Origin of the sequence: Halomonas icarae (genome assembly GCF_009901955.1) — a bacterium.
Classification (GTDB): domain Bacteria; phylum Pseudomonadota; class Gammaproteobacteria; order Pseudomonadales; family Halomonadaceae; genus Halomonas; species Halomonas icarae.
Map to the genome: position 1 here is coordinate 3216634 of NZ_WUTS01000001.1, position 57474 is coordinate 3274107.

Genomic DNA, 57474 nt, shown 5'->3' on the forward strand with positions numbered 1-57474 from the left:
CTGGCAAGAAATTATCAGTCGCTACTCTGCCTCGTATCGGCCATCGTTTGGCTGGCCTGATTGTTAACGCTCCCTAGCTGTCTGAACCGCCAAATCGGGATCATAGGCCCGATCTAACGGCGACGTTCTAACGCATCAATTCTGGCAGACTTAACACCAGAGACGGAAAAAGAGTGATCATAACCAGAAGTAATATTAATAACAGGAAGTAGGGAAGTGCCGCCCGAGCTATCAGCAAGATGTTTTGCCCAGTCAAGCTCTGCATAACGAAGAGGTTGAAACCAACAGGTGGTGTGATCTGCGCAGCCTCGATGAGGATCACGATAAAGATTCCGAACCAGATGAGATCGATGCCAGCAGCCTCCACTAGCGGCAGCATGACCGATGAGGTGAGCACGATGATCGAGATACCCTCGAGAAAGCAGCCCAAGATGAGGATCAGCAACGCCATAACCAGCAGCAGGATATAGGGCGAGAAGCCAAAGCTTCCCACCCAACCGGCCAACTCCCGCGGTAGGCCAATAAAGGCGACGGCAATCGATAGGCAGGAGGCAGCTGCGATGATAAAGGAGATCATACACGAGGTTCTGACAGCCGCCATCAGACCCTCCCAGAAACACCTCCAGCTCAGGGCCCTATAGACGGCGGAAAGTCCCAGGGCGCCGATCACTCCGATGACTGCGGCCTCGGTCGGCGTGGCAATTCCAGCATAGATCGAGCCGATCACGAGAAATACCAGACCAATTGTGGGCAGGAGACTTGGCAACACCTCAAGTCGATGACGCCAGCTAGAGTGCTGATCCCGCTCGGGCATATCACCCGGATTTATCCAACTCCAGATCGTAACATACCCCATATAGAGAGCGATCAGCAGCAGGCCGGGGACAATGCCGGCTATGAATAGCCTTCCAATCGACTGCTCCGCCGAAACACCATAGACGATCATGATGATCGATGGAGGGATAAGCAACCCCATAGTGCCGGAGCCGGCTAGAGTGCCAATAGTCTGTCGAATTGGATAACCGCGTCGGCCGAGCTCCGGCACAGTCATACGGCCGATGGTGGCGCATGTCACTGCCGAAGAGCCGGTAATAGCCGCCATCACACCACAGCCCAGTATATTGACGTGTAACAGCCCACCCGGCAGTCGCCCAACCCAAGGTGCTAGCCCCTGGAACATATGGCGAGACAGGTTCGAACGAAACAAGATTTCTCCCATCCAGACGAAGAGCGGCAACGAGGTCAACTCCCACCCCCAGCTAGCGTCCCAAAGGGTCGACGCCATCAGTGACCCCATCGGTGCGGGTGTGAAAAGGGCCATCATGACCATCCCTGCCACCAGTAGAGTCACCGAAACCCAGATGCCAGACGCAAGAAAGCCGAATACGAGGACCGCAAGTGTGATTGTGGCAAGTGCAGTGGTATCGATCATTATGATCACTCGAAAGGTAGGGACTCGTCGTCACTGTCATAGCTAGGAGTGTGCCCCCGCAGCATACTGACCAGCTCATCGAGCAAGGCAGTGGCGAACAGAGTGACCCCCAGTGCGACGCCGGCCTGCGGAATCCAAAACTGGATAGCCAGGAGTCCGGGGCTTACATCTTGGAAGCGATAGGATTGCACCATCAGCGCGATGATGTGCCACGAGAGAAAGACGACAGCTACGCCGGCAACAGTGCAGTTGACTATTTCGACCACGCGGCGTGCGTGCCGCGGTAATCGGTCCAGTGTCAAGGTGATCCTCACGTGGCTTCCAGCGCGGAAGGTGTGTGCGAGGCCGAAGAAGGTAGCGGCGGCCATGCAAAACCCGGCGGCCTCGGTGGCCTCAAAGGTCACTCCAAGAATCCGACAGACCAGTTGGATCACGATGGTCACAAGAATCCCGACCAGAAAGAGTGCAGCGAGATAGCCTGCCGCATCATAGAGCCGGTCCAGAGTGCGTCTCATTGACGAAGCCCCCGTGGAAAGAACGTGGTATCAGTGGAGTGACTCCCTGTAGGCCTGGTAAACGGCCTGCTCACTGGAGTCGGCGGCTTCAAGCCACTCCGCGATCAGCTGCTCGCCGATCTCGTCGATCCGATTCAGTACATCCTGTGGTGCCTCAGCAATCTGCATGCCATGCTCTTCGAGCACACCCATGCGCTGCTTTCCAGCAGCCTCGGCCATCTCCCAGCTCCGCTCGGTAGCACGTCTCCCCTCCTCGAGTACCACCTCCTGAATTTCCTCGGGCAGGGAACGGAAAGCCCGCTCGTTAACGATGACGGCATTCTTCTGATGCATGGTGCCGGTATAGGTAAAGATATCGAGATACTCCCAGGCCTGGATGTCGGTACCCGTCTGCGCAGAAGTCCACAAGGCCTCGATCATGTTAGTGGCAAAGGCTTGAGGTATCTCAGCAAACGGCAGGATGATGGCATCTGCGCCGATCCCTTCGCCCAGCTTCTGGGTCTGCTTAGAATAGATACGTAGCTTGATACCATTGAGATCATCCAGTGACTGGATGGGCTCGCTCGTGTAGAAGCCCTGCCCCGGCCAAGGCGCATAAGTCAAGACGCGCATACCATCCTGGGCAAAGCGCTCATCGAAAAGAGGAGCCTGAGCTTCCATCAGTTTCTGGGCCTCCTTCAGTGTGGTTGCCACACCCGGGATATTGTCTAGGTTGTAGATCTCTTCCTCATTGCCGTAAACGCTCAGGCGGATTTCACCAACCTGAATCTGTCCTGCTTGTACAGATCTCTTAATGCTATCGAGCTTGATCAAGCTACTATTAGGTCGCAGATCGATTTTCAATTCACCATCGGTACGCCGCTCTATGGCCTCGACAAAATTTCTTATGTTCTGGGTAAAATAACTACTTTCTGGATACCCCGTTGCCATAATCCAAGTAGTTTCAGCTAAGACAGGAAGGGCGACCAAGGAACCAACAGCTGCCAACGTTACGGAACGTATCACGGAAAAGAAGGTCATTAACATCTCCATCTCTATTTATTTAAATAATAATGCGATGGCCTTGCCGTTATTTAATAGCCATTCTTAAGGCATATAGATCAATCTATTCAGGCAGTGTAACTTTCACATAAACCCTGACAAAAACAAAGAAAAAATAAAATAAAGAAATTTTAAAAATTAACAACTAATTCTTGCTGCTGCATGATATGGGCCACGCCGAATACCTTCACCTCCCAGGCAAAACCTTCAAAGGAAATCTGGCGAAAGTTCAGTGAGGGTAGGGCGGAGACACCGAGACCTGCGGCAACCATGCGGCCGGCAATGCCGATCTGGCAGACTTCACACATAAGTTCCATTTGTAAGTCGTGCTCTTGCAAACCCTTTGGATAGCCTGACGAGTACTTCATGGACGGCTGCCAGCGATGATGGGGGATCGCAGAAGGTCTTGCCAGGAGACTTCCTGTTGTTCTAGCAGAGGGTGCCCGAAGGGGCATACCGCCACAAAGTAGTCATCGATCAACGGCTCGAACTGAGTAGCTCCTGATGCAGAGCGGCGCACGGAGAAGCAGATGTTGGAACGTTACTCGTTGACTAGTACATCCACTTGGCTGGCCAACATGTCGTGTACGTTGATTGTGATATAAGAATGGCGTAATCAGTAGTCGGCCAGTACCGCTGGTTGGAAGCCAGCAGCCAGAGTCGGCAAGTGTAACCTTCCCTCGCTGCTTGTCGAGCAGCTCCTCCAGTTTCCCCCAGTGCTGCTTCCTAGTTGACGGTCAAGCGTCTTGCCGCGGGCAGAAAGAGTCTTCCTTCCGGAGTCAGCTGTACCCCGCGAGATGAGCAATTGAACAACGCTCTGCCCGCGGCTTGCTCTAGGTGTTTAGTCCCAGGGTGTAATGGTCCATGGAACGAACCATTATCCAAGGAGGAACCATAACTCAAGTACTTCATCAACGTGCCAAGACCTCGCCCGCCATCCGAGAAAACAGACAGCGATCATCAGGTTCACTCGACACAGGGCACGACCACTGTGCGTTGGCTGGTCGCCGAGGCAGCGCAGTGGCTGAAGGGGGCTGGGAAAAACACATCGACAAGTTCTGGCTGGCCACTCAGCCACAGGATATGTTCGCCGGACCGGATACGGCTCTTGACTGGCGACCACTCATCGCACCTCGTGTTCCACGCATCCTCGGCGTCATCACACCCTCCCGAACACTGCCCTCTACTGGGGCCTCTGCAATGCTTGACCTAGTGCGCGCACATGCCCCAGCATTCAAGCTCTGAGTTCTCAGGCACTCCGAGCATGGGAGGGTGCTGAGAATCACTAGAAGCATGACCTACATTAAGCAAACATCGACCCACTCAATATCCCGTAGGGCTTCGCTTGGGGGTCAAGCCAACCTAGTCAAGTTCTGTGCTGAAAACTAAAAAATACGAACGGGGGTACATGAGGGGGTACATGAAAAATGTCGAAAAAAACATTCTTTTTAATCAGTGCTTTACAGATGCTTTTTACGGGACGCCGCCTCCACCAACCACAGGTTTCAGGAGTTACCAAGAAACGCCAGAAACCGCATGAACAGGGGCCTTCGGGCCCCTTTCTTGTTTCAGGAGTTCCCAGGTCATCCTTTGACATACCCCCAACGATGGGGGTACATCGTCGAAACTATCATCCGGGACCCTATAGCCGCGATCCTCAAGCACCTTTCTCGGCAAAAGATGAAGGCGCTAGATAACGGGATAGTCCTTTGGGACTCTCAGATCCCCCCCAACCACGCCAACAACGACACAACGCCGTGGAACACTAGCATGCCAATCAGCACGACCAGGGTAGCCAGTGTCAGCAGGAGCAGTAGCATCCTTGGTTTAAACGCCTCACCCTTTGGGCAGAAGGGGTCTTCAATAATCCTAAGGAAGTTATGCCAGCGCTCAGAACGACCTGTAGCGTCAATCACGCGAACCAGGTACATGCAGCCAAGGATCGGAAGAATGATCCATCCATGCGCATCATATTTCTCGGCGGTATTCCAGATTACCCAGGGCACTCCCAGGATGAAAAAAACACAAAGGGCCAGGCCCCAGGCAAATGAAAGCTTATCCACATGGATTCCCTGATCAATTCGAGTCTCTAGCCTTCTCTGGCCAAGAGACTCTCTGCATACAGCTAATCGTTCAGCCCCGGCAGCCAGAGCATGATTGACAGAAACAGAATACAGCAGCAGTCCAGTCAATTGCAGCAGCACGAAGGGGACGATCGACTTGTAGATGATGCCGATACTCACACCCCCTAAACGGCCTTTGCCTTCGCTCCACTTCGCTGTGTATGAGGGCCCTCAACCGTCATCATCAGCATCAACACATGGGAAAGCATCGTGAACACGGAGAATCACCCCCCAGCCTGCCTGAAACCGTATCAGATGCCGGTCGACACCATCGTCGAGCGTTCCCGCGTGTCGCCACTGCCGCGTCTTCATGCATGGGCTGTTATCGGGTGCCACATACCGGCAAGGCGGAATAGTCTTCCAACACGTCCTTGCGAAAGGGCAATCGTGCCCGAGCATCGCTGATCACCCGAGGATCAACCTCCATAAGATGGAACTCTTCACTCTCGCCCAGCACCGTGGCGGGTAGAGTGTCATCGATCCAGGGTGGACACAGAAAGGACTGACCAAAATGTTCGCCGCTGCGGTTGACGCTGAGGAAGTAAACCTGGTTTTCCAGCGCCCGCGTGGTCACGAACTGATGCCATGAGTAATAGGAAAGATCCTTGGAAAAGGCGACAGGATGCAGGATGACATCCACGCCGAACTCACGGCAAAGGCGGCGCGTCAACTCGGGAAACCGCATGTCATAGCAGATGATCACGCCGACCTTGATTCCGTCGATCTCGAATACGGACAAGTGATCGCCACGCCGGAAGTAACGAAGCTCATGCGAGTCGCCATACTCGGCGGTGTGCAGCTTGTCGTAATGGGTCAGGTATTGTCCCTGACGTCCAATGGTGACCTGGCTGATATAGGTGTCCTCGCCGTCCTGGCGCGCCGTGCCGTAGCATATGGCCACCTTGTGCTCGCGACAGAATTGCCCAAACAGGGTGTAGAACTCGCCTTCCAGCGGTTCCCTGAACCGGGCAACCTGCTGAAAGTTCTCTTTCGAGTACTCCATGGTCGAGAGTTCCGGCAAGACAATCAGATCAACCGGCTGGGCAGTGACCTGGGCCGAGAGTCGCTGGATGACTGTCTCGACATGGGCCCGCTGACTATCTCGGCTGTCAATGGCAGGAATATGGATCTGAGCAACGAGTACACGCATATCGATACGACTCCATAAGATGGGTTTCTATAGCAATTATCTAGCCCTTCGCTACTCAGCACGCGCAAGCGGGCCACTACTATTTCCCTGCCGAATTGAGGGAGGTTATTTCAAGTTCGCCTGGCGCCGAATGGCGAGGCAACGGTAACCGCGTTGACGCAGCACACTTGGCCCGGGGGAAGCCAGCCTCTAGGCTCGAAGCATTTCCCACCTTGCCTGGTTCCAGCATGCACCCACAACGCGCCCGACTGCATAACGAGCTTCACGCCCAGCCCTCGATCTACTTCGCGGAGCCGGCGCACATTCACCACTACGCCTTCCTCGATGGCGACGGCATTGCCACCGACATCCTCGAGCGGATCGCCGAGGCGGTCGGCAGGACCCCCGACTCCGAAGCGGCTCAGGAGATCCTGAACTTCGGTGACCAGACGCTGAAGTGGGAGCGCCATACCGAGTTCTTCACCCTCACCCTACTGGTCCCGAAGTCCGCGCGGGGCGAGCCCTGGCCATCGCCCCCGCCGCTGCTGGCGGAGATCAGCGCCGCACACAGCCGTAAGCTCATCAATGCCAGCCTGGTCCTGGTAGAGGCGGAGGCTGACTGGGGTGGCGACCCCAGCGCCTATGGCTTTCGCGACCCCGCCGGCTCCAGCGTGGGGGATGGAGACGCCACCGTATGGAGCGATTTCCGGCTCACCGCGGACGGTGTCAATCGGCTGATGCTGGTCAACCGGGGCCTCAACGCCTTTCGTCTGGGGCGCACGACCCGGCGCCTCCTGGAGATCGAGACATACCGCATGATGGCCTCGCTAGCGCTACCAGTGGCCAAGAAGATGAGCCTCGAGCTGCGCGACCACGAGCTTGAGCTCGGCAAGCTCTCGGAGCGTAACACAGAGGACGCAGAAGCAAGCTCCCGCCCGCTTCTGGCGGCCATCTCCGAGCTCTCGGCCAGGCTTGAGCGCTCGGGTGCCCGATCGCGGCAGCGCTTCAGCGCCACTGAGGCCTATGCGCGGATCGTCTTCAACCGTATCGAGGAGCTACGCGAGGAGCGACTGGACGACCGTCCCCGGCTGGGGACCTTCATCCTGCGGCGCTTCCGACCAACGTATATGGAGTCCTCCCCGTTTGCCAGCATGAGGCATGATCGGCGGTAGGTACGACTGCACACGTATATCCGGTCTCATTAATAATGCCAATGGCATCGGACCCTGATGGGCTATCCGCACGTCAGTTCCCAATCGGTTCATCGAGCTGTTAGCTCACGTACGTGTCGGGGGTTGCTGACGTCGGTTCGACCTGTTCGCCATCTTGCAGCATGCTCAGCAATCGTGGTGGTGGGAACCCTCGGTAAAAACGTTGGAATTCAGTAGGGTGATGTTACGCCACATGGGCCGCCAGCTCGGGATCATAGTCGCTGTCGTGACGCGTGATCGCCCAGGCGATACGTGCTGTCTTGTTGGCGAGCGCAACAATCGCCACGTTGGCATGCTTTCGCTCGGCCAGTTTCCTGACCCAGTGACTCAGGTTGTCCTCCTTGCCATCGCTGCAGCGCAGAACGGCGCGCGCGCCGTGCACCAGCAGGGTTCGTAGGTAGCTGTCGCCCCGCTTGCTGATGCCCAGCAAGCGGTCACGTCCTCCCGTACTGTGCTGACGCGGCGTCAGGCCCAGCGAAGCAGCGAAGTCCCGCCCGCGCTTGAAAGCCTGGGCGTCACCCAAGGCGCCGGCCAACGCGCTGGCAGTCAGTGTGCCGACCCCGCGGAGCGATAACAGGCGCTTTGCCACCGGGTCGGTCTGGGCGTGGTGCTCGATGCGCTCCGTCACTGTAGCGATGCGATCGCTCAGATAGCGGAGATCCTCTGCGAGGTCGGCCAGCAGTACGCGGAAATCATCGGTCAAGCCATTTTCGGCATCTTCCAGCCAGCGGGGCAGCGCGGCGCGCAGCTGGCCGATGCCGACGGGGGCCACCAGCCCATACTCACCGACCAAGCCGCGGATCTGGTTGGCCTTGGCGGTGCGCTGATGCACCAGCTCGCTGCGGATGCGATGAGCGGCCTGAACATCCTGCTGGGCGACGGACTTGACCGTCACGAAGCGCATGCTCGGCCGCCCCATGGCCTCACAGATGGCCTCGGCATCGACGCGGTCGTTCTTGTTGCTCTTCACATAGGGCTTGACGAACTGAGCGGCGATCAACGTGACGTGATAGCCGCGTGCCTGCAGCTCGCGGCCCCAGTGATGAGCGGAGGCGCAGGCTTCCATCCCGATCACGGCACCGGCAGGGACGCGATTGACGATGGCGTCCAGCCACTTGTCTCGTGAGTACTTGCCACGCCACTGGACCTGGTCATGGCGATCCACGCCGTGCACATGAAAGACAGACTTTGCGATATCCACGCCGACCCGGGTAATGTTCATGGGGAGTTCTCCTCATCCTCAGGCTGGTAAGTGATGCACTCACCCACCAGTGTGGCGCAACGACGCCGATGAAGGGTGGGGAGGACTCCATCCCATTGGTTCACTACTGTGCCGCTATCAATCGGCGTCAGGAGAGTCTCGCGGAGAGTGTTGCACGGCTCAATGACCTGCTCAGAACCCGTGCCCAGGTGGAGATCGAGGAGCAGAACTCCGAGATCCTGCAGAGCCTCAACGAGCGCACCAGCAGCCAGCTGAAGATACAGAAGGCCGTCGAGGGGCTGTCGATCATCGTCATCAGCTATTACCTCTTCAGCCTGTTCAAGCTGGGGCTGCAGAGCCTGAATGCCCTTGGCGTGGTCATAGCACCAGGCGTCGCCGCCGCCATCCTGGGCCCCCTGGGGTTGGGGATCATCGGCTTTCTGGCGTGGAGAATTCAGCGCGTCAGGAATCACTGAAGGCAGACTTGCGGATCCGTTATTGCCAGGATCCGCGGTCATCCTGTGATGGGCATTACACTATACGCCTGCTCGTCGAGAGCCTTGCGCTCCCGATTCAAGGCCGTGGCGAAGTTCACTGGCTGACTTTAGATCCTCTACCGAGTTACATCTCCACATGAGCCTTCTCGATAAGCGCGCACTCTATCTGTTCGAGGTCGTTAGCTGCGGCGGCATTCGCGCGGCGGCGGAACACCTCGACCTCAGCCCCTCCGTGATCAGCCGCCAGGTGCGCAACCTCGAGCGCGAGCTGGGCACCGCGCTGCTGGAGCGCCAGGGGCGCAATGTGGTGCCGACAGAGGCCGGACAGCTGGTGGTCGATAGCTTCCTGGATCAGCGGCGGCTGCACTCGCAGCTCTGGGATACGCTCTCGCGGCTGCGCAACCTGCAGTCGGGCAAGGTCGTCGTCTCGGTGGGCGACGGTTTCGTCGACAGTTTTATCCAGCATGTGATGCGCCGCGTCTCCGAGCAGTACCCCGATGTGCTGGTGGAGATCAAGACGGGTATCTACTACCCACGCGAGCCGCATGAGATGGTGGCCAACGACGAGGTCGATATCGCCGTGACCTACGGTTCGATCTCCGACCCACGGCTGGTGATCCACTCCTTCGAACGAGGCCCGCTGTGTGCCCTGGTAGCGCCCGGCCATCCCCTGGCCGACCGCGACGGGGTAACCCTAGACGAGCTGGCCCACCATAAGCTGATCTTCCTGCCCGATGCCTCGGGCTCCCAGCGCTTCGTCAACGAGCTGTTTCGGGCCGCCAGGCTGGCGGCGACACCCGTCTATCGCTGCAATCTGCACTCCGTCTCGCGTCGACTGGCCAGCGCGGGAGTGGGGGTATCCTTCATGACCGCCGCCGCGGCGAGATGCGAAATCGAGGCGGGTCAGCTGCGTGCCATCCCCATTCGTCATCCGATGGCGGAGCACAGCCAGGGGAATCTGGTACGCAGAGCCGGCAGGCGGTTATCACCGGCTGCCGGCTATCTTTGGAAGCTGATGCTGGGGATGCAGTGATCAGCTGATCATCATTCAGCTAGCCATCATGTAGATGCCCGGGCCGATGGGCCAGCCCATGGCCAGCCAGAACATCAGAAATGCCGACCAGGCGATCAGGAAGCCCAACGCCATTGGAAGCATGGTGGCGATCAGCGTGCCCAGCCCCATGTCCGGTTTATAGCGCTGCATATAGACCAGCGCCACCGAGAAGTAGGGGCTCATCGGCGAGATGATATTGGTGCTCGAGTCACCGATACGGAACATGGCCAGAACGAAGGCGGGGTCGAAGTCGATCATCATCAGCATGGGCACGAACACCGGTGCCATCAGCGCCCACTGCGCCGACCCGCTGGTCATGAACACGTTCAGCACCGCGCTCATGACGATGAAGGCACCCACCAGCGGCAGACCGGTGAAGCCGGTGCTCTGCAGAATGTTGGAGCCTTCGATGGCGATGAACTGTCCCAGCTCCGACCAGCGGAAGTAGGCGATGAACTGCGCGATGGCGAAGAACAGCACCAGCGTGGGGGCGAGATCGCTGGCCGACTCCGCCATGCGCTGGGGCACGTCGCGGCTGCTGGTGATCTTCCCCAACGTGATGCCGTATACCAGGCCGATCATCACGAAGTAGACGAACATCAGCGGCACCAGCGAGCGCAGGAAGGGCGAGGGGATCAGGCCACCCTCCGCGTTGCGCAGCGGCGAGGCCTCGGGCACCACGACCAGCGCCACCAGGGCGAGATAGACCAGGGTGGCGATCCCGACCCGCTTTAGCCCGCGCTTCTCGGTCGCGGTCAGTTCGGGCGTCTCGACCTCGGTGGTGAAGTCCTTGGCCATGGGCAGGGTACGCTGGAGGCGCGGCTCCACCACCTTATCGATCAGCAGCGTGCCTACGGTAGCCAGCACGAATACCGAGCAGGCGACGAAGAAGTAGTTGTCCACCGGCGAGATATAGGCCTCGGGGTCGACCAGGCGCGCCGCCTCGGTGGTAATCCCGGCGAACAGGGCATCACCCACGGTGATGAACAGGCTGGCATCGAACCCGGCGCCGGCGGCCGCATAGGCGGCCGCTGCCCCGGCGATGGGGTGGCGTCCCACCGAGTGATAGACCATGGCCGCCAGCGGAATCAGGATCAGGTAGTTGGCATCGGAGGCGATGCTGCCACAGATGCCGGCCATGAACACACAGAAGGTCAGCAGCGCAGGTGGCGCCTTGGCCACGCTGACCTGCATCAGGGTCGACATCAGCCCCACCTTGTCGGCCAGGCCGATGCCGAACATCACCACCAGAATCAGCCCCAGCGGGGGGAAGTTGACGAAGTTACTGACCACGCTGGTCAGCATGAACTCGATGCCCTCGGCGGAGAGCAGGCTGCGCACATGGACTTCGGCATCGGTCTGCGGGTTGATGGCGGAGACGCCCAGGGATGCCAGCAGGGCGGAGAGCGCCACCACTACGCCGGCGAGAATTGCGAACAGAATGAACGGGTGCGGCAGCTTGTTCCCTGCGCGCTCGATGGATGAGAGGACGGCTTGCATCTTGGGTGACCTTGTTATGACGGTGTTTTTTTGGTTCTCGGGAGCTCAGTCCCGCGACATGAGGCCCTGGGCCAACGCGACGAACATGCCGCCGGCCACCGGCAGGATGTTGTCGTTGAAGTCGTAGTGCTCGTTATGCAGATAGGCGCTGTCGCCATTGCCGACGAAGAAGAAGCAGCCAGGTACCTCCTGCAGATAGAACGAGAAGTCCTCTGCGCCCATGGTCGGCATGTAGTCCAGCCGCTGGATATCACGGCTGACACCGTGCGCCTTGGCCAGTGACAGAACACGTTCGGCCCATTCGGCATCGTTAACCAGCGGCGGCACCTGATGCTCGTGCTCCAGCTGGAAGGTAGCGCCATGCGCGGCACACACACCGCTGACGACTCGCTCGAGCCGACCCGCCAGCGCATCACGCGAGGATGGTCGGTCACTGCGAATATTGACGACCAGCTCGGCCTGACCGGGAATCACGTTGGCGGCGTCGCCGGCATGGAAGGCGGCGACCGTGATCACCCCGGCCTCGAGGGGAGACTTTTGGCGACCGACCAGCCCCTGAAGCTGCTGCACCAGCGAGGCACCGATATAGATGGGGTCAACCGCCAGATGCGGCATCGCCGCGTGGCCTGAACGGCCGTCGATGGTCACCCGGTAGGTATCGTTGCCGCCCATGGCGGGTCCGGGTTTGACGAACAGCTGGCCCTCGTCGAATCCCGGTCGATTGTGATAGCCGAAGATCGCCGAGACCCTCGGGTTATCCAGCACGCCGGCCTCGACCATTCGAGCGGCACCGTTGCCACCCTCTTCCGCCGGCTGGAACAGCAGTTTCAGGTGGCCGCACAGCTCGTCCTGCCGCGTGATGATGGCTTCGGCAGCCAGCAGCAGGCTGGCGGTGTGGCCGTCGTGGCCGCAGGCGTGCATCAGCCCGTCGTGGCTCGAGCGATGCTCGAAGTCGTTGGCTTCGTGGATCGGCAGTGCATCCATGTCGGCACGAAAGGCGATGACCGGGCCATCGCGGCCGGTGTCCAGCTCCGCCATCACGCCGGTGGTGGCGATGCCCTCGGTCACCCGGTAGCCAAGTTCGCGAAGACGCTTGGCGACGACGCTGGCCGTCGCGGTCTCTTCGAACTTCAGCTCGGGGTGACGATGAAAATGGCGGCGCAAGCGGATGGCTTCCTGCACCTGTGCGTCGTCAAACATTGAATCTCCTTGAAACGGGCTTCCTGGCGGTGCATCACGCTATGCGAACCGGGGTTTCGAAAGGAGAGGCAAGCCGGTCCGCTTTGTTGCTGTATAGGCAACAAAGCGGACCGTTTTAGACGTTAGTCGTAAGCCAGGTAACGATATGGTGAAGCGTGGCGAAGAGAGACCGCCTAGGCGGATATCGCCCCCTCGCTTACTCGCGGCAGCGAAAGGGTGAAGGTGGTGCCACGCTCGGCGTGGCTCTCCACGAACACCTCGCCGCCATGCCACTCAACGATCGAGCGCACGATGGCCAACCCCAATCCCCCCGAGTCGGCCGAGCCGGTGCGGGCGGGATCGCAGCGATAGAAGCGCTCGAAGATCCGCGTCAGGTCGTCGGGAGCGATGGCCTCGCCCTGGTTATGCACCCGCAGCTCGACCCGGTCCGCCAGGCAGACGCTGCTGATCCGGATCGGCGTGCCACTGCGACCATGGCGCAGGGCATTGGCCATCAGGTTGGCCAGCGCCCGGCGCAGCAGCTCGCAGTTAGCCATCACGGTGCCATCGACGCACTGCTCGAGCACGCGTCCATCCTCTTCCGCCATGCCCTCGAAATACTCGCAGAGCTGTTCGACCAGCCGGTGCAGATCAACGGTCTGCCTGGGAAGCTTCTTGGCCGGGTTCTCGGTGCGCGACAGCAGCAGCATGCTGTCGATCATCCGCGATAACCGCTCGTACTCCTCGATGTTGGACTCCAGCACCCGCCGATACTCCTCGGCGCTGCGCTCTCGGCGCAGGGTATGCTGATTCTGCCCCAGCAGGTTGGTAAGGGGCGTGCGCATCTCGTGGGCCAGGTCGGCGGAGTAGCGCGACAGCTGAGAGAAGCCCTCCTCCAGGCGGCCCAGCATTCGGTTCAGGCCGCGACTCAGGACGGCGATCTCCTCGGCCTCACCGTCGACGCGCAGACGGTGATCCAGACGATGCACATCGATGCGGCCGACCTGTTTCGCCAGGCGACGCAACGGGCGCAGCCCCCGTCGGCTGACCCCCCAGCCCAGCAGACAGGCGAACAGCGCGCCGCCCGCCAGAGCCAGCCATATCCGCAGTCGATAGGCTGCCAGCATCTGTTGACGCTCATCGAGCCGCTTTCCGGCCACCAGCGTCAACGAGCGCCCCTCCTGCTCGAAGGTCTGCCACGCCAGCCGCGCTGGGGCCGTCGTGGTGACATTGCCGAGGCGCACCTCGTCACTCTCCGGCAGCGCGGGAACCGGCAAGTGGCCAGGGTTGACCTCTATCAGCACCTCGCCCCGGTCATCCAGGACCCATAGCAGGCTGTCGCGATTGCCCAGCATATTGGCGTAGAGCTGAGGGCGACGACGCAGGGCGGCGACGCTTTCGCCACCGTCGAGCAGCGCCTGCATCCGCTCCAGACGGCCGCGCAACATCTGATCGTCACGCCAGATGATTTCGCGGCTCAGCGAGTGGTAGAGATAGGCCCCGACGCTGCCCAGCAGCACTACACTGACCAGGGCAAACAGCAGCGACAGCCGCCCGGCCAGGGAGCGAAACAGCACCATCAGGCGCGCTCCTCCAGCACATAGCCCATGCCACGTTCGGTATGGATCAACTTGAGGGGGTAGGGATCATCTACCTTGGCACGCAGTCGGCGTATCGCCACCTCCACCACATTGGTGTCGCTATCGAAGTTCATCTGCCATACCCGCGAGGCGATATAGGTTCGAGACAGCACCTCCCCCTGCCGCTCGAGAAACAGCTCCAACAGTGCGAACTCCTTGTTGGTCAATGCAATACGCTCTCCCTGACGGGTCACCCGTCGGCGCAGCACATCCATCTCCAGATCGGCCACGCGAAAGTGTTCGCTCTCACGCGGCGGACCGCGGCGCAGCAAGGTCCGAACCCGCGCCAGCAGTTCTATGAAGGAGAAAGGCTTGACCAGATAGTCGTCGGCGCCGAGCTCCAGCCCCTTGACGCGATACTCCACCGCGTCGCGTGCGGTCAGGAACAGCACTGGCACCTGGCTGCGGCGACGAATCAGCTGCAGCAGCTGCCAGCCATCCAGCCCCGGTAGCATGACGTCGAGGATGATCAGGTCGAACTCCTCCTCGAATAGATGCTCGGCCTCGAAGCCATCTCGCGCCACTTCCACGCGATACCCAGACTCGCCGAGCCCCTTGCACAGATAGTCGGCGGTCTTGCGCTCGTCTTCCACCACCAGAATTCGCATGCCACCCTCCGTGAAATCGACACAGGGTAGCCGACCCCGGCCCCCGGCGCCCATTACAAAGCTGTCATCTTGCCGTCAGGTGATTGACGGTACCCACATGTCACGATAGTGATTCGCCAAGCCGGCACGTCGCCGCGTCAATATCCACTCCGTGGAGACATCCTATGCTGATCAAGATCGCCAAACCGCATGATCTGCGCGACTCCGATGTGACACCGGAGTCCGTCTATCTCTCCCGTCGCCGTTTCATGGGGGGCATGGCGGGACTGGGGGCGGGGCTTGCCCTTGGCGGCCCGGCCCACGCCGATGCCAATTATGCGGATGTACCCGAGGGTAACGGGCCGGCCTGGTTGAAGAAGAAGATCGACGATACTCACTGGAAAGCGGTTACCCCCGCCAACCCCGAGAAGGACACGCTGGCCCCCTTCGACGATGCCAGCGGTTACAACAACTTCTACGAGTTTGGTTCCGGCAAGGCCGACCCCGCGCGCCGGGCGGGCAGCCTGAAGACCCAGCCGTGGAGCGTGGTGATCGATGGCGAGGTCAACAACGGCGGCCGCTTCGCCCTGGAGGATCTTGCCAGCCCCTCGCGTTTCGAGGAACGCATCTACCGCCTGCGCTGCGTCGAGGCCTGGTCGATGGTGATTCCCTGGCTAGGCATCCCCCTCGCCGAGGTGATCAGGCGCGCGGAACCCACCAGCAGAGCCAGATATGTGCGCTTCGAGACCCTGGTCGACCCCGAACAGATGCCGGGGCAGCGCTCCGCGTTCTCGCTGATCGACTGGCCCTACGTGGAGGGGCTGCGCCTCGACGAGGCCATGCACCCGCTCACCCTGCTCGCCCTGGGCATGTACGGCCGCGAGCTGCCCAATCAGAACGGCGCCCCCTTGCGCCTGGTGGTGCCTTGGAAGTACGGCTTCAAGAGCATCAAGTCGATCGTGCGCATCTCGCTGGTGGAGGAGCAGCCGCTCAACACCTGGCAGCAGATCGCCCCGGAGGAGTATGGCTTCTACGCCAACGTCAACCCCCGGGTCGATCACCCCCGCTGGAGCCAGGCCACCGAGCGCCGGCTGCCCAATAGCCTGTTCAGCCCCAACACCATCGATACCCTGATGTTCAACGGCTATGCCGACGAGGTGGCCGAGCTATACGCGGGGTTGGATCTGCGGACGCACTATTGATGGCCATCTCGAACCGCCTGATGGCCATTCCGAATCGCTGGCAGCTCTGGCGCCTGGGGGTATTTCTGGCGGCCCTGGCCCCACTGGTGATCTGGGGCTGGCAGGTGGCCAGTAACGCCGCCGGCCCCGAGCCAGGCCGCTACCTGCTGCTGAATCTCGGTCTCGGCGCGCTGTGGATGCTGCTGCTCACCCTGAGCCTGACGCCACTCACCAAGCTCATCCGCTGGAAGGGCTTCGCGCTGATCCGCCGTCAGTTGGGCCTCTGGACGCTGGCCTACGCCACCCTGCACCTGCTCAGCTACGCCCTGTTCATCCTGGGGCTCGACTGGGGCATGCTGGGCAGCGAAGTGGTCAAGCGCCCCTATATCATCGTCGGCATGCTGGCCCTGATCGGTCTCGTCGCGCTGGGCGTGACCTCGAACCGCTGGTCGATGCGTCGGCTCGGCAAGCGCTGGAAGTCGCTGCACAAGCTCTCCTACTCCATCCTGGGCCTGGTCCTGCTGCACTTCTTCTGGGTCGTGCGCGCCGACCTCAGGGAGTGGGCGGCCTATGCCGTAGCAGCCGCGCTGATCATGGCGACCCGCCTGCCGCCGGTGGCCCGTAAGCTGCCCAGGCTGCGCCAGCGGCTCGCCCGCGCCTGACACCATCGGCGCCCCGCCATCACTGGGGCGCCTTTCAGGCGCTCGTGACTCCAGCTCGTTCCTTATAGCTGCTTCTTCCAGCGACTCTCGACCGTCTCGAGTTCGGCGGGACCGTAGATCGCCCTGTCATGCTGGCCGTAATGGGCCCAGAGCTGGTCGCCGGCGTCGAAGTGCCACCATTCGCTGGGCAGGTTGGTGAAACCGGCCTTGCGCATCATCGTGAAGAGCAGCCGGCGATTGGCACGCACCCGACGCTGCCGCTCCGTCGGTTTTTCCAGGGCCTCGTAGTAGGCGGTATGCGAGGCCGGTACGGCCTCATCGAAGAGCGTGCCCATATCGAGGGGCAGCCCGTCGCCATCGCTCAGGGTGACATCCACCGCCCCACCGGTCAGATGCGGGCTGGGCGCTGCTGGGTCATCGCTGGGCACCGAGACGAACTCCCGGGTGCGGGTGAGAAGCTCCCCTTCTGAGAGCTCGGGATGATGCCCACGAATCGCCTCCTGCAGGGTATCGAAGAGATACTGCTGAACCCGCCATGGCCGCCAGCCATCCAGGATGATCAGCCCCATGCCCTCCGGCAGGGCTCGCGCCACCTCGAGCAGGCGCCGATATACCCCTTCTCGTACGTAGCACTCATCGATCGCGCCCGGCAGGCCCTGCTTGGCATATACCGGGAAGACCTTGATCGGGGCCGGTGCCAGGCTGAGCGGGATCAACGGCTCGTCGCTCCCCGCGATGGGTATCCGGCTCAGCACCGGCCAGTCGGGGCCGGGCGCCTCGGGGATCGGTACCGCGGTCAGCCGTGAGAGGGAGTCGGTCATGGCACTATCCAAGCAGCGAGGGGAGCCAGAGCGTGAGCCCGGGAAAGAGGATCAACAGTAACAGCACCAGCACCGCCGTAATCACGAACGGCCAGATGGTGCGAAACAACGACACGATCTCCAGTCGGCTGACCGCGGCCGCGACGAACACGCAGGCCCCCATGGGCGGGGTGATCAGGGCGATGGTGATATTGAGGGTGATGATGATGCCCAGATGCACGGGGTCGATCCCGGCCATCATCGCCACGGGGGAGAAGATCGGCGTCAGCAGCATCAGCGCCGACACCTCCTCCATGAACATGCCGGTCACGAAGGTGATTGCGCTTAGCATCAGCAAGATCACCATCGGCCGCTCGATATAGGGATCCAGCAACGCGACGAACTGGTTGGGCACCTGGGCATAGGCGAGCAACCAGCTGATGGTGGCCGAGGCGGCCATGATCATGAAGATGGCCGAGGTCAGGCGGGTGGTATCGACGATGGCCTTCCACAGATCGGCCAGGCGGAGCTTCCCCAGCAGCGCGCCACATAGCGCGACATAGAGGGCGGTCAGCGCCGCGGACTCCGTGGGAGTGACAAACCCCAGGACGATACCCGCCACGATGATAAAGGGGGCGACCAGGGCCGGGAGCGCTCCCACCGCCGTCACCATCAGCTCACGTGCGCCGGGCAGGCCGCCGCGCTTCTGAAGGCCCACGCGCCAGGCATACAGGGCATTCATGCCCATGAACGCCACCCCCAGCATCAGACCGGGAATCACGCCGGCGAGGAACAGGTCGCCCACCGAGGTGTTGGTCAGCGAGGCGTAGAGGATCATGAAGATGCTCGGCGGGATGATCGGACCGATCAACGAACTGCCGGCCGTCAGCCCGGCCGCGAAGGCCGTGGAGTAGCCCTCCTTGCGCATGGGTGGCACCAGCAGCGACCCCAGCGCCGAGGTGTCGGCCACGGCCGATCCATTGACCCCGGCAAAGAATACGCTCGACACCACGTTGACGTGCCCCATGCCCCCTCTCAGATGCCCGACCAGCAGCTTGGCAAAGGCCATCAGGCGGTCGGTGAGGCGAGTCACGTTCATCAGGTTGCCGGCCAGGATAAACAGCGGAATCGCCATCAGCGAGAAGACATTGATGCCGCCGAAGAACTGCTGGGGGAGCATGCGCGGAATCATGCTCGTATCGACGAACAGGAACCCGACCAGCGAGGTGGCCAGCAGCGACACGAAAAGCGGCAGACCCAGCAACACATGCACCAGGAAGACGGCCAGCATGGTGAGGGTCATGTCGCCTCCTCCGTGGGCTCCCTGAGTGGCGCCGGCCCATGCCAGAGGGCCTGCCAGGCCAGCAGGGCGAAGCCCACCGGAAGCGCCATCATCGGCACCGTTCGGCTGACCCCGAGCCCCTGACTGGTGAACATCGAGACCGACAGCGCATAGCGGTAGCTGAACAGGGTCGCGGCAATCGCGATGCCCAGCGTCAGCAGCCATTGATAGAGGTTCAGCAGTCGACGGAGCGGCACCGGCAGCAGACGCTCGATCAGGGCGACCCGCATATGGCCCCCCTCGATCCAGACGGCACCTGCCGCGAGCAGGACGCTGCCGATGATCAGGTAGCGGGCCAGCTCATCCGTCCAGATGGGGGCGCCACCGGCCAGGTAGCGCATGAAGACACCGAAGAGGATGATGGCCAGGTCCAGCAACAACAGCGAGCCGGCCACCGTTAGCGATACACGGCGGCTGAACCCCAGCACGCGAGCACTCAAGGATGGCATGGAAGGTTCCGCGATGATCAATGGGTTCGTGCGCAGGGCGGGCCCTGGCGGCTGCCCTGCGCCATGGGGCCGGTTACTCGGTCAGGTGGGTCATGCCGGCATCTTCCAGGGCCATGTCGATGAAACGGGGGTCGATATCACGCTCCTTGAGCCACTCCATGTAGGCCGGTTGCCCCAGCTCACGAAACTCGGCGAGTTCCTCCTCGGACGGCCGGATGACCTCCATGCCCTGCTCCTCGAGATAGGCGATGCGCTCTTCCACCCTGGCCTCGTTGTCGTCACGCGCCAGCTGATTGGCCTCGGCGACCGCCTCCAGGAAGGCCTCTCGCATCTCCTCGTCCCATCCATCGATCATCGCACCGTTGCCGACCAGAAACTGGTCCGAGTACTGAATGTTGGCCAGGGTCAGGTAGTCCTGCACCTCGTAGAGGCTGCCGAGGATGATGTACATCGGCGGGTTCATCTGGCCATCGGCGACCCCCGTGCGCAGCGCCATGTAGACCTCGGTCCAGGGGATCGGGGTACCCGAGGCGCCGAAGGCTTCATAGAGGGCCACCTGGCTGGGGTCCATGGCGCGGAAGCGCAGCCCCTCGAAATCGCTGGGTGACGAGATGGGCCGCTCATCGTTGGTGAAGGCGAGGAAGCCTCCCTCCTCGACCACGGCCAGCAACTCCAGACCGGTGCGCTCACGCAGCGCCTCTTCCACCGCCTGCCAGTACTCCCCCTCGTCGAAGAAGGTGCGTGCCGCCTCGAAGTCAGCGAACAGGAACGGGATGGCGCTGACGAAGACCTCGGGAACCACGGGCGACATGCCGGCGAAGGAGGCGATATTGAGGCTGGGGGTGTTCATCACCTGCTCCATGCGCTCCTCCTCCTCGCCCAGCATGCTGTTGGGATAGAGCTTCAGCTCGAGCTCGCCAGCGGTCTTCTCCTCGACCAGTTCCTTGAGGTTGGTAGCGAAGACATGGACGGCGTTCTTGTCGGGGTCCGGGGCGCCGTTGTAACCGATGTTCACGGTGGTGGCGGCCTGCACGCTACCGGCGAAGGCAATGGCAAGGCCTGCTGTCAGCAGCGATGCCGCCGTCAGGGAGCGAGAGACGAGGGGGGAACGAAGAAACGGACTCATGCTGATCTCCAGTGGCTTGTTATTGATAAAGCGTGCGAGTGAAGATTATTGGTGAAGCCCCGGCGATGCCGGCATATCAGCAGATTAGGATTGAGCCGTTAACTAATCAAATCCATACGCCGCCCACCTCCCTGAACGAAGGGGGCGCCGCCAGCTCCCACTCTGTCAACATCAAGCCCTGGCTCCTATGCCTCGATGCCATCTGGAACGTTGAAAACCAACCACCAGCTCACAAGCAGCGAGGCTAAGCTGGAGATTGCACTCCCGACCCGCCATACGCATACGCGAGGAAACGAGCATGAGACGGATCACTCCGACACTGGCGGCAATGATGATCACCGGTGGCCTCGCCTCGGCAGCATCGGCCATCGCCGCCGAGGATATCGTGATTGTCTATGACGCCTCGGGGTCCATGTGGGGTCAGATCGAGGGCAGCAGCAAGATCGAGATCGCTCGTGACGTGATGGCTGAGCTGGTCGACCATTGGGATACCGACACCAACCTTGGCCTGGTTGCCTACGGTCACCGGCGTCAGGGCGACTGCCGTGATATCGAAACGCTGGTTGAGCCGGGGCCAATCGACAAGGCCCACTTCATCGATACCGTCAACGCCATCAAGCCGGTGGGCAAGACGCCGATTTCGGCGTCGGTGCAGCACGCCGCCGACCTGCTGGCCTATCGTGACAACCCCGCCACGGTGGTCCTGATCTCGGATGGCGTGGAAACCTGCAATGCCGACCCCTGCGCGCTCTCTGAACAGCTCGCCAGCCAGGGTGTCGAGTTCACCGCCCATGTCATTGGTTTCGATTTGGAAGATGAAGCCCATGCCAGCCTCTCCTGCATCGCCGAAAACACCGGCGGCCTGTTCGTTCCCGCCAGCAATGCCGACGAGCTGCACGCCGCCCTGGCGCAGGTAAAGGATGCGGTCAACAAGGCGCCCCCGGCCCCCGAGCCGGCTCCAGAGCCGGAGCCGCCCGAGGTCAGCGTCTCGGGCCCCGACCAGGTGGTCACCGGAGCGCCCTTCGAGGTGTCATGGTCATCGCCCATCAGCACCTCCGACATGATCGCCATCGTGCCGGTCGGCGCCGATGAGGGCACCCGCGGCAACTACAAGCGCACCGGCAACGACACCGAGGGCCGCCTGACCGCGCCCGCCGACACCGGCCTCTATGAGCTGCGCTATATCCTGGACGAGGGCAAGCGGACCCTGGCCACCGCGCCCATCGAGGTCACCGCCCCCGAGATCAGCGTCTCGGGCCCCGATCAGGTGGTCACCGGGGCGCCCTTCGAGGTGTCATGGTCATCGCCCATCAGCACCTCCGACATGATCGCCATCGTGCCGGTCGGTGCCGACGAGGGGACCCGCGGCAACTACAAGCGCACCGGCAACGACACCGAGGGTCGCCTGACCGCGCCCGCCGACACCGGCCTCTATGAGCTGCGCTATATCCTGGACGAGGGCAAGAGGACCCTGGCCACCGCGTCCATCGAGGTCGTCGCCCCGGAAATGGGTATTTCCGGCCCCCCTATCGTGCGCGTGGAAGAGAATGTGGATATCTCATGGTCATCGACAATCAACCCCAGCGACATGATCGCCATCGTGCCGGCAGGCGCCGACGAGGGCGTGCGCGGTACCTACCGGCGCACCGGTAAGGTGACGAAGACTCGGCTGAGCGCCCCCGCCGAAACGGGGCTCTACGAGATTCGCTATATCCTGGACGAGGGCAAGAAGACCCTGGCCAGCGTTTCTCTCGAGGTCGTCGGTGCCGACGCCCCCCTGGATGAAGGGGCGGGACTCTCGGTGCCAGCATCGGCCGCCCCGGGCGAGACCATCACCATCAGCTGGAGCGGGGGGAACGACAGCAGCGACCAGCGCATCTCGATAGCGCGTAAGGAGCAGCCCGACTTCAGCTGGATCAGCGTTCACTCCATCGGCGAAGCCAGCAGCATGGAGCTGATTGTGCCGGATGATCCAGGGCTCTATGAGGTCCGTTTCCTGGATATTGCCGGCCGAGAACTGCTTGGCCGCTCAGTAGTGGAGGTCAAGTGAGAATGCTCTTTATGGATATATTCCTCCGCGCCATAGCCGTGTCGCCCCCCGCTTAACTAGGGAGGACTGTGTGACAGTCGATGACAGTAAGCGTCAGCCAGGGCCAGCAGCGCCGGATAGAAGTCACTGACGGTCTTCACGGCGGCGCTTCTCGACACCAGCAGCGGCAGCCAGCTACACAGCTCATGCTTCAGAAACGCCCCGACATCCTGACGCATCTCCTCTCGTGCGGGGCCCTCCGCCTCAGCCAGCATCTGCAGGCGAGTCGCCAGATAGTCGAGCATCACGGCCAGGTGGTCGGCAGGCTCGGCAACCTCTCTCCTGACTGCATACCCCGCCTCAGAGAGCCGGGCCTCCATTCGCTCCGCCGCCTCACCATGAAAGCCACCTTCGCCGCCTGCGTACAATGAGGCATAAGGGGGCGCACCGCTCCGCGCATCCACCAGAAACAACTCGGTGAAATCAGCCGCCAGCTCCAGGCGGGGAGCCCTGAGCATCACCAACCGTGACAGCGCCTCATCGAGGCGCGCGACCTCATGCGTCATGCCATGGGCGTCACGCAAATAGTCAAAGAATGGGGCCGCCTCTCCGTTGCGGTAGCGCTCCAGCGAGGCGTCATCCAGCTCGGTGCCCAGAACGGTCGCCAGCCAGCGGCACAACAGGCTCTCCGACTCCCAGTCGACTGGCTGCCGCTCGCCCATCTCAGGGCGGGCGGCAGCCAGGGGCGATGCTGACTCTCTCATATCTCCACCATGGTCGGTCCACCGAAGGCAGTGACCTCGGGCACCTCACCTTCGAAGCGCTCCATCTCCACGATGCAGGTGTTGGCGCTGGGTGCCTGGGCCAGCTTGGAGGTGCCCAGATCGAGAGTCAGGGTATTGGGATCGCCGTAAGTATCCAGGGCTCCGATTTCCGGCCCCACCGGCCCATACCAGGCCCCCTCCTGGATGCGTACCACGCCTGGCGGGAAATCATCGGAAACCACCGCCCCCGCCAGCAGCTGCCCGCGATCGTTGTATACCCGTACCAGGTCACCATCCTGGATCCCGCGCTCCGAGGCATCCTGCGGGCTCATGTAGATGGGCTCGCGCCCCTGCACCGCATAGGTGGCCCGCAACTCCTCGGACTCGCACAGCTGGGAGTGGAGCCGCTTGTCGGGGTGAACCGACTGCAACCACAAGGGGTAACGGTCGGAGTTCGGTCCCCCGTGAGAACGCTCGGCCTTCTCCATCCAAGTCGGATAGCCACGACAGTCGTCATAACCATAGCGGGCGATCTTGCGGCTTGAGACCTCGATAAAGCCGGAGGGGGTGCCCAGCGCATTGACCTCGGGAGCCTGACGGAAATCGGCATGACGCACCCAGTTCTCGCCCGGGCCGAAGTCGACATACCCCTCCTTCCAGAACTGCGCGAACTCCGGCATGGACGAGGTCGACTGGTCGCCTCCCGGCGCCGGGCTGAAGGACTTGTTTGCCTCGCGACACTCATCGTAGAGCTTCTTGACCCAGCCCATCTCGTCCAGGCCCTGGCGATACTCCTCATCACGCCCGAAGCGACGACACAGATCGGTGAAGATGTCGAAGTCGCTGCGCGAGTGGAAAAGTGGGTCCACCAGCTTGTGCATGGCCAGCACGCCGCGGTTGGAGTAGGAGCCGTAGATATCGATATCGTTGCGCTCGAACTGCGTACAGGCCGGCAGCACCAGGTCGGAGAAACGACAGGTGGCGTTCCATGAGTAGTCGATGGTGACCACCGTCTCGAGCTTCTGAAACGCCTTCTTCATTCGGTTGCGATCCTGGTGGTGATGCCAGGGGTTGCAGCCGCTGAAGACGCACATGTGGATATCCGGGAAGGTGACCTCGGCACCGTTGTACTGAATGGTCTCTCCCGGATTGAGCAGACAGTCGATCCAGCGTGCCACCGGAATGGTCGAGGCGGCGCCCTGGAAGTCGGTGTTGTCGTGTTCGGGGGTCTTGCCGGCGTCCACGTTGCGCGGAAAGGCGCCCGGCGCACTCGCTCCGGATGACGGCACACCGATGGAGCTGTAGTGGTGGCCATAGCTGATGCCACCGCCAGGAAGACCGATCTGCCCCAGCATGGTGGCCAGCACGGCCCCCATCCAGTAGGGCTGCTCGCCATGCTGCTGGCGCTGTATGGCCCAGCCGAACAGCAGCTGGGTGCGGTCGGCCGCCAGCAAGCGAGCAAACTCACGGATACGCTCGGCCGGCACACCACAGATTTCCTCGGCCCATTCCGGTGTCTTGGCCACGCCGTCATCGGCGTCACCCTGGACATAGGCGATGAAGTCATCGAAGCCAAGTGCATAGGCGTCGATAAACTCCTGATTGTGGAGCGCCTCGTTGTAGAGGGTATGCGCCATGCCGAGCATAAAGGCGACGTCGGTCATCGGGTTGATATAGAGCTGCTCGCAGCCGAGATAGTTCTGTGTCTTGGTGCGCACCGGATCCACGCTGATGACCCGGATGCTGCCCTCCTCCACCTTGGCCTTGAGCTGCTCCAGATAGGCGTAGGACTCATGGGTCTCGCAGTTCCACCCCACCTGCAGGTTCTTGTAGGGGTCGTTGCCCCACAGCACCACCGTCTTGCTGTTCTCGAGGATCAGCGGCCAGGAGGTGCCCTGGCTGTAGACCTCGGTGGACCCCAGCACGTAGGGAAGAACGACCTGACCAGCCCCGGTGGAGTAGTCGCCCACCTTCTTGACGAAGTGACCATGCATCGCCACTGCCCGCTGCATATGGTTACCGCAGCTGTGCACCTGACCGGTCTGGCGCCAGCCGGTGGCCCCTGCATAGAGCGCCCAGGGACCATACTCGGTCTGGATGCGCTCCAGCTCCTCGTGGAAGAGGTCGAGCGCCGCATCCCAGGTCAAGCGCACGAAACGGTTGTCACCGCGCGTGGTGCGGTCACCGTTGTGGCGATTCTTAAGCCACTCCAGACGCACCATCGGGTAGCGAATGCGCGAGGGGCTGTAGATCAGCCCCTTGATGCCTTTGAGCATCTCGGTGGGGTACTGGTCGGCACCGAAAGGCTTCACCTCGGCCACCTTGCCCCCTTTCACCAGGGCGTTCATTGCGCCCCAGTGAGAGCCGGCGGTCTTCCAGACACCCTGCTCGGTCACCCCGGCAGCGGCAGTGCTGGTGAGTAGCCCAGGGCCGATCAGCGAAGCTGCGGAGCCCGCCATGGCCCCCTTGAGAAAACTTCTACGGCTGATAGTCATGAGAGCTCCTTGGGCGTATCAGTGAGCGCCTTCGACATAGTCGGAAGAGTGCATTTGCAGGTACTTGAGCACCAGCTCCTGGGTGCCTGCGCTCATGTTGGTGAAGCCGACCATGCCGGAGAACATCGCCGGCCAGGTGTTGGCATCGAAATGTTCGGGCGCGGGCTCGGTGTGGCAGACGCTGCAGGCATCACGATAGGTCTGCCCCGCGGTCTCCCAGAGGGCCTCGCGGTTTTCGAGATAGACCCCCTTTTCGGCCCATAGCGCCACGTTCACGTTGCCCCAGGGTAGGCCGGTCATTTCATCGACGACATTGGTCTCCTGAACCTCGATAAGCGAGTCATTCTGGGCAACCTCCTTGTCGAGAACGGCACTGCTGATGTTATGACCAAAGTCAGCATAGAGCACGCGACCGAAGCCCTTCTCCTTGCGCCATGCCGGAATCTCCAGCTTCACGCTGTCGCCCCGGGTCTCGACGATGTTGACCTCGGTGGCCACCTGCAGAACACCGGCACGCTCGGTGAGCTCCGGGTCGGTATACAGGTCCACCGACTTGGCGCTGTAATACTGCTGGCCCTCGTCCAGGCTGACCGAGGTGGCTTCACGCACCAGGCGCGCCAGCATGGGATCCTCGCTGCCCATCTGCTCGGGCAGCTTGTGCGCGATGCCCTTGTGGCAGTCCACGCAGCTCTGATCACGCTCGGCGGCGGGCTTCATAAAGCGACGCGCCTCGTCGGACATCCTGTCCCAGTCCATGCTGTTGTAGTCGTGACAGCTGCGGCACTCCAGGGAGCCGTTGGCCTTGAAACGCGCCCACTCATGTTGGGCCAGCTCAAGACGCTTGGCCTCGAACTTCTCGGGGGTATCGATGGTGCCGAAAATGGCGCCCCACACCTCCTTGCTCGCCTGCATCTTGCGGGCAATCTTGGCGGTCCAGTCATGGGGCACGTGGCAGTCGGAGCAGATGGCCCTCACCCCGGTGCGGTTCGACCAGTGCACGGTGCTCTGCAGCTCCTGATAGACGTTGTCCTCCATCTCGTGGCAGCTGACGCAGAACTCCTCGGTGTTGGTGTACTCCATGGCCGTGTTGAAACCGCCCCAGAACACTATGCCGGCGAAGAAGCTGACGATGATGATCACCCCCAGGCTGATATGCACCGGGGGCTTTTTCAGGGTATTCCACAGGGTTGCGATGATCTTCATGTCTCGTCTCTCTCAGTCAGTAGGGCGTCAACCACCATGTCCGGGCGGCCCCAGCACGAAGACCTGCAGCATCCACACCACGAAGCCATACCCCCCCACCACCGCGATGGTAAGCAGCGGCACGACGATCGCCACCACGAAAAGAAAGGCAAGCCACTCTCGCCGCTTGCCGATAGAGCCTGACTCGCTCTCGCTCTTGACCTCTGCCATAACGCCCCCTCACAGGTCAGCCGGCATGATTTCAGCATGCGTCATCACGCATGCATACGTTATTGGTTTAATTAGCACATCAAGGTAGCAGACTGTCTTAAACTTGCCATGACCTTCATCAAGAAGTCGGGTTTTCCTGTTGTTCCCGTAAGAAAATACTGCGGAGAAGGACGCAACAAACTGGTGCATGGGATCAAATGGGGCCGGCACACACATTCGCTTCATTGCTCTTGCCCTAACCACCCTTGCGTTCCAAGCCAACTTCCCGTCCGGTGCTCCGCGCCCCGGCCTGAGCTTGACGCCAAAACCACTTGATACCAGCCTCATAGGACGCCATTATCAGCGCCCTCTCGTCATCCCCTGCCGGGGAGCCGGGCGAGGCCAAGACCGGGGTGGCATCGGGTCGGAGGCGCCGCGGCGCTTCACTACCGATAAGACCCTACCACTGTTGAACTTTCCCGATCTGGATTCGAACCCATGAGCAAAGTCCTGATTATCGGCGCCGGCGGCGTCGGCGGCGTCGTGACCCACAAGTGCGCGCAGCACCCCGAAGTCTTCAGCGAGATCATGCTGGCCAGCCGCAACGAGGCGAAGTGCCAGGCCATCGCCGAGCAGCTGGATCGCCCGATTCAGACCGCCCAGGTGGATGCGGATGATGTCGAGGCACTGGTCGCGCTGATCGAGTCATTCAGGCCCGATGTGCTGATCCACGTGGCCCTGCCCTACCAGGACCTGACCATCATGGAGGCCTGCCTGCGCACCGGCGTGCCCTATCTGGATACCGCCAACTACGAGCACCCCGACGAGGCGAAGTTCGAGTACAAGGAGCAGTGGGCCTTCCAGGAGCGCTACGCCAAGGCCGGCAACATGGCTACCCTGGGCTGCGGCTTCGACCCGGGCATGACCAATATCTACTGCGCCTACGCTCAGAAGAATCTGTTCGACGAGATCCATCGCATCGATATCCTCGATGCCAATGGCGGCGACCATGGCTATCCCTTCGCCACCAACTTCAACCCGGAGATCAATATTCGCGAAATCACCGCGAAGGGTCGCTACTGGGAGAAGGGCGAGTGGAAGGAGACCGCGCCGCTGGCCGAGAAGCGCACCTTCGACTTCGACGGCATCGGCGAGAAGGATATCTACCTCCTCTATCACGAGGAGATGGAATCCCTGTGCCAGAACATCAAGGGACTGGAGCGCATCCGCTTCTGGATGACCTTCTCCGACAAGTACATCACCCACCTCAAGGTGCTCGAGAACGTCGGCATGACCAGCATCGAGCCGATCGAGGTGAACGGCACCGAGATCGCTCCCCTGGAGTTCCTCAAGGCAGTGCTGCCCGACCCGGCATCGCTGGGCCCGCGCACCAAGGGCAAGACCAACATCGGCATCATTGCCGACGGCATCAAGGACGGCAAGCGCCGCAAGGTGCATATCTACAACATCTGCGATCACGAACAGTGCTACGCGGAGGTCAAGTCCCAGGCCATCTCCTACACCACCGGCGTGCCGGCGGTGACCGGCGCCATGCTGATGCTTGCGGGCATCTGGAAGGGTGACGGCGTGTTCAATGTCGAGCAGCTCGACCCGGATCCCTTCATGGCCCGCATCGGCGAGATGGGGCTGCCGTGGCAGGTGGTCGAGCTCGACCCCAACCACGACCCGCTGGCCTGAGCCATGGCGAACGCACGCGAGCAGGGCCTGGACTTCAGCATCCGGGCCTGCCCCTCCCCGGCCTATGTGGTGGACGATGCCCTGCTTCGTCGCAATCTGGAGCGCCTCGGCGAAGTCCAGGCGGCGAGCGGTGCGAGGATCCTGCTGGCGCTGAAGGGCTTCGCCATGTGGGACACCTTCCCGCTGGTACGCCAGTACCTGGTGGGTACCACCTCCAGCGGTCAGGACGAGGCACGCCTGGGCGCCGAGACCTTCGGTGGCGAGGTGCACTGCTACTCGCCGGCTTTCACCGAGGAGGAGTTGCGGGTAGTGCTGCGCTATGCCGACCACCTCAGCTTCAACTCCCCGGGCCAGTGGCGGCGCTTCCGCGAGATGGTCGCGGCGGTGCCGCGCCGGGTCTCCTGCGGGATGCGGGTCAACCCCGAGCACTCCACCGGCGATGTCCCGCTCTACGACCCCTGCGCATCGGGCTCACGGCTCGGTACCCGAGCGAGGGATCTGACGCCGGAGGATCTCGAGGGCCTCGAGGGCCTGCACTTTCACACCCTGTGTGAACAGAACAGTGACGACCTGGAGACGACCCTGGCGGCCTTCGAGGCGCGATTCGGCCACTATCTCGGTGACCTCGAGTGGGTCAACTTCGGTGGCGGCCACCATATCACCCGTGACGACTACGACGTCGAACGCCTGGTGCGGGTGATTCGCGGCTTCCGTGAGCGCCACCCACACCTGACGGTCTATCTGGAACCGGGCGAGGCCATCGCGCTGAACACCGGTTACCTGATCTGCACGGTGCTGGATATCGTCGACAACGATGGCCCCATCGCCATCCTCGACACCTCCGCCACCGCGCATATGCCCGATGTGCTGGAGATGCCCTACCGTCCCGAGATCATCGGTGGCGGCAAGCCGGGCGAGAAGGCCTGCACCTATCGCCTGGGTGGCCAGACCTGCCTGGCCGGCGATATCGTCGGCGAGTACAGCTTCGACGCACCACTCGCCATCGGCGACCGCCTGGTGTTCACCGACATGGCCCACTACACCATGGTCAAGACCACCACCTTCAATGGCATTCGCCTGCCCTCGATCTGTCGGATCGATGAGGCGAGTCGCGAGGTACGCACGGTGAGGACCTTCGGCTACGTGGACTATATGCAGCGGCTAAGCTGACCACCCACCGAACCCGCCCCCATCGTGAGGCGCTCTCTTTCGAGAGACGCCTACCTTCGATACACGCCCCCTTTGGGGGCGTTTTGCGTTTCCTCCGCCTGCCAGGTGCCACTCACGCCGCTCAATCGGCGGCGTGCATCGCCAGGGCGGTATCCAGCATGCGGTTGGAGAACCCCCACTCGTTGTCATACCAGGCCATCACCTTGACCAGGCGACCATTCACCCGGGTGTGATTGGCGTCGAAGGTCGAGGAGTGGGCGTCGTGGTTGAAGTCGATGGAGACCAGCGGCTGGGCATTGACCGCCAGCACCGGTGATGCCTCGGCGGCGCGGGCCACGATCTCGTTGATCTCCTCCTTGGTGGTCTCGCGCCCGGCGGTAAAGGTCAGGTCCACCAGCGAGACGTTGATCACCGGTACCCGCACGGCCAGGCCATCGAACTTGCCGGCGAGCTCCGGCAACACCAGCCCGACCGCCGCCGCCGCGCCGGTCTTGGTTGGGATCATGGAGTGGGTGGCGCTACGCGCACGGTAGGGATCCTTGTGGTAGACGTCGGAGAGGTTCTGGTCGTTGGTGTAGGCGTGCACCGTGGTCATCAGACCGTTCTCGATGCCCACCGCCTCGTTGAGCGCCTTGGCCACCGGGGCCAGACAGTTGGTGGTACAGGAGGCATTGGAGACCACGCGATGCTCGGCGCTGAGCACTCCCTCGTTGACCCCATAGACCACCGTGGCGTCGGCGTCTGGACTGGGCGCAGAGATCAGCACCCGCTCGGCGCCGGCCTCAATATGTCTGGCGGCGTCTGCCCGTTGGGTGAACAGGCCGGTGCACTCCATCACCAGGTCCACCTCCAGGTTCTTCCAGGGCAAGCGTGCAGGGTCACGCTCCGAGAGGATCGCGATCCGGTCGCCGTCGACGCTCATGCTCTGCTCGTCATGCTCGACCTTGAAGGGGAAGTGGCCATGCACGGTGTCATGGCGCAGCAGATGGGCATTGAGGGAGGGGTCGCCCAGATCGTTGATGGCCACCACCTCTACACGGTCACGATAACCGTTCTCGTAGAGGGCGCGCAGCACATTGCGGCCGATGCGGCCAAACCCGTTGATGGCAATCTTGAGCATCATTTCCTCTCTCCTCTCAGTGGCATCTTGCGGGGGATATAAATCGAACCTGCTGGCGAGTGCCCCGTGTCGTAAAGCTAACGAGGCACTGCCCTGCGGCTCGTATCATGCCTCTCAATGTGACCCAAACTGATCAGGGACTCAACAATTATTAAGTAAGTTTACAACATTCACCATGCTTCAGACTCCCCAATGCTTATAAAATGAAGCAAAAAACACCCCTAAGCTACTGAAAGTAAAATTTAAAAACCAGACAATACGGGCTCTTCCGAGGCAAGCCTTAGGTGTAGTAAAGCTACTGATAAACGGCTACTCTTGTAGTCTGACTACCAGCCATGCCACGGGAGGCCCGCCCAATGTCGACACAGCCCATCCACGCCCCCATTCGCCGCACCAAGATCGTTGCCACCCTGGGCCCCGCCAGCGACCGCGAGGGCGTGCTCGACACATTCACCGCCGGTAACGTTTGCCCGTTGCCGGCAGCGGATGCGTACTTTACGGCTTTCCCGGCGGGTCCGCAAGCCCTTCCTGTAAAAAAGTTTCAGGGGCCTGATAAATGGTCGAAGCACGAACCTCTACTCGCACCTCGATTACCCACAACCTCTTCATCGAAACGCCTTGTGGATATCCTGGCTGACCGAAGCCTTCGGTTAGCGTCTTCGCCTGTGAGAGGGTTAAAAAAGAGGGCCGAAAGAAGTTAAGAGGCGTAAGGGAGGGGTAACCGCCAGAAACAGCGGCGCCCGCACTTGGCGGGCGCAACGTCCTTGTCGACCGTAGCCGACCAGGCCCTCCTTCGTTACTTGAGCGTCACGCGGGCATAGCGCTTCTTGCCCGCCTGGATCACATAGCTCTTCCCGGCATCCAGCATATGATCACGCTCGACGACCTCGCCATCGACCTTGACGCGTCCATTACCGAGCATGTCCTTGGCCTGGGCACTATTCTTGGTCAGCCCGGAGCGATTGAGCACGGTAGCGATCGGGGCCTGGGCGCTACCCTCGAAGTCCACTTCGACCTCGGGAAGGTCCTCGGGAAGCTCTCCGTCGGCGAGCTGGTTCCCCGCGGAACGGTGGGCACTGGCGGCGGCTTCGTCACCGTGGTAGCGGCCGATCAGTTCTCGCGCCAGCTCCATCTTGATATCACGCGGGTTGGCACCGGCCTCCACATCTCGCTTGAGCGCCTCGATCTCCTCGTTGGGCTTCAGAGAGAGCAGCTCGAAGTATCGCCACATCAGGCTGTCAGGCATGGAGACCAGCTTGTTGAACATCGACCCCGGCGTCTCGTCGACCCCGACGTAGTTGCCCAGCGACTTCGACATCTTCTGCACGCCGTCGAGCCCCTCGAGCAGCGGCATGGTGATCACCACCTGCGGCTGCATATCGAAGTGCTTCTGGATCTCGCGGCCCATCAGCAGGTTGAACTTCTGATCGGTACCGCCCAGCTCGATATCCGCCTTCAGGGCCACGGAGTCGTAGCCCTGGACCAGCGGATAGAGGAACTCATGGATGGAGATCGACTGGCCGCTCTTGTAGCGCTTCTCGAAATCGTCGCGTTCGAGCATGCGGGCCACCGTGCTCTGCCCGGCAAGCTCGATCATGTCAGCGGCACTCATGGCGGTGAACCACTCGGAGTTGAAGCGCACCTCGGTCTTCTCGGGGTCGAGGATCTTGAACACCTGCTCCTTGTAGGTCTGGGCGTTGGCCTTGACCTCCTCCTCGGTGAGAGGCTTGCGAGTGACGTTCTTGCCGGAGGGGTCGCCGATACGGCCGGTAAAATCACCGATCAGGAACACGACTTCATGGCCGAGATCCTGGAACTGGCGCATCTTGGTCAACAGCACGCTGTGGCCCAGGTGCAGATCGGGCGCCGTGGGATCGAAGCCCGCCTTGATGCGCAGCTTGCGCCCGGACTCCAGCTTCTTGACCAGTTCCTCTTCCAGCAGAATCTCCTGGGTACCCCGCTTCAGCAGCGCCAGGGCGCTCGCCACATCGCTCATCGTCTCCCACTCCACGTATCAGGTTGCTCGGCCGCTCGGGGCCATATCGAATGGGGCAGAATGGTAGCATGTGTCGATGCGTCGCGCTGACACCATATTGCCCGAGGGACCGCCATGACTCTTTATATCGGCCTGATGTCCGGCACCAGCCTGGATGGCGTAGATGCCGCCCTGGTGGAGATCGACGACGAGCCGACGGGCGGCCGGCCCAGGCTGCTGGCCAGCCACGCCGAACCGATGCCGGCTCGGCTGCGTGCGCGGTTATGGCAGCTCTGTCATGCCGACCATGTAGGCTTCGCCGAGCTTGCGGCGGCGGAGGAAGCCTTCTGCAGGCTTCAGGCAGACGCCGTGGCCGCACTATTAACCGCCAGCCATGTGCCGATCGAGAGAGTGGAAGCCATCGGTAGTCATGGCCAGACCATCGAACACGCGCCTCAGGGCCATGATGGCGGCCCCGCCTACACCCTGCAGCTCGACAATCCCAGCCGGCTAGCCGAGCTTACCGGCATCGCGGTGGTGGCTGACTTCCGTCGCCGAGATCTGGCGGCCGGTGGCCAGGCCGCTCCCCTCGCGCCAGCCTTTCACCAGGCGCTGTTCCGGGCTCCTGACGAGTGGCGACTGGTGCTTAACCTGGGGGGCTTCGCCAACCTGACGCTGCTACCACCCGTGGCGCACACTCGTGCGCCGCTGGGATTCGACTCGGGGCCGGCCAACGTCCTGCTGGACGCCTGGCACGTACGCCATCGCGGCGGCGCCTTCGACTCCGACGGCGCCTGGGCAGGCTCCGGCCGAGTCGACGAGACACTGCTGGCAGCCCTGCTGGCAGAGCCCTTCTTTCACCTGCCACCGCCACGCAGCACCGGCCGCGAACTGTTCCATCTCGACTGGCTGGCAGAACATCTGAATGGCAGGGAGCGACCCGAGGATGTGCAGGCAACGCTGGCAGAGCTGACGGCGACGAGTGTCGCCCTGGCCGTGGAGATGGCCCGGGAGCGCCTCGATGCCCCGCCGCCGGCGCTGCTGATCCCCTGCGGCGGCGGTGCCCATAATCATGATCTGCTGAGCCGGCTGGCACGCCGCCTCCCCGACACGCCCCTTGGCGATAGCGCCGAGTGGGGCTGGCCTGCCGACTGGATGGAAGCCGGCGCCTTCGCCTGGCTGGCCTGGCGACGCCTGGCGGGCCTGCCTGGCAACCTGCCCAGCGTAACCGGGGCCGCCGGCCCTCGCGTATTGGGCGGTGTCTTTGCCCCTTAGGGATGACCCATCCGACGTCTCAGAAGTCATCCTCGCTGCGCAGCGAGAGTGATCCGGCAGCTTCCTTGGCCTGATCGATCCCCTTGCTGCCGGTACCACCGCCAAACTTGATCATCATGCGTAGATCATTGGGCGAGTCGGCGTGCACCATGGCCACCTCCTCGGAAATCCTGCCCGCCGTGTAGAGGTCATAGAGTGCCTGATCGAAGGTCTGCATGCCGAGGTCCCGTGAACGAGCCATGATGTTCTTGATCTCGGAGACCTCCCCCTTGCGCACTAGGTCCCCGATCAACGGCGAGTTGAGCATGATCTCGATGGCCGGGCAGCGACCGCCATCCTGAGTAGGCATCAGCTGCTGAGCGACGATGGCACGCAGATTGAGCGACAGGTCGAGCCATATCTGGGCATGGCGCTCGATGGGAAAGAAGTTGATGATGCGATCGAGTGCCTGGTTGGCATTGTTGGCGTGCAGGGTGGCCAGACAGAGGTGGCCGGTTTCGGCAAAGGTCAAAGCATGCTCCATGGTCTCGCGGCTACGCACCTCGCCGATCAGGATCACATCCGGCGCCTGGCGCAGGGTGTTCTTCAATGCCACCTCGAAGGACTCGGTGTCGATACCCACTTCGCGCTGGTTGATGATCGCCTTCTTGTGTGGGTGCACATACTCGATGGGATCCTCGACGCTGATGATATGTCCACCCAGCGTCTCGTTGCGCTGCTGAATCATCGATGCCAGGGTTGTCGACTTGCCGGTGCCGGTCCCCCCTACCACGAACACCAGGCCTCGCTTGTTGTTGACCAGCTCTCCAAGCGTGGTGGGCAGTGACAGCTCCTCCAGATGGGGTATATCGAAGCCGATGCGCCGGATCACCATCGCCTTCTGGTTACGCTGCTGAAAGGCGCTGACTCGAAAGCGCCCCTTGCCCTCGAAACTAATGGCGAAATTGGCCTCGCGCTCGGTCGCGAAACGGGCCTGCATCGACTCCGGAATGGTGGCACTGACCAGCTCGTTGACCTGCTGAATACTGAGCTGTTGCTCGCCCAGAGGAGTCAGCCGCCCAGCCATCTTGAGGTTGGGGGGCGCCCCCACCGAGATCAGCAGATCCGAGGCATCCTTTTTCACCATGATATCCAGCAGCTGGTTTAGCCACTCTTGAGCCGTCATATCCACACTCCTTGTCGCTTTATAGTTATTTTCTTCTGTTCATCGCCCGCTCAGATGATGCCCTTGGCCTTGGCCTGGGCTTCGTCACGCGCTACTACGTTATCCGCCACCAGCTTGGCCATGGAAGCATCGAGGGTCTGCATCCCCAGATTGCCACCAGTCTGGATGGCCGAATAAATCTGTGCCACCTTGTCCTCGCGAATCAGGTTGCGCACCGCCGAGGTGGCAATCAGGATCTCATGGGCCGCCACCCGACCACCGCCCATGCGCTTGAGCAACGCCTGAGAGACCACCGCCTGCAGCGACTCCGAGAGCATCGAGCGCACCATCGACTTCTCGTCACCGGGAAAGACATCGATGATCCGGTCGATGGTCTTGGCCGCGGAAGTGGTATGCAGGGTGCCGAACACCAGGTGTCCGGTCTCGGCTGCGGTCAGTGCCAGGCGAATGGTCTCAAGATCACGCAGCTCGCCGACCAGGATGATGTCCGGATCCTCACGCAGTGCACTGCGCAGCGCCGGGGCAAAGCCGAGAGTATCACGGTGTACCTCGCGCTGGTTGACCAGGCAACGCTTGCTGCGGTGGACGAACTCCACCGGATCCTCGATGGTGAGGATATGCTCGTAGCGATGATCGTTGATGTAGTCGATCATCGCCGCCAGGGTAGTGCTCTTGCCCGAGCCGGTGGGGCCGGTGACCAGCACCAGGCCGCGTGGCAGCATGGAGAGTTGTCGGAATGTCTGACCCATCCCGAGATCCTCGAAAGTCAGCACCTCGGTGGGAATGGTACGGAACACCGCCCCCGCGCCACGGGCCTGGTTGAAGACGTTGACACGGAAGCGCGAAATCCCCGGCACCTCGAAGGAGAAGTCGGTCTCGAAGTACTCCTCGTAGTCGCGACGCTGACGATCCGCCATGATGTCGTAGATCAGTTTGCGAACTTCACGATCTTCCATGGCCGGCACGTTGAGTCGACGGATGTCGCCATCCACACGAATCATCGGCGGCAGCCCAGCCGACAGGTGGAGGTCCGAGGCGTTCTGCTTTGCCGAGAACGCCAGCAGTTCGGTAATATCCATGCGTTTTCCCTGCTCCCGATATGGTGCGTCTTGTTGTGGGGTCAAATATGCGTGAGGTCCAGTATGACAGAGCTTGAGACATGACCGAGCCGACAGTCTCCGAATCCCTTGCCGCTGCCCGGCAGCGCCTGGCCGAAGCCCTGAGTGCGGCCGGCCGTCCGATGGCCGATGCCCGCCTGCTGGCAGTAAGCAAGACCAAACCCGCCGCGATGATTCGTGAGGCATGGCACCTGGGACAGCGTGACTTCGGCGAGAACTACGTCCAGGAGGCACTGAACAAACAGGACGAGTTGACCGATCTCGAGGATATCGTGTGGCATTTCATCGGCCCGCTGCAATCCAACAAGAGTCGAGAGGTAGCCGAGCGTTTTTCCTGGGTCCATAGCGTAGACCGCCAGAAGGTTGCCCGGCGCCTGAACGATCAGCGCCCCGCGTCACTCGACCCGTTGAACATCTGCCTGCAGGTCAATATCAGCACAGAAGCTTCCAAGTCAGGAATGAGTCTCGCCGAGTTGCCCGCACTGGCCGAGGCGGTGCTGAGCATGCCGCGACTCCGTCTTCGCGGGCTGATGGCGATCCCCGCACCGAGCAAGGGTCTGGAGGCCCAGCGTGCCCCCCTGGCTCGGCTACGCGAGGCCCTTGAAGAGCTCCGTGAGCGATTCCCCGAGGCACCACTGGATACCCTCTCCATGGGCATGAGCGACGATCTGGAAGCCGCCGTGATGGAGGGTGCCACCCTGGTACGCCTGGGCACCGCCATCTTCGGAGCAAGACAACGACATGAGTGACCCAATGCAGCGGTCGCCGGTGGCGGCCACCCATCTCAAATAGCACACCACCCCGAATAGCACAGGACCTCCCCATGGCAAACCGAGTCACCTTTATCGGCGCCGGCAACATGGCCGGCGCCATCATCGGCGGCATGATCGATAGCGGCTACAGCGCCGGCGATATCACCGCCACTTCTCCCGATGACGCCATGCTGTCTCCTCTACGTGAGCGCCTCGGCATCAATACCGCCACCGACAACGCCGCGGCGGTGAGCGATGCCGACGTGGTGGTGCTGGCGGTCAAGCCACAGATCATGCATCAAGTTTGCGAGGGGCTGCGCGAGGCCATTCAGGCGCGTCGGCCGCTGATCGTCTCGGTCGCCGCCGGTCTGCCCGCCGCGACCCTCGAGCGCTGGCTGGGCGGTGACCTGCCGCTGGTACGCTGCATGCCCAACACGCCCTCGCTGGTTGGCGCCGGTGCCGCCGGGCTCTACGCCAATGCCAGGGTCGACGAGACGCAACGGAAACAGGCCAGCGAGCTGGTGGAGGCCGTGGGGCTGGTGGAGTGGGTAGACGATGAGGCACTGCTGGACGCCGTCACCGCCGTCTCCGGCAGCGCGCCCGCCTACTTCTTCCTGATGTTCGAGGCCATGGAGGAAGCCGGCATCCGTCAGGGGCTTCCCGCCGAGACCGCTCGCCGACTGGCGATGCAGACCGCCTTTGGTGCGGCGAAGATGGCCATGGCCAGCGACAAGACGCCGGCCGAGCTCAAGCGCAACGTGATGTCCCCCGGTGGCACCACCGAGCGAGCCATCGAGCACCTGGAGCAGGCCGGCCTGCGCAACACCCTGGCCGAGGCCATGGACGCCTGTTCGGCTCGCGCCCGCGAGATGGCCAAAGAACTCGACAAGAACTGAGCGACGGCGTACCAACACGCTACATAACTTCAAGCCAATTCTGAGGAGAGCCCATATGGGCAGCCAACTGGGCAACGCCGGCCTGATGCTGGTCAACACCCTGATCAATATCTACATCTTCCTGTTGATGCTGCGCTTTCTGCTGCAGGCATCTCGGGCCGACTACTTCAACCCCATCAGCCAGTCGGTGGTCAAGGTCACCCAACCGGCGGTGCGCCCCTTCCAGAGCTTCCTGGGGCCGGTGATGGGCCGCTTCGACCTGGCCACCCTGGCCTGCGGTCTGGTGATCAAGGCGGTCGGCATCGTGCTTATCCTGCAGATCGCCGGGTTCGGCATGCCATCCATCGCCGGGGTGGCCATCGGCGCCGTGGCGGCACTGGCCAACGCCATTCTCAAGATCTACTTTTTCGCCCTGATCGTGATGATCATCCTCAGCTGGGTGGCGCCCAACGCCAGCCACCCGGGGGCCCTGCTGGTGATGCAGCTGCTCGAGCCGATCATGGCGCCGGTGCGCAAGGTGATACCGCCGCTGGGCATGATCGACCTGTCACCGATCTTCGTCTTCATCGCCATCAGCCTGATCGATGGTATCGTGGTGGCCTCACTAACCCGCGCCGCCGGGATCGCCGGGGCCCTGGTAGGCCTCTGACGACAACAGCGAATCCTGCAACGACTGGACTTGGAAGGACCAATGCCCGAGATCGCACGCGACTCGGTCGGCCTGGTGTCGCCTCAGACGGCGCACTTCGACGACCCCCTGGATCTGGCCTGCGGCATGACACTGCCGGCCTACGACCTCGTCTACGAGACCTACGGCACCCTCAACGCCGAGCGCTCCAACGCCGTGCTGATCTGTCATGCGCTCTCCGGCCATCACCACGCCGCCGGCTACCACGACGCCGAGGAACGCAAGCCGGGCTGGTGGGATGCACACATCGGCCCCGGCAAATCCATCGATACCGAGCGTTTCTTCGTGGTCTCGCTCAACAACCTGGGCGGCTGCCACGGCAGCACCGGCCCCAACAGCATCAATCTGGCGACGGGTCGCCTGTGGGGTCCGGAGTTCCCCATGGTGACCGTGGGCGACTGGGTACATAGTCAGGCCCGCCTGGCCGACCGCCTGGGAATCACGCGCTTCGCCGCGGTCATCGGCGGTAGCCTGGGCGGGATGCAGGCACTGCAGTGGACCCTGAGCTACCCCGAGCGCGTCGGCAGCGCCGCGGTCATCGCCGCCACGCCCAAGCTCTCGGCCCAGAACATTGCCTTCAACGAGGTGGCGCGCCAGGCCATTCGCTCCGATCCCGAGTTCCATGACGGCTGGTACGCCGAGCATTCGGCGATACCAAGACGCGGACTCAAGCTGGCACGCATGGTGGGGCATATCACCTACCTCTCGGAAGATGCCATGGGCCACAAGTTCGGCCGCGACCTGCGTAGCCATGACTTCAACTTCGGCTACGACGTCGAGTTTCAGGTCGAGTCCTACCTGCGCTACCAGGGCGATACCTTCTCCACCTCCTTCGACGCCAACACCTACCTGCTGATGACCAAGGCGCTGGACTACTTCGACCCGGCGGCGGCTCATGGCGGTGACCTGGCCCGCGCCCTCGCCCCGGCCCGCTGCCCCTTCCTGGTAACCAGCTTCACCACCGACTGGCGCTTCCCACCCTCGCGCTCCAAGGAGCTGGTCGATGCCCTGATCCGTGCCGGCAAGCCAGTCAGCTACGCCAACATCGAATCGAGTCACGGCCACGACGCCTTCCTGATGCCCGAGCCCCGCTACCAGGCGGTATTTGCTGCCTTCATGTCGCGGGTGGCTCGGGACCTGGGGCTGGAGGAACGCCCATGAATCGCCCGGACCTCAAGCTGATCCATGAGTGGGTGCCGACCGACGCCCATATCCTCGACCTGGCCTGCGGAGATGGCACCCTGCTGGCGGCCCTGGCACGCAACAAGGGGGTGACCGGCTACGGCCTGGAGATCGACCCCGAAGGCATCACCGCCTGCATCGCCAAGGGCGTCAATGTCATCGAGCAGAATCTCGATGACGGGCTGGCCAACTTCGATGATGGCGCCTGTGACCTGGTGGTAATGACCCAGGCCCTGCAGGCCCTTCGCCGTCCCGACCTCGCCCTCGACGAGATGCTGCGGGTGGCCGGGGAGGCGATCATCACCTTCCCCAACTTCGCCTACTGGCGCCACCGGGTCCATCTGGGCATCCGCGGCTACATGCCGGTCTCCAAGTCGCTGCCTCACGCCTGGTACGACACGCCCAACATTCACCTCTCGACCTTCAACGACTTTGAACAACTCTGTCGCGACAAGGGTCTGATCATCGTCGACCGAGCAGTGGGTATCGGCGACCACGAGGGGCACTGGACCTCGCGGCTATGGCCCAACCTGTTCGGCGAGATCGCCATCTTCCGGGTCGCCCGCGGCTGACTCGGAGGGGTCCAGTGAATGACGGCAAGGGGAATAAGCGCATGAGAAGTCAATGCATGACGCGGGGCATCCTGCCTGCCCTGCTCGCGGGCACTCTGGCAATGCTGACCGGCACTGCCGCCGCCCAGCAGTTCGAGCAGATAGGCGACGTCCAGATTCACTACAGCGCGGTGAGCACCAGTTTCCTGCCCGAGGCGGTGGCGCGTGAACACCAGATCCAGCGTAGTCCTGCGCTGGCGCTGCTCAACGTCAGCGTGCTCGAGGAGCGTGAGGACGGCACCACCCGCAACGTGCCCGCCAGGGTCGATGGGCGGGTTGGCGGCATCGGCGAGAATGACGACGGCAGGCCGCTGAGCTTCCGCACCTTGCGCATCGGCGACTCCCCCTCCCAGGTGGCGGTGTTCCGTATCGACGACGGGGCGCCGATGCGCTTCGATCTGGAGGTGTTCCACGATCGCAACGCCGAACCAGCCCAGGTGCAGTTTATCCAGCGCTTCTATATCGACCGTTAGCGACCGAGATGCGGCGTCCGCCGCCGCATCTCAGCCGCTAAAGCGGCGCTCGAGTGCCACCGGCAGTTCGAGATCCAGATGGATATCGACCGGCCTCCCGTCACGTCGCTGCACGCGGCAGCGCCATGCCAGCACCTCAACGCCGTTTGCCGCCGCCTCGCGCAGGGCAGCCGCATAGGCGGGATCAAGGTGCTCGGCGGGGGCCACGTCGGGAATGCCCTCATGGGCCACGCAGAACAGCAATACCGCACGCTGCCCCGCCTGCGCCAGGGCCATCAGTGCCTCCAGGTGCTTTCTGCCCCGCTCGCTCACCGCATCCGGAAAGTAGCCGTGCCCATCAGGCTCCCTCAGCGTCACCTGCTTGACCTCCACGAAGGCCGTGCCACGCTCGGGGTCGTCGAGCCGGAAGTCGATTCGCGAAGCCTTCTCCATCTGAGTGGCAACCGCAACCTCGCGCCGCAATTCGGCATACCCGGCGAGCATCGGGATCCGCCCGGCACGCAGCGCCCCCTCGACGATACGGTTGGCCCGCCCGGTCTGCACCGAGGCCATCGCCAGGCTGCCATCGGGCTGAGGCAGCTCGATCAGCTCCCAGGTCCAGGCCAGCTTGCGTTTCGGGTTGTCGCTGGGCGATAGCCATACCCGGCAACCCGGAACATTCACCGCTCGCATGGAGCCGGTATTGGGGCAGTGAGCCACCACCTCGCGGCCATCGTCGAGAAGCACATCGGCCAGGAAACGCTTGTAGCGGCGCAGCAGCACGCCTGGCATCAGCTCGGGATACGCCATGCTCACCATCTACTGGCGTGCCAGGAAACGTTCTAGGCGGCCCACCGCCTCCTCCAGGCGTTCGACGCCGGTGGTAAAGGCAATCCGCACATGCCGCTCGCCGCCCTGCACGGCGAAGTCGACTCCCGGCGTGATGGCGACGTTCTCCTCCTCCAGCAGACGCTGGCAGAAGGTCTGACTATCGTGGCTGTAGCGGGAAATATCCAGCCACAGGTAGAAGGCCCCCTGGGGCGGCAGCGAGGGGGCGAGGCCGAGCCGCGAAAGTCCGGCCAACAACGCATCCCGGCGGCGTCCCAGCTCGACTCGGCGTTCCTCGAGAATGGCACGACAGTCGGACGTAAAGGCGGCCAGGGCGGCATGCTGGGCCGGAGTGGGGGCGGCCAGGAAGACGTTCTGGGCCAGCCGCGTCAGCGGCTCGACTGCCTCCTCGGGCGCCAGCAGCCACCCCAGGCGCCAGCCGGTCATGCCGAAGTACTTGGAAAAGCTGTTGACCACGAAGGCATCCGGAGTGATCGAGGCCACCGAGAGGGGCTCGAGGTCATAGCAGAGCCCCTGATAGATCTCGTCTACCAGCAGATGACCGCCGCGTCCGGCCACGACCTCGGCCACCGCGGCCAATTGGCCAGCATCCAGCATATGACCGGTAGGGTTGGAGGGCGTCGCCAGCATCGCCAACCGCGTTGTCTCCCGCCAGTGGGGCTCGACCAGCCCGGCATCCAGCTGCCAGCCACTCTCCGGCCCGACCGGCACAACATCCACCTCGGCCCCGGCCAGGGCCATGAAGTGACGGTTGCAGGGATAGTTGGGATCGGCCATCAACACCCGGTCACCGGGCCCGGCCAGCAGCTGGCTGGCCAGCAGCAGCGCACCAGAAGCGCCGGGGGTGACCAGAATGCGTCGCGGGTCCACCTCGGCATCGAAATGGTCCGCGTAGTGGCCGGCAATCGCCTCGCGCAGGGCTGGTATCCCAGCCGCCGGCGTGTAGCGGGTGTGGCCCGCCGCCAGGGCGGCCTGGCCAGCGGCGACCACCGGCTCGGGGGTCGGGAAGTCCGGCTCGCCAACCTCCAGATGGATCACATCATGGCCGGCCGCCTCACGGGCCTGGGCAGTTTCCAGCAGGCTCATCACCCGAAAGGGGGCGACCTGGTCGATTCGGGGGCTCCAGGCCATGGCAAGACTCCTGTCGTTGGGCCACCATGCCAGGGAGTCAATCCTCCCACGGCACGGTCAAAGAGTGGTGTCACTGAGGGCCTAGTGTAGCGACTTTGGTGGCAAGATCGCAGTCATATGCCCAGCCGAGCTTGCAAAGATGGGGTTTATCGGCTAAACAAGCATGCCTTTGGCGTGAGATATCTTGCCAGGCGGCGAGTATCGATCAGCAGTCACACCAGTAACGAGGCAGCACCATGCCAGGAGGCAGCACCATGCCAGTAGCCGACAAGAAAACGGAAGCTCCCGAGAAGTTCACCCCCTACGAACCGGCGGCGGGTGAGGAGTACATGAACGAGAAGCAGCTGGAGCATTTCCGACAGATCCTGCTGGGCTGGAAACAGGATCTCATGGAAGAGGTGGACCGCACCGTGCGCCATCTGCAGGAGGAGGCGAACAACTACGCCGATCCGGCCGATCGCGCCACCCAGGAGGAGGGCTTCAGCCTGGAGCTGCGCACCCGGGACCGCGAACGCAAGCTGCTCAAGAAGATCAACGAGACGCTCGACATGATCGACGAGGACGACTATGGCTTCTGCGAGGCCTGCGGCGTCGAGATCGGCATTCGCCGGCTGGAAGCCCGTCCCACGGCCACCTTGTGCGTGGACTGCAAGACGCTGGCCGAGCTCAAGGAAAAGCAGCTGGGCGGCTGATCCGGCCATGCCGGTGCTGTGGCTGATCCTTCATGACGGGCACCCCAGGGTGCCCGTCTGCGCATCTGACGCCTGGAAACCTGCATGAGCCTCTACCGCGGACGCTTCGCCCCCACCCCTTCAGGACCACTGCACTTCGGCTCACTGATTGCGGCCCTGGGCAGCTTCCTGGATGCTCGGCAGGCCGGCGGCGAGTGGCTGTTGCGCATCGAGGATATCGACCCGCCACGCTGCCCGGCCGGTGCCGCCGACGAGATCCAGCGCCAGCTGGAGGCCTTTGGACTGCAGTGGGATGGACCCGTACTCTGGCAGCACGCCCGCAATGACGCCTACCAGGCCGCCCTCGAACGCTTGACCGATCAGGGCCTCGCCTATCCCTGCAGCTGCTCACGCAAGCAGTGGCGTGACCACCCCGTCTATCCCGGCTGGTGCCGCCATGGCGTCCGTGAGCCCGACAAGCCGGTGGCATGGCGACTACGCAGCGACCGGGGGCTGCGCCCGGTGGTATGGCAGGATCGACTGTTTGGCGAACAGCGCTTCGACCCGGCTCGACTCGGCGACGTGGTACTCAAGCGCAAGGATGGCCTGTGGGCCTACCAGCTCGCCGTGGTGGTGGATGATGCCGGCCAGGGCATCAATAACGTCGTACGCGGTTTCGACCTGCTCGACAACACCCCCTGGCAGCGCCAGCTGCAGCACGCCCTGGGTGCCGCCACGCCGAGCTACCTGCATCTGCCGCTGATCATCGGTGAAGGTGGCCAGAAACTTTCCAAGCAGAACCTCGCCCCGGCGCTGCCCACCCGGGACGCCGCGGTACGCCCGCTGCTGCATGCCGCCCTGAAGGCGCTCGACCAGGCGCCCCCGGAGACGCTTGCCACCGCACCCGTGAGCGAGCAGCTCGCCTGGGCCGTTGAGGCCTGGTCGGTGGCACGCATTCATCCCCAGGCTGAACGGCCTCTCGCCAACAATCGGGTCACGGCGTCGTGATGGAGAAGGAGGTGCCATGTACGTCTATCGACTGATGTTGTTCCTGGTGTTCATCGGCTACCTGCTCTCACCGCTGATGATGAGCGGCTGGGCCAATCCCGACGTGGCTTGGTACCGTCCCTTCATCATCTGGGGCGTGTTGATCGCCCTGACCCTGTGGCTGGAGCAGAAGAGGAAACTCGATGAACGCTAGCCTGGTCGGCATGCTCGGCGTGGGAGCCGGTTTCCTGCTACTGCTCTGGCTCTGCGCACTGGCCGTGGAACGTGGCTGGATTTCCACGCATATCACCCGCCACCCGCTCGTCTACGTTCTTGCGCTGGGGGTCTATGCTAGTGCCTGGGCGATCTATGGCAGCCTGGAGCTGGCCGCCACCTCCGGTTACGGCTACCTGACCTACTATCTGGGCATGGCCGGCGCCTTCCTGCTGGCCCCGGTACTGCTGGTGCCGATCCAGCGCATGGTGCGCACCCATCAGCTGGCCTCGCTGGCCGACCTCTTCGCCTTTCGCTATCGCTCGCGCTGGGTCGGCACCCTGATCACCCTGGTCAGCCTCTTGGCGGTACTACCGCTGCTGGCCCTGCAGGTCCAGACCATGGGCAACGCCATCTATCTGATGACCGGCGCCGCCTCACCGGCCACACTAGCACTGCTCTTCTGTGTACTGCTGGCGCTATTCGACATGACCTTCGTGGGACGGCGCCAGAGTATCGATGGCCAACACGACAGTCTGCTGGCCGTGATGGCCCTCTCCTCTCTGATCAAACTACTAGCCATGCTGGGCCTCGGCGCCTTCGCACTGTTCGTAATCTTCGATGGACCCACCGATGTTCAGGCATGGCTCGAGGGCCCAGGCCAGACCTTTCAGTCCAACGTAGTCAAGACCGACCCGGCTCACTGGCGCTCGATGCTGCTGCTGTTCTTCGCCGGCCTGCTGATGCCGCATATCTTCCATCTGGTCTTTAACGAGACCCGCTCGCGTCACACCCTGCTGCAGGCCAGCTGGGCGCTACCGCTGTTCCTGCTGTTGATGGCGCTACCGGTACCGCTGATCCTGTGGGCCGGCCAGCGCCTGGGGGTCGATGCCACCTTCGACACCGGCTACCTGGCGTTTGGCCTGTCCGAGTCGTTGTCCCTTCGGGCCCTTGCCTTCCTCGCCGGACTCGCCGCCACCAGCGCTACCACCCTGCTGATCGCCCTGGCGCTGTCGGGCATGCTGACCAACCATGTCTTCCTGGTGGCACACCCCCCCGAGGCCCACCACGACCTATACCGCTGGCTACGTTGGCTGCGCCGCGGCCTGGTTGCCGCGGTGGTGCTCGGCGGCTGGCTGTTCTATCGCATCGTCGGCGTGCACCACGACCTGACCAGCTTGGGGCTGGCGGCCTTCGTGGGCATGGCGCAGTGTCTCCCTGGACTACTGGCCCTGCTCTACTGGCCAGGCGCCAACCGGCGCGGCATGGTGGCCGGGCTGATCGTCGGGGTGGGGGTATGGCTCTCCGGCCTATGGGTGCCCCTGCTGACCGGACTCCCCGCACTGGCGATCATTCCCCCCGGGCTCGAGGCGCTGAATGGCGAGCCGGTCTGGTACACGGTGACCCTGGTCTCCCTGGCAAGCAACGCCATGGTCCTTATCGTGGTCTCCCTGGCCACCCCGACATCCGAAGGGGAGCGTGCCGCCGCCGAGGCCTGTTCGGTGGATGCGGTGATCCGCCCCCAGCGACTGCCGCTGGAGGCCGCCAACGGTGAGGAGTTCAAGCCACACCTGGCCCGTGCGCTGGGTGAGTCGGTAGCGAGGCGAGAGGTCGACCGCGCCCTGGATGATCTCGGCCTATCACCGCTGGACGGCCGCCCCTACGCGCTGCGCCGGCTACGCGACCGTCTGCAGGCCAACCTCTCCGGGCTGATGGGCCCCTCGGTGGCCCAGGATATTGTCGACCGCTATCTGCCCTACCGCCAGGGAGGCCCCGGCGCCATCGAGGATATCCACTTCGTGGAGAGCCGCCTGGAGGCCTACCGCTCGCGGCTTACCGGCCTGGCACGGGAGCTCGACGGCCTGCGCCGCTACCACCGACGCACTCTCACGCGACTGCCCGTGGGGCTGTGCGCCTTCGGTGAGGATGGCGAGCTGCTGATGTGGAACGATGCGCTGGCCCGCCTCTCGGGCATCGACGGCAGCGGTGTCGTGGGCGCCAGGCGCGAGAGTCTGCCCGCCCCCTGGAACCAGCTGCTGGGGCGCATCATCGCCGAGCCTGAAAGCCAGCTCTACAAACACCCCGTCACTCTCGACGGCACCACCCGCTACCTCAGCCTACACAAGGCCGCCCTGGAGGGCAGCGATAGCGAGCCCGGTGGCATGGTGATCCTGATCGAGGATCACAGCGAGATGAAATGGCTGGAGGATGAGCTGGTCCACGCTGCTCGACTGGCCTCCATTGGACAGCTGGCCGCCGGCGTGGCTCACGAGATCGGCAACCCCATCACCGGCATTTCGTCGTTGGCACAGAACCTGCGCTACGAGGCCGATGACCCCGAGGTGGTGGAGACCACCGAACAAATCCAGCAGCTCACCGATCGCGTCTCGCGCATCGTCTCCTCTCTGGTGGGTTTCGCCCATGGCGGCCGCCACCTCGCCGGCCGCGAGCTCGCCCCGGTGGCCATTGCCGAGGTGGTCGACGAAGCCATTCACTTGATCCACCTGGCCCGCTCGAGGGAGGATGTGCGCTTCGACAATCGCTGTTCGCGGGAGGCGTGCGTGGAGGGCGATGCCCAGCGTCTGCTGCAGGTAATGGTCAACCTGCTGGGCAACGCTCGCGACGCCAGCGGCCCGGGAGACAGTGTGACCATCGAGACCGTCCCTGAAGGCCCGGGGGTGAGGGTCAGTGTCACCGACGAGGGCGCTGGCATCGATCCCAGTGTCCGCGATCATCTCTTCGAGCCCTTCACTACCACCAAGCCCCCCGGCGAAGGCACCGGCCTCGGCCTGCCGCTGGTCTATAGCATCATTGCCGAACATCACGGCACCCTGGACGTCGAGTCACCGCTGCCAGGAAATGAGGGCGGTACTCGCATCAGCCTGTGGCTGCCGCGTCACCAGAAGGAGGGTGAGAGACCCCGATGAGCCGGATCCTGATCGTAGAAGACGAAGCCATCATCCGCAGTGCGCTGCGCCGCCTGCTCGAACGCCACGACTACCGAGTCGAGGAGGCCGGCTCGGTCGCCGAGGCCATGGCCCTGGATCCGCAACGCTTCGACCTGGTGATCAGCGACCTGCGCCTGCCAGGCGAGCCCGGCACCGAACTGATTACCCGCGTCGCCCCGGTAGCGGTGCTGATCATGACAAGCTACGCCAGCATGCGCTCCGCCGTGGACGCCCTCAAGCTGGGTGCCGTGGACTACGTGGCCAAGCCATTCGACCACGATGAACTGCTCGAGACCGTGGCCCGCGTGCTTCACCAGCAGGGCAGCCTGCAAGCCACTCCCCCCGCTATCGCCGACCCCGGCGGCCAGGCGCGGCCGATGATCGGCAACTGCGAGGCAATGCAGCGGGTCTACGCACGGATCAGCAAGACCGCTCCGGCCGATGTCACCGTGCTGATCCAGGGCGAGTCCGGCACCGGCAAGGAGCTGGTGGCTCGTGCTCTGCACCAGCAGAGCAAGCGAGCCAAGGCATCGCTTATCTGCGTCAACTGCGCGGCGATTCCGGAAACGTTGATCGAATCGGAGCTGTTCGGCCACGAGAAGGGAGCCTTTACCGGGGCCAGTGCAGCCCGCACCGGCCTGGTGGAGGCCGCCGACGGTGGCACCCTGTTTCTCGACGAGATCGGGGAGCTGCCTCTGGATGCTCAGGCCCGTTTACTGCGGGTCCTTCAAGAGGGTGAAATCCGCAAGATCGGCTCGGTGGAGACTCGCCACGTCGATGTGCGCCTGATCGCCGCCACACACCGCGACCTCCAGGCGCTGTCGAAGACCGGTGAATTCCGCCTCGACCTCTACTACCGCCTCAATGTCATGCAGATCGACCTGCCGCCCCTGCGCGAGCGGGAGGACGATGTGCTGCAGATCGCCGACGCCCTGCTGGACAAGGCCTGTCGGCGCCATGAGCGCGGTGGGCTGCGTCTCTCCCGCGCCGCCCGCGACGAGATCCGCCACTATCCCTGGCCCGGCAACGTGCGCGAGCTGGAGAATGCCCTGGAGCGTGGAGTGATCCTCGCCGAGGGCCATCTGATTCACCCCGACGACCTTGGCCTCACCGCGGCCTCTGGCGCTCCCCCCATGACACGGCGGCCTGCTCCCCCCCAGGAAGCTCCGGCCGTCGACAAGACGGCTAGTGTCGATAGCGCCCCCGCAGATGACCTCTCGCTAGAGGATTATTTCCAGCACTTTGTGCTGGAGAACCAGGATCATATGAGCGAGACCGAGCTGGCCCAGAAGCTCGGCATCAGCCGCAAGTCGCTCTGGGAGCGCCGTCAGCGGCTCGGTATTCCACGCAAGAAGAGCTCTCGTCGCAAGGTCGACTGACCCTAGCCAGGGCCGGGGCCAGGGCCAGGGCCGGGGCCGGGGCCGGGGCCAGGGCCAGTTGACCATACTCCCAAGCCCTCTTCGACTAAGGTTCAAGGACGGTTTTTGGCCTGATGTGAGCACCCCGGATCGAGCATCGGCCTTCCTCAAGCACCATTTGTTACCGTCCCACACACGTCATGCCCGGTTCCTGCACCATCCAGGTAACACTCGCTCCTTCAGCAGAAGTCCCTCCCTGAAAAATAAAAAGTATCATACTGATTTTATTGTTAAAAAAAGATAATGGCATGCCATCTGCAATATACATGGCAAGAAAAACAAGTTCCGGCGTCATTCGCTGCCCGCCACAACAACGGCCACAACAACAACAGCGCAGCCCGAATGACACAGGCCCACCACAACAACATCAAGAGGCGTGGGCCAATTCCGCCACAGGTGCGACACAACAAGAACAACAGAGTGACGTGCCCGGCCCCTCGAACATAACAACAGCAATAGACGAGGCACCGGAAAATTCAGGACGCGACGCGCCAGCCACGCCCACAACAAGAACAATGGGCCCGCGAGGCGCACCCCCGGAAACAATACCAATACGCCGGGGGAAGGCAGAATCACTGCCGTCGTGGTTGGATTATTGTTTTGAATACGAGGCGGTCTCCACCGGGAGCGCCAACAAGGATAACAACACTGCTTGCCTGAACTCCTTGGTGACTGTGGTGCGTATTCAAGGCGATGTGCCATCACGAAGAAGAAACAGCTGCAGGGACGCTGCAACGCTGCTTGAGGGGGGAGGCCAATGGCCTCCCCCTTTTACGTTCGAGTATCGGAAATACGTGTTCGGGTATCGGAAATGTGCGAAAGCCGGAGAAGCCCTGGTGCTATGCAAGCTCCCGGGGGTCCGCTACACTCAATGCCTTTGCACCTTTACCAAAGCCACGAGCTTTCTCCGCCCTGCGAGTCGATATCGCCGCATGTTCAAAGGATTTACCCGTTTTCTGCAGAGTCCCGGCGAGAGCCTGAAATCACTGTTCGGTACCGAGGCTGCCAGCAGCAACCCCGAGGTTCGCGTCATTCCACGCGAGGAGCACCCAGTATCGCGCCAGCATCTCAGCGATGCAGCCCTCAAGGTTCTTTATCGGTTGCACAACGCCGGCTTCGAAGCCTATCTCGTCGGTGGCTGCATCCGTGACTCCCTGCTCGGGCGCATGCCGAAGGACTTCGATGTGGCTACCGATGCCACACCGGAGGAAGTCAAGGGGCTGTTCCGCAACTCACGGATCATTGGTCGCCGTTTCCGTATCGTCCATGTGCGCTTCGGCCGCGAAGTCATTGAGGTCACCACTTTCCGAGGCAAGCCCGGTGACGAGCACGCCGATCATGTTGCCCAGCAGTCCGACGACGGTCTGCTGCTGCGCGACAATGTCTGGGGCGATGTTCAGGAAGACGCCCTGCGCCGCGACTTCACCATCAACGCCCTCTATTACAGCATCGCAGACTTCTCGATCCACGACTTCGCCGATGGCGTTCGCGATATCCAGGCACGCACCCTGCGCCTGATCGGCGACCCGGCGACCCGTTATCGCGAAGACCCGGTGCGCATGCTGCGGGCCGTGCGCTTTGCCGCCAAACTCGACTTCCAGCTGGCTCCGACCACCGAGGCGCCGATCCGCGAGCTCGCCCCCTTGATGCTGCAGATCCCCCCAGCGCGTCTGTTCGACGAAGTGCTCAAGCTGTTCATGGCCGGATATGGCGTCGAGACCTTCCGCCTGTTGCGCCACTACGGCCTGTTCGAGATGTTGCTGCCCGAGGCCGCCGAGGCCATGGACGAGCTGCCCTGGGCCGAGCGCCTGGTCGAGGAAGCCCTGGCCAGCACGGATCGCCGCATCCACGAGGAGCGTCCGGTGACGCCGGCCTTCCTGTTCGCCGCCATGCTATGGCCACCGGTGGTGCAGCGCCAGGCCGAACAGGAGGCCAATGGGTTGCCGCCGATCCCTGCCCTGCAGGCCGCTGCCCAACAGGTGATCTCGCGTCAGCTCCAGCATGTATCGATCCCCAAGCGCTTCAGCATGCCCATGCGCGATATCTGGGATCTCCAGCAGCGCCTGCCACTGCGCCGCGGTCGCCGGGTATTCCAGACACGCGAGCATCCGCGCTTCCGCGCCGCCTACGACCTGCTGCTGCTGCGCGAGGCCGCTGGCGAACTGACACCGGGTCTCGGCGACTGGTGGACCGACTTCCAGAACGCCAATGAGCACGAACAGGCTCGCCTGCTCGACCGGGTCGGTGCCAATCCCGCCGGCAGTGGCAAACCCGGCCGCAAACGGCGTCGACGCCGCCGCAAGCCAAGCGGTGGGAATGGTAGCGGTAGCTCGGAGCCATGAGCTTGCAGCGCGCCTGGGTCGGTCTGGGCAGCAATCTCGAGAGCCCCCGCCGACAGGTCGAGTCGGCCATCGAGGCGCTCGACCGGCTGCCGCTGACCCGTCGCGTGGCCGCCTCACCGCTGTATGCCAGCCGCCCTGTCGGCCCCCAGGACCAACCCGACTTTATCAATGCCGTGGTCTGCCTGGAAACACGCCTCTCGCCACTCGCACTGCTCGACCAGCTGCAGGCCCTGGAGCAGCGCCACCGCCGCGTGCGTGCGCGCCGCTGGGGCCCCCGCACCCTCGATCTGGATCTGCTACTGTTTGGTGACAGCACCCTGTGCCTGCCGCGCCTGACGGTGCCACATCCGGAGATGACTCAGCGCACCTTCGTGCTGTTGCCACTGCTGGACGTCGATCCGCGACTGCGCCTCCCCGACGGACGGCGACTGGCCGACCTGCAGGCCACCCAGGTCGACGCCCTCTCGAGTGGAGTGTTACCGCTCGAGGGAGGATGATCGCCAGAAAGTGTTACCCATCGACACAGAGCGCCCATTCGGGTAACAATCGTGGGTTACACGGGCCGGCATTCCACGCCGCGATCCGACGTCATAACCGAGAGAGCATGCCATGAAACCCATCACCCTGAGCACGCTGCAGGCCTACAAGCGCGCCGGTGACACCTTCAGCTGCCTGACCGCCTACGACGCCTCCTTTGCCAGGGCCGCCAGCGATGCCGGCATCGACGTACTGCTGGTGGGCGACTCCCTGGGCATGGTCCTGCAGGGCCATACCAGCACCCTGCCGGTCACGCTGGAGGAGATCTGCTATCACACTCGCTGCGTGGCGCGTGGCAAGGGCGCCAGCCTGCTGATGGTCGACCTGCCCTTCATGGGCAATGCCAGCCAGGAACGGCTGCTGGAAAACGCCGGCGAACTGATGCGTGCCGGGGCCGAGCTGGTCAAGGTGGAGGGCGAAGCATGGATGGCCGACGGCATCCGTGAGCTGACCCGCCGGGGCGTGCCGGTATGCGCCCATCTGGGTCTGACGCCACAGACCGTCTATCAGCTGGGTGGCTACAAGGTGCAGGGCCGCGATGCCGACCGCGCCAGCCAGATCCTCGAGGACGCCCGCACCCTGGTCGAGGCCGGCGCCTCGGTCATCCTGCTGGAGTGCGTGCCGGCCGACCTGGGCCGCACCATCACCGAGGCCCTTGATGTACCGGTGATCGGCATCGGTGCCGGCCCCGACACTGATGGCCAGATCCTGGTCATGCACGACGTGCTGGACGTCACCCCGGGCCGCAAGCCGCGCTTCGTCAAGAACTTCATGGCCGAGGCCGAGGACATCCACGGCGCCTTTCGTCGCTACCACGAGGACGTCAAGGCACGGCGGTTCCCCGCCGAGGAGCACTGTTTTTAACTTCAGTTTTTAACTTTAGTTTTAACTTCGGGTTTCAGCCCCAGTTTTTAAGAAACGCTGTTTACTACCGCTTCTAGCCGGAACCTTGCCATGCGTACCCTGAGAGACATTCCCGCCCTGCGCGAAACGCTGGGCGACGCCCGTCGGCGCGGCGACCGCGTCGCCCTGGTGCCCACCATGGGCAATCTGCACGAAGGCCATCTGGCCCTGGTCGCCGCCGCCCGTCAGCGGGCCGAAGTGGTGGTCGCCACCATCTTCGTCAATCCGCTGCAGTTCGGCCCCGGGGAAGACCTTGACGCCTATCCGCGAACCCTCGCGGAGGATCAGGCGCGGCTCGAGGCGGCCGGTTGTGACCTGCTCTTCACCCCCGACACCGACACCCTCTACCCAAGGGGCCTGGAAGCCCAGACCCGTATCGTGGTGCCCGAAGTGACCGAAGGGCTTTGTGGCGCCTCTCGTCCCGGCCATTTCGATGGCGTCTCCACGGTAGTCGGCATGCTCTTCAACCTGGTGCAACCCGACCTCGCCTGCTTCGGGGAGAAGGACTACCAGCAGTTGGCGGTGATTCGTCGCCTGGTCGCCGACCTGCACCTTCCCATCGAGATTCTCGGCGTACCCATCGTGCGTGCCGAGGATGGCCTGGCGCTCTCCTCGCGCAACGGCTACCTGAGTGCCGAGCAGCGTCGTATCGCTCCGCGCCTTTACGTCACCCTCTGCAAGCTACGCGACACACTGGAATCCGGTGGGGATACATCCGCTAGCCTGGAGCACGGGTGGGCAGACCTGAAGCAAGCCGGCTTCGATCCCGACTATCTGGAGCTGCGCGCCGCCGACCTCGGCCCAGTGATTCCCTCGACCCGTGAGGCGATACTACTGGCCGCCGCTCGTCTCGGCCCTACCCGACTGATCGACAATCTCGCCCTGACCCTGCCGCGCTGATGCGATCCATCTGGAATGCACGCTCCAGGCACCACTGGAGCACTGGCTCTCCTTCCCTGTGACCGACTACCACCAATGACCGCCACGTAAACATTGCGGCACCGCACAAGACTCCCCTATGCTGAAGGCCCCGGTCATGTCCAGCTGTCGCGACAAGGCCGTAAGCTCGTCTTTCCAGCAAGGAGACTGCTCCCATGCAAGAAGTGGTTATCGTTGCCGCCCGCCGCACCGCTGTCGGCTCCTTTGGCGGTTCCCTAGCCGGCGTCCCTGCCAGCGATCTAGGTGCCCAAGTGATCAAGGACATCCTGGCGACTACCGGCGTCGCCGGCGATCAGGTGGACGAGGTGCTGCTTGGCCAGGTGCTGACCGCTGGTGTTGGCCAGAATCCGGCGCGTCAGGCCGCCATCAAGGCTGGACTGCCCGAGACCGTACCGGCCATGACCATCAACAAGGTGTGCGGCTCCGGCCTCAAGGCGCTACACCTGGCCACCCAGGCGATCCGCTGTGGCGATGCCGAGCTGATCATCGCCGGCGGTCAGGAGAACATGTCCGCCTCGCCCCACGTACTGCCCAACTCGCGCAATGGCCAGCGCATGGGCGACTGGAAGGCCGTGGACAGCATGGTGCACGACGGCCTGTGGGACGCCTTCAACAACTACCATATGGGCATTACCGCCGAGAACCTGGCCGAAAAGTACGGTATCACCCGCGAGGAGATGGATGCGTTCGCCGCCGACTCCCAGCAGAAGGCCGCCGCGGCCATCCGCGAGGGCAGGTTCAAGGGGCAGATCGTCCCGGTGGAGATCCCCCAGCGCAAGGGTGATCCGATCGTCTTCGACACCGACGAGGGCCCGCGTGATGTGACCGCCGAGAAGCTTTCCGGCATGCGCCCGGCCTTCAAGAAGGATGGCACCGTTACCGCCGGTAACGCCTCCTCCATCAACGACGGTGCGGCCGTGGTGATGCTGTGCACCGCCGAGAAGGCCAAGGCCCTGGGCCTCGAGCCGCTGGCGCGTATCAAGGCCTACAGCAATGCCGGCGTCGACCCCTCCATCATGGGCATCGGCCCGGCCCCGGCGACCCGACGCTGCCTGGAGAAGGCCGGCTGGAGCATCGACGACCTCGACCTGATCGAGGCCAACGAGGCCTTCGCCGCCCAGGCCCTCTCCGTCAACAAGGAGCTGGGCTGGGATGCCAGCAAGATCAACGTCAATGGTGGTGCCATCGCCATCGGTCATCCCATTGGCGCCTCCGGCTGCCGCATCCTCGTGACCCTGGTCCACGAGATGATCGCCCGTGACGCCAAGAAGGGCCTCGCCACCCTCTGCATCGGTGGTGGACAGGGCGTGGCACTCGCCATCGAAAGATAACGCGCTGTTGTAGGAGGCCGGGTCCGCCGGGCGAATGGAGGCCGCAGGCCTCCCGGCAGCGCTAGCTACAGCCGGGAGACACCACCAGGCACCTGACGGGGTCGGTCGCGATGCGGAGCCGATTCGGCGGACCGATCCCTCCTACTGCTGAATAGACGATACCTCTAAAGAAACCGCCCCCGCAGCCAGGCTGCGGGGGCGGTTTTTTCTTCCAGCTTCAAGCTTCCGGCTTAGAGCTCGCCGAAGGCGCTTACAGCTCGGGTTCAGCGACCGCCTCGGCCTCGAATGCCGCCTTTTCTTCCGGGGTAATCTCCTTGATGGTGAGCTTCACCCGGTTGCGGTTGTCGATATCGAGCACCTTGACGATGGGCTCGTCGCCCTCGTTGAGGAAGTCACGCACGTCATTGACCCGCTCCGGCACGATCTGGGAGATATGCACCAGACCATCGGTGCCGGGCATGATATTGACGAAGGCGCCGAAGTCGGCGATGCGCACCACCTTGCCGCGGTAGAGCTTGCCGATCTCGGGCTCCGCGGTGATCGCCAGCACGGTGTCGATGGCCGCCTTGGCCGCCGACTTGTCCTCGGCATAGATGCGCACGGTGCCGTCATCATCGAGATCGATGGAGGCGCCAGTATCCTCGCAGATCTTGCGGATCGTGGCGCCACCCTTGCCGATGACGTCACGGATCTTCTCGGGATCGATCTTGATGGTCGCCATTGAGGGCGCGTTCTCGGAGACCTCGGCACGGCTCTGGTTGATCACCGCGTTCATCTGCTCGAGGATGCTGAGGCGCGCTTCCAGGGCCTGCTGCAGCGCCTGCTCCATGATCTCCTCGTTGATGCCCTCGATCTTGATGTCCATCTGCAGAGCGGTCACGCCATCGGCGGAGCCGGCCACCTTGAAGTCCATGTCGCCGAGGTGGTCCTCGTCACCTAGGATGTCGGTCAGCACGGCAAAGCCGTCCTCGTCCTTGACCAGGCCCATGGCGATACCTGCCACCGGCGACTTGATCGGCACGCCGGCATCCATCAGGGCCAGCGAGGAGCCGCACACGGACGCCATGGAGCTGGAGCCGTTGGACTCGGTGATCTCGGAGACCACCCGGATGGTGTAGGGGAACTCCGCCTCGTCGGGCAGCATGGCCTGCACGCCACGACGCGCCAGGCGGCCATGGCCGATCTCGCGGCGCTTGGGACCACCCATGAAGCCGGCCTCACCCACGCTGTAGGGAGGGAAGTTGTAGTGCAACAGGAAGCGGTCCTTGCGCTCCCCTTCCAGGGACTCGATCAGCTGGGAGTCACGCAGGGTACCCAGGGTGGCGACCACGATGGCCTGGGTCTCGCCACGGGTAAAGATCGCCGAGCCGTGGGCCTTGGGCAGGCTACCCACTTCGATCTCCAGCGGACGCACGGTCTTGTGGTCACGGCCATCGATACGCGGCTCGCCCTTCACCACACGGGCACGTACCACGCGCTTCTCGAGGCTGGAGAAGGCACCTTTGACATCATCGGCCGCAAACTTACCTTCTTCCTCACCGGCCAGCTGTTCCACCGCCTCGGCCTTGAGGGCCGACAGGGCATCCTGGCGCTGCATCTTGTCGGTGATGCGATAGGCCTCGCCCACGCGGGCCTCGAAGGCCTCGGCGATGGCGGACTTGAGCGCGGTGTTCTCCACCGGCGGCTGCCAGTCCCACTTCGGCTTGCCCGCTTCGGCGGCAAGCTCGTTGATGGCCTGGATCGCCGTCTGCATC

The 57474-nt window shown here is 62.9% G+C and carries 52 protein-coding genes (1 of these 52 only partly in view); 25 read left to right on the top strand and 27 right to left on the bottom strand.

Features of this window, described 5'->3' with window-relative positions; all coding sequences use genetic code 11:
• Positions 1-127 precede the first annotated feature (127 nt).
• The 7 genes from GRB80_RS14845 to GRB80_RS14875 all read right to left on the bottom strand — a co-directional run bounded on the left by GRB80_RS14845 (position 128) and on the right by GRB80_RS14875 (position 6261).
• The gene (locus tag GRB80_RS14845) at positions 128-1429 is read right to left on the bottom strand and encodes a TRAP transporter large permease (RefSeq protein ID WP_419880026.1); all 1302 of its coding nucleotides are present in this window, start codon (positions 1427-1429) and stop codon (positions 128-130) included.
• Between the two features lie 8 nt (positions 1430-1437).
• Positions 1438-1947, bottom strand: coding sequence for a TRAP transporter small permease (locus GRB80_RS14850; RefSeq protein WP_161424058.1), 510 nt, complete (start codon positions 1945-1947; stop codon positions 1438-1440).
• 30 nt (positions 1948-1977) lie between these two features.
• A complete protein-coding gene (locus GRB80_RS14855) occupies positions 1978-2967 on the bottom strand; it encodes a TRAP transporter substrate-binding protein (RefSeq protein WP_161424059.1) in 990 nt (329 codons plus the stop codon).
• 152 nt (positions 2968-3119) lie between these two features.
• Positions 3120-3356, bottom strand: a complete 237-nt coding sequence (locus GRB80_RS14860) for a hypothetical protein (protein WP_161424060.1) — start codon at positions 3354-3356, stop codon at positions 3120-3122.
• Positions 3353-3508 carry a LysR substrate-binding domain-containing protein gene (locus GRB80_RS16635; protein WP_374708645.1) on the bottom strand — a complete coding sequence of 52 codons (156 nt, stop codon included), beginning with the start codon at positions 3506-3508 and terminating at the stop codon, positions 3353-3355. The genes GRB80_RS14860 and GRB80_RS16635 overlap by 4 nt, the downstream gene beginning before the upstream one ends.
• A 1198-nt stretch (positions 3509-4706) precedes the next feature.
• A complete protein-coding gene (locus GRB80_RS14870; protein ID WP_161424062.1) occupies positions 4707-5231 on the bottom strand; it encodes a hypothetical protein in 525 nt (174 codons plus the stop codon).
• A gap of 202 nt (positions 5232-5433) precedes the next feature.
• Positions 5434-6261, bottom strand: coding sequence for a carbon-nitrogen hydrolase family protein (locus GRB80_RS14875; RefSeq protein ID WP_161424063.1), 828 nt, complete (start codon positions 6259-6261; stop codon positions 5434-5436).
• A 227-nt stretch (positions 6262-6488) separates the two neighbouring features.
• Here GRB80_RS14875 and GRB80_RS14880 point away from each other — a divergent pair, with 227 nt between their 5' ends.
• Positions 6489-7412, top strand: coding sequence for a DUF3422 domain-containing protein (locus GRB80_RS14880; RefSeq protein WP_161424064.1), 924 nt, complete (start codon positions 6489-6491; stop codon positions 7410-7412).
• A gap of 223 nt (positions 7413-7635) precedes the next feature.
• Here the strand turns inward: GRB80_RS14880 and GRB80_RS14885 are convergent, their stop codons facing one another.
• Complete coding sequence (locus tag GRB80_RS14885; protein WP_161424065.1) at positions 7636-8673, bottom strand: IS110 family RNA-guided transposase; 1038 nt, start codon at positions 8671-8673, stop codon at positions 7636-7638.
• A 95-nt stretch (positions 8674-8768) separates the two neighbouring features.
• Between GRB80_RS14885 and GRB80_RS14890 the strand changes: the two genes are divergently transcribed.
• Entirely contained in the window at positions 8769-9128 is a 360-nt protein-coding gene (locus tag GRB80_RS14890) for a DUF3422 family protein (RefSeq protein WP_237562004.1), read from the top strand.
• Between the two features lie 157 nt (positions 9129-9285).
• The gene (locus GRB80_RS14895; protein ID WP_161424067.1) at positions 9286-10182 is read left to right on the top strand and encodes a LysR family transcriptional regulator; all 897 of its coding nucleotides are present in this window, start codon (positions 9286-9288) and stop codon (positions 10180-10182) included.
• A 15-nt stretch (positions 10183-10197) separates the two neighbouring features.
• On the opposite strand, the gene GRB80_RS14900 is transcribed toward GRB80_RS14895, so the two are convergent.
• The 4 genes from GRB80_RS14900 to GRB80_RS14915 form a co-directional block, all read right to left on the bottom strand.
• On the bottom strand, positions 10198-11703 hold the full coding sequence (locus tag GRB80_RS14900; RefSeq protein ID WP_161424068.1) for an AbgT family transporter: 1506 nt from the start codon (positions 11701-11703) through the stop codon (positions 10198-10200).
• A 45-nt stretch (positions 11704-11748) separates the two neighbouring features.
• Positions 11749-12903: a M20 metallopeptidase family protein gene (locus GRB80_RS14905; RefSeq protein ID WP_161424069.1), complete on the bottom strand. Its 1155-nt coding sequence runs from the start codon at positions 12901-12903 to the stop codon at positions 11749-11751.
• A 173-nt stretch (positions 12904-13076) separates the two neighbouring features.
• Positions 13077-14462, bottom strand: coding sequence for a heavy metal sensor histidine kinase (locus tag GRB80_RS14910; protein ID WP_161424070.1), 1386 nt, complete (start codon positions 14460-14462; stop codon positions 13077-13079).
• Complete coding sequence (locus tag GRB80_RS14915; RefSeq protein ID WP_161424071.1) at positions 14462-15130, bottom strand: heavy metal response regulator transcription factor; 669 nt, start codon at positions 15128-15130, stop codon at positions 14462-14464. Before GRB80_RS14915 ends, GRB80_RS14910 begins: the two co-directional genes overlap by 1 nt.
• A 164-nt stretch (positions 15131-15294) precedes the next feature.
• Between GRB80_RS14915 and msrP the strand changes: the two genes are divergently transcribed.
• Positions 15295-16311 (top strand): protein-methionine-sulfoxide reductase catalytic subunit MsrP, encoded by a 1017-nt coding sequence (gene msrP / locus GRB80_RS14920; protein ID WP_161424072.1) that lies wholly within the window; start codon positions 15295-15297, stop codon positions 16309-16311.
• A 20-nt stretch (positions 16312-16331) separates the two neighbouring features.
• Entirely contained in the window at positions 16332-16952 is a 621-nt protein-coding gene (gene msrQ / locus GRB80_RS14925; protein WP_161424374.1) for a protein-methionine-sulfoxide reductase heme-binding subunit MsrQ, read from the top strand.
• 62 nt (positions 16953-17014) lie between these two features.
• Here msrQ and GRB80_RS14930 read toward each other — a convergent pair whose 3' ends face one another.
• The 4 genes from GRB80_RS14930 to GRB80_RS14945 all read right to left on the bottom strand — a co-directional run bounded on the left by GRB80_RS14930 (position 17015) and on the right by GRB80_RS14945 (position 20669).
• Positions 17015-17773 (bottom strand): M15 family metallopeptidase, encoded by a 759-nt coding sequence (locus GRB80_RS14930; RefSeq protein WP_161424073.1) that lies wholly within the window; start codon positions 17771-17773, stop codon positions 17015-17017.
• Positions 17774-17777: 4 nt separating this feature from the next.
• Positions 17778-19055: a TRAP transporter large permease gene (locus tag GRB80_RS14935; protein ID WP_132042171.1), complete on the bottom strand. Its 1278-nt coding sequence runs from the start codon at positions 19053-19055 to the stop codon at positions 17778-17780.
• On the bottom strand, positions 19052-19543 hold the full coding sequence (locus tag GRB80_RS14940; RefSeq protein WP_161424074.1) for a TRAP transporter small permease: 492 nt from the start codon (positions 19541-19543) through the stop codon (positions 19052-19054). Before GRB80_RS14940 ends, GRB80_RS14935 begins: the two co-directional genes overlap by 4 nt.
• A gap of 73 nt (positions 19544-19616) precedes the next feature.
• On the bottom strand, positions 19617-20669 hold the full coding sequence (locus GRB80_RS14945; protein WP_161424075.1) for a TRAP transporter substrate-binding protein: 1053 nt from the start codon (positions 20667-20669) through the stop codon (positions 19617-19619).
• Positions 20670-20967: 298 nt separating this feature from the next.
• Here GRB80_RS14945 and GRB80_RS14950 point away from each other — a divergent pair, with 298 nt between their 5' ends.
• Entirely contained in the window at positions 20968-22719 is a 1752-nt protein-coding gene (locus tag GRB80_RS14950; protein ID WP_161424076.1) for a VWA domain-containing protein, read from the top strand.
• Between the two features lie 56 nt (positions 22720-22775).
• On the opposite strand, the gene torD is transcribed toward GRB80_RS14950, so the two are convergent.
• The 4 genes from torD to GRB80_RS14970 are packed head-to-tail and all read right to left on the bottom strand — an operon-like array spanning position 22776 to position 27370.
• On the bottom strand, positions 22776-23462 hold the full coding sequence (torD, locus tag GRB80_RS14955; RefSeq protein ID WP_161424077.1) for a molecular chaperone TorD: 687 nt from the start codon (positions 23460-23462) through the stop codon (positions 22776-22778).
• Positions 23459-25957, bottom strand: coding sequence for a trimethylamine-N-oxide reductase TorA (gene torA, locus GRB80_RS14960; RefSeq protein WP_161424078.1), 2499 nt, complete (start codon positions 25955-25957; stop codon positions 23459-23461). Before torA ends, torD begins: the two co-directional genes overlap by 4 nt.
• 18 nt (positions 25958-25975) lie before the next feature.
• Positions 25976-27160, bottom strand: coding sequence for a pentaheme c-type cytochrome TorC (gene torC, locus GRB80_RS14965; protein WP_161424079.1), 1185 nt, complete (start codon positions 27158-27160; stop codon positions 25976-25978).
• Between the two features lie 27 nt (positions 27161-27187).
• Positions 27188-27370, bottom strand: a complete 183-nt coding sequence (locus GRB80_RS14970) for a periplasmic nitrate reductase, NapE protein (RefSeq protein ID WP_161424080.1) — start codon at positions 27368-27370, stop codon at positions 27188-27190.
• Between the two features lie 477 nt (positions 27371-27847).
• Between GRB80_RS14970 and GRB80_RS14975 the strand changes: the two genes are divergently transcribed.
• On the top strand, positions 27848-29047 hold the full coding sequence (locus GRB80_RS14975; RefSeq protein ID WP_161424081.1) for a saccharopine dehydrogenase family protein: 1200 nt from the start codon (positions 27848-27850) through the stop codon (positions 29045-29047).
• A 3-nt stretch (positions 29048-29050) separates the two neighbouring features.
• Positions 29051-30217, top strand: coding sequence for a carboxynorspermidine decarboxylase (gene nspC / locus GRB80_RS14980; protein ID WP_161424082.1), 1167 nt, complete (start codon positions 29051-29053; stop codon positions 30215-30217).
• A gap of 121 nt (positions 30218-30338) precedes the next feature.
• On the opposite strand, the gene gap is transcribed toward nspC, so the two are convergent.
• Positions 30339-31340 carry a type I glyceraldehyde-3-phosphate dehydrogenase gene (gene gap / locus GRB80_RS14985; protein WP_161424083.1) on the bottom strand — a complete coding sequence of 334 codons (1002 nt, stop codon included), beginning with the start codon at positions 31338-31340 and terminating at the stop codon, positions 30339-30341.
• A gap of 793 nt (positions 31341-32133) precedes the next feature.
• On the bottom strand, positions 32134-33333 hold the full coding sequence (gene tyrS, locus GRB80_RS14990; RefSeq protein WP_161424084.1) for a tyrosine--tRNA ligase: 1200 nt from the start codon (positions 33331-33333) through the stop codon (positions 32134-32136).
• Between the two features lie 114 nt (positions 33334-33447).
• On the opposite strand from tyrS, the gene GRB80_RS14995 reads away from it, so the two are divergent.
• Positions 33448-34587 (top strand): anhydro-N-acetylmuramic acid kinase, encoded by a 1140-nt coding sequence (locus GRB80_RS14995; RefSeq protein ID WP_161424085.1) that lies wholly within the window; start codon positions 33448-33450, stop codon positions 34585-34587.
• A 19-nt stretch (positions 34588-34606) separates the two neighbouring features.
• On the opposite strand, the gene GRB80_RS15000 is transcribed toward GRB80_RS14995, so the two are convergent.
• Positions 34607-35752: a PilT/PilU family type 4a pilus ATPase gene (locus GRB80_RS15000; protein WP_132042095.1), complete on the bottom strand. Its 1146-nt coding sequence runs from the start codon at positions 35750-35752 to the stop codon at positions 34607-34609.
• A 50-nt stretch (positions 35753-35802) separates the two neighbouring features.
• On the bottom strand, positions 35803-36831 hold the full coding sequence (locus GRB80_RS15005) for a type IV pilus twitching motility protein PilT (RefSeq protein ID WP_132042096.1): 1029 nt from the start codon (positions 36829-36831) through the stop codon (positions 35803-35805).
• A gap of 80 nt (positions 36832-36911) precedes the next feature.
• Here GRB80_RS15005 and GRB80_RS15010 point away from each other — a divergent pair, with 80 nt between their 5' ends.
• The 6 genes from GRB80_RS15010 to GRB80_RS15035 all read left to right on the top strand — a co-directional run bounded on the left by GRB80_RS15010 (position 36912) and on the right by GRB80_RS15035 (position 41472).
• The gene (locus tag GRB80_RS15010; protein WP_161424086.1) at positions 36912-37619 is read left to right on the top strand and encodes a YggS family pyridoxal phosphate-dependent enzyme; all 708 of its coding nucleotides are present in this window, start codon (positions 36912-36914) and stop codon (positions 37617-37619) included.
• 74 nt (positions 37620-37693) lie between these two features.
• Positions 37694-38518, top strand: coding sequence for a pyrroline-5-carboxylate reductase (gene proC, locus GRB80_RS15015; RefSeq protein ID WP_132042098.1), 825 nt, complete (start codon positions 37694-37696; stop codon positions 38516-38518).
• A 55-nt stretch (positions 38519-38573) separates the two neighbouring features.
• Positions 38574-39167, top strand: a complete 594-nt coding sequence (locus GRB80_RS15020) for a YggT family protein (protein WP_132042099.1) — start codon at positions 38574-38576, stop codon at positions 39165-39167.
• A gap of 42 nt (positions 39168-39209) precedes the next feature.
• A complete protein-coding gene (gene metX / locus GRB80_RS15025) occupies positions 39210-40367 on the top strand; it encodes a homoserine O-succinyltransferase MetX (protein ID WP_161424087.1) in 1158 nt (385 codons plus the stop codon).
• Positions 40364-40960 (top strand): methionine biosynthesis protein MetW, encoded by a 597-nt coding sequence (metW, locus tag GRB80_RS15030; protein ID WP_132042101.1) that lies wholly within the window; start codon positions 40364-40366, stop codon positions 40958-40960. The genes metX and metW overlap by 4 nt, the downstream gene beginning before the upstream one ends.
• Positions 40961-41001: 41 nt before the next feature.
• Entirely contained in the window at positions 41002-41472 is a 471-nt protein-coding gene (locus GRB80_RS15035) for a DUF4426 domain-containing protein (protein ID WP_132042102.1), read from the top strand.
• Between the two features lie 30 nt (positions 41473-41502).
• On the opposite strand, the gene sfsA is transcribed toward GRB80_RS15035, so the two are convergent.
• Together sfsA and GRB80_RS15045 are read right to left on the bottom strand one after the other, a co-directional pair.
• The gene (gene sfsA, locus GRB80_RS15040) at positions 41503-42261 is read right to left on the bottom strand and encodes a DNA/RNA nuclease SfsA (RefSeq protein WP_202597238.1); all 759 of its coding nucleotides are present in this window, start codon (positions 42259-42261) and stop codon (positions 41503-41505) included.
• Between the two features lie 9 nt (positions 42262-42270).
• Positions 42271-43431 carry a pyridoxal phosphate-dependent aminotransferase gene (locus GRB80_RS15045; protein ID WP_132042103.1) on the bottom strand — a complete coding sequence of 387 codons (1161 nt, stop codon included), beginning with the start codon at positions 43429-43431 and terminating at the stop codon, positions 42271-42273.
• A gap of 254 nt (positions 43432-43685) precedes the next feature.
• Here GRB80_RS15045 and dksA point away from each other — a divergent pair, with 254 nt between their 5' ends.
• The 10 genes from dksA (at position 43686) to GRB80_RS15090 (ending at position 55720) form a co-directional block, all read left to right on the top strand.
• Positions 43686-44123 (top strand): RNA polymerase-binding protein DksA, encoded by a 438-nt coding sequence (gene dksA, locus GRB80_RS15050; protein WP_132042104.1) that lies wholly within the window; start codon positions 43686-43688, stop codon positions 44121-44123.
• A gap of 84 nt (positions 44124-44207) precedes the next feature.
• Complete coding sequence (gene gluQRS / locus GRB80_RS15055; RefSeq protein ID WP_161424088.1) at positions 44208-45110, top strand: tRNA glutamyl-Q(34) synthetase GluQRS; 903 nt, start codon at positions 44208-44210, stop codon at positions 45108-45110.
• A gap of 16 nt (positions 45111-45126) precedes the next feature.
• The gene (locus GRB80_RS16290) at positions 45127-45303 is read left to right on the top strand and encodes a hypothetical protein (protein WP_165927492.1); all 177 of its coding nucleotides are present in this window, start codon (positions 45127-45129) and stop codon (positions 45301-45303) included.
• Positions 45293-48229 carry an ATP-binding protein gene (locus GRB80_RS15060; RefSeq protein ID WP_161424089.1) on the top strand — a complete coding sequence of 979 codons (2937 nt, stop codon included), beginning with the start codon at positions 45293-45295 and terminating at the stop codon, positions 48227-48229. Before GRB80_RS16290 ends, GRB80_RS15060 begins: the two co-directional genes overlap by 11 nt.
• Complete coding sequence (locus GRB80_RS15065) at positions 48226-49629, top strand: sigma-54-dependent transcriptional regulator (RefSeq protein ID WP_132042107.1); 1404 nt, start codon at positions 48226-48228, stop codon at positions 49627-49629. Before GRB80_RS15060 ends, GRB80_RS15065 begins: the two co-directional genes overlap by 4 nt.
• A gap of 971 nt (positions 49630-50600) precedes the next feature.
• Positions 50601-52010 (top strand): polynucleotide adenylyltransferase PcnB, encoded by a 1410-nt coding sequence (pcnB, locus tag GRB80_RS15070; RefSeq protein ID WP_132042108.1) that lies wholly within the window; start codon positions 50601-50603, stop codon positions 52008-52010.
• Positions 52007-52507 (top strand): 2-amino-4-hydroxy-6-hydroxymethyldihydropteridine diphosphokinase, encoded by a 501-nt coding sequence (gene folK / locus GRB80_RS15075; RefSeq protein ID WP_161424090.1) that lies wholly within the window; start codon positions 52007-52009, stop codon positions 52505-52507. Before pcnB ends, folK begins: the two co-directional genes overlap by 4 nt.
• A 112-nt stretch (positions 52508-52619) precedes the next feature.
• A complete protein-coding gene (gene panB / locus GRB80_RS15080; protein WP_132042110.1) occupies positions 52620-53411 on the top strand; it encodes a 3-methyl-2-oxobutanoate hydroxymethyltransferase in 792 nt (263 codons plus the stop codon).
• Between the two features lie 90 nt (positions 53412-53501).
• Complete coding sequence (gene panC / locus GRB80_RS15085) at positions 53502-54350, top strand: pantoate--beta-alanine ligase (RefSeq protein WP_161424091.1); 849 nt, start codon at positions 53502-53504, stop codon at positions 54348-54350.
• Positions 54351-54544: 194 nt separating this feature from the next.
• Positions 54545-55720, top strand: coding sequence for an acetyl-CoA C-acetyltransferase (locus GRB80_RS15090; RefSeq protein WP_161424092.1), 1176 nt, complete (start codon positions 54545-54547; stop codon positions 55718-55720).
• Between the two features lie 250 nt (positions 55721-55970).
• Here the strand turns inward: GRB80_RS15090 and pnp are convergent, their stop codons facing one another.
• Positions 55971-57474, bottom strand: the 3' portion of a protein-coding gene (pnp, locus tag GRB80_RS15095) for a polyribonucleotide nucleotidyltransferase (RefSeq protein WP_205741896.1). It continues 632 nt past the right edge of the window; 1504 of the gene's 2136 nt are visible here — the last part of the coding sequence; its start codon lies off the right edge, out of view — the gene reads right to left on this strand; the stop codon is at positions 55971-55973.

Coding starts and splice junctions, on each gene's coding strand:
- GRB80_RS14915 (WP_161424071.1), bottom strand. CDS start 15,130: ATGCGAATTCTGGTGGTGGAAGACGAGCGCAAGACCGCCGACTATCTG.
- torA (WP_161424078.1), bottom strand. CDS start 25,957: ATGACTATCAGCCGTAGAAGTTTTCTCAAGGGGGCCATGGCGGGCTCC.
- GRB80_RS15000 (WP_132042095.1), bottom strand. CDS start 35,752: ATGACGGCTCAAGAGTGGCTAAACCAGCTGCTGGATATCATGGTGAAA.
- GRB80_RS14880 (WP_161424064.1), top strand. CDS start 6,489: ATGCACCCACAACGCGCCCGACTGCATAACGAGCTTCACGCCCAGCCC.
- GRB80_RS14995 (WP_161424085.1), top strand. CDS start 33,448: ATGACTCTTTATATCGGCCTGATGTCCGGCACCAGCCTGGATGGCGTA.
- GRB80_RS14905 (WP_161424069.1), bottom strand. CDS start 12,903: ATGTTTGACGACGCACAGGTGCAGGAAGCCATCCGCTTGCGCCGCCAT.
- GRB80_RS14930 (WP_161424073.1), bottom strand. CDS start 17,773: ATGACCGACTCCCTCTCACGGCTGACCGCGGTACCGATCCCCGAGGCG.
- proC (WP_132042098.1), top strand. CDS start 37,694: ATGGCAAACCGAGTCACCTTTATCGGCGCCGGCAACATGGCCGGCGCC.
- gluQRS (WP_161424088.1), top strand. CDS start 44,208: ATGAGCCTCTACCGCGGACGCTTCGCCCCCACCCCTTCAGGACCACTG.
- GRB80_RS15090 (WP_161424092.1), top strand. CDS start 54,545: ATGCAAGAAGTGGTTATCGTTGCCGCCCGCCGCACCGCTGTCGGCTCC.
- msrQ (WP_161424374.1), top strand. CDS start 16,332: ATGGCCATTCCGAATCGCTGGCAGCTCTGGCGCCTGGGGGTATTTCTG.
- torC (WP_161424079.1), bottom strand. CDS start 27,160: ATGAAGATCATCGCAACCCTGTGGAATACCCTGAAAAAGCCCCCGGTG.
- GRB80_RS14940 (WP_161424074.1), bottom strand. CDS start 19,543: ATGCCATCCTTGAGTGCTCGCGTGCTGGGGTTCAGCCGCCGTGTATCG.
- sfsA (WP_202597238.1), bottom strand. CDS start 42,261: ATGGCGTATCCCGAGCTGATGCCAGGCGTGCTGCTGCGCCGCTACAAG.
- GRB80_RS15020 (WP_132042099.1), top strand. CDS start 38,574: ATGGGCAGCCAACTGGGCAACGCCGGCCTGATGCTGGTCAACACCCTG.
- GRB80_RS15005 (WP_132042096.1), bottom strand. CDS start 36,831: ATGGATATTACCGAACTGCTGGCGTTCTCGGCAAAGCAGAACGCCTCG.
- GRB80_RS15035 (WP_132042102.1), top strand. CDS start 41,002: ATGAGAAGTCAATGCATGACGCGGGGCATCCTGCCTGCCCTGCTCGCG.
- gap (WP_161424083.1), bottom strand. CDS start 31,340: ATGATGCTCAAGATTGCCATCAACGGGTTTGGCCGCATCGGCCGCAAT.
- GRB80_RS14850 (WP_161424058.1), bottom strand. CDS start 1,947: ATGAGACGCACTCTGGACCGGCTCTATGATGCGGCAGGCTATCTCGCT.
- GRB80_RS14935 (WP_132042171.1), bottom strand. CDS start 19,055: ATGACCCTCACCATGCTGGCCGTCTTCCTGGTGCATGTGTTGCTGGGT.
- GRB80_RS15065 (WP_132042107.1), top strand. CDS start 48,226: ATGAGCCGGATCCTGATCGTAGAAGACGAAGCCATCATCCGCAGTGCG.
- GRB80_RS14975 (WP_161424081.1), top strand. CDS start 27,848: ATGAGCAAAGTCCTGATTATCGGCGCCGGCGGCGTCGGCGGCGTCGTG.
- metW (WP_132042101.1), top strand. CDS start 40,364: ATGAATCGCCCGGACCTCAAGCTGATCCATGAGTGGGTGCCGACCGAC.
- pcnB (WP_132042108.1), top strand. CDS start 50,601: ATGTTCAAAGGATTTACCCGTTTTCTGCAGAGTCCCGGCGAGAGCCTG.
- GRB80_RS15045 (WP_132042103.1), bottom strand. CDS start 43,431: ATGGCCTGGAGCCCCCGAATCGACCAGGTCGCCCCCTTTCGGGTGATG.
- torD (WP_161424077.1), bottom strand. CDS start 23,462: ATGAGAGAGTCAGCATCGCCCCTGGCTGCCGCCCGCCCTGAGATGGGC.
- panB (WP_132042110.1), top strand. CDS start 52,620: ATGAAACCCATCACCCTGAGCACGCTGCAGGCCTACAAGCGCGCCGGT.
- GRB80_RS14855 (WP_161424059.1), bottom strand. CDS start 2,967: ATGACCTTCTTTTCCGTGATACGTTCCGTAACGTTGGCAGCTGTTGGT.
- panC (WP_161424091.1), top strand. CDS start 53,502: ATGCGTACCCTGAGAGACATTCCCGCCCTGCGCGAAACGCTGGGCGAC.
- nspC (WP_161424082.1), top strand. CDS start 29,051: ATGGCGAACGCACGCGAGCAGGGCCTGGACTTCAGCATCCGGGCCTGC.
- GRB80_RS14950 (WP_161424076.1), top strand. CDS start 20,968: ATGAGACGGATCACTCCGACACTGGCGGCAATGATGATCACCGGTGGC.
- GRB80_RS14970 (WP_161424080.1), bottom strand. CDS start 27,370: ATGGCAGAGGTCAAGAGCGAGAGCGAGTCAGGCTCTATCGGCAAGCGG.
- GRB80_RS15060 (WP_161424089.1), top strand. CDS start 45,293: ATGAACGCTAGCCTGGTCGGCATGCTCGGCGTGGGAGCCGGTTTCCTG.
- GRB80_RS14885 (WP_161424065.1), bottom strand. CDS start 8,673: ATGAACATTACCCGGGTCGGCGTGGATATCGCAAAGTCTGTCTTTCAT.
- GRB80_RS14860 (WP_161424060.1), bottom strand. CDS start 3,356: ATGAAGTACTCGTCAGGCTATCCAAAGGGTTTGCAAGAGCACGACTTA.
- GRB80_RS14910 (WP_161424070.1), bottom strand. CDS start 14,462: ATGGTGCTGTTTCGCTCCCTGGCCGGGCGGCTGTCGCTGCTGTTTGCC.
- msrP (WP_161424072.1), top strand. CDS start 15,295: ATGCTGATCAAGATCGCCAAACCGCATGATCTGCGCGACTCCGATGTG.
- GRB80_RS14875 (WP_161424063.1), bottom strand. CDS start 6,261: ATGCGTGTACTCGTTGCTCAGATCCATATTCCTGCCATTGACAGCCGA.
- tyrS (WP_161424084.1), bottom strand. CDS start 33,333: ATGAGCGATGTGGCGAGCGCCCTGGCGCTGCTGAAGCGGGGTACCCAG.
- GRB80_RS14900 (WP_161424068.1), bottom strand. CDS start 11,703: ATGCAAGCCGTCCTCTCATCCATCGAGCGCGCAGGGAACAAGCTGCCG.
- folK (WP_161424090.1), top strand. CDS start 52,007: ATGAGCTTGCAGCGCGCCTGGGTCGGTCTGGGCAGCAATCTCGAGAGC.
- GRB80_RS14945 (WP_161424075.1), bottom strand. CDS start 20,669: ATGAGTCCGTTTCTTCGTTCCCCCCTCGTCTCTCGCTCCCTGACGGCG.
- metX (WP_161424087.1), top strand. CDS start 39,210: ATGCCCGAGATCGCACGCGACTCGGTCGGCCTGGTGTCGCCTCAGACG.
- GRB80_RS15010 (WP_161424086.1), top strand. CDS start 36,912: ATGACCGAGCCGACAGTCTCCGAATCCCTTGCCGCTGCCCGGCAGCGC.
- GRB80_RS16290 (WP_165927492.1), top strand. CDS start 45,127: ATGTACGTCTATCGACTGATGTTGTTCCTGGTGTTCATCGGCTACCTG.
- GRB80_RS14895 (WP_161424067.1), top strand. CDS start 9,286: ATGAGCCTTCTCGATAAGCGCGCACTCTATCTGTTCGAGGTCGTTAGC.
- dksA (WP_132042104.1), top strand. CDS start 43,686: ATGCCAGTAGCCGACAAGAAAACGGAAGCTCCCGAGAAGTTCACCCCC.